The organism is Phreatobacter sp. AB_2022a (assembly GCF_026847585.1).
GTDB lineage: Bacteria > Pseudomonadota > Alphaproteobacteria > Rhizobiales > Phreatobacteraceae > Phreatobacter.
On the sequence record NZ_JAPSET010000028.1, the window covers coordinates 1 to 54,450 of the forward strand.

A 54,450-nucleotide genomic window follows, 5' to 3' on the forward strand; every position below is an offset into this window, starting at 1 on the left:
GCCCGCTGCCGCGCCGGTGCCGATGCCCAATCCGACCGCCGTCTCCAGCCATGCCGCGACCGTTCCGGCAGGCCCCGCGCCGGTGCTCGCCTCCCATGGCAGCGCGACCACCATGGTCATTCCGGCATCGCCGGCCGGTGCCTTGAACAACCCCGTTCCGCCGGCGGTCATCTCGACCCCGACGCCGGCGCGCGGGCCGGTGCTCGCCGCCCTGCCGCCGCAAGGCGGACCGCAGGACTGGCCGCGCTTCCTGCCGGGGACGCCGGGCGTCGAGCGCAATACCGGCATGGCCGGTGAACGGGTCATGCCCGACCCGGGCGTGCCGCTCGCCTGCCTGCCGGTGCCGGTGCGGCGCGCGCTGAACGACGTCGCCATGCGTTTCGGGCCGATCCTGGTGCGCTCGACCCATCGCGGCAACGGCCGTTTCGTGCGCACCAACGACTGGCGCGGCTCCTACCACCGGGATTGCCGGGCGGCGGATTTCCGCGTCAGCGGCAATGGCGCGGCGGTCATCGCCTTCCTGCGCGCGCGCCCTGATCTTGGCGGCGTCAAGCGCTATCGCAACGGCCTCATCCACATTGACGACGGCCCGCGCCGCTCCTGGTAGGCCCGAGCGCCGCCGGCCGCAGCCATCCGGCACCGATCCGTCCGGCTCGATCCATCAGGCTCGATCCATCAGGCTCGATCCATCAGGCTCGATCCATCAGGCTCGATCCATCACTTGGCGTGATCGACCGATCAGATCACTCCATTTGCATGGCCCGCCGTTCCAGCCCAACCTTCGGCCTCCTGACAGGAGGTTTTCATGTTGCTGGTCGGCATGCTCGACAGTCCCTATGTGCGCCGCGCGGCGATCGCGGCCACCGTTCTCGGCATTGCGTTCGAACACCAATCGGTTTCGGTGTTCCGGCACATGGACCGGTTCCGGGCCATCAATCCGCTCGTCAAGGCTCCGTCGCTGGTGGCCGACGACGGCACGGTGCTGATGGAATCGCAGCTGATCATCACGCATTTCGAGGACATTGCCGGCCGCTCGCTGCGGCCGCAGGCCGCCGCGGCGCGGGTGGCGGATCTGCGCGCCACAGGCTTGGCCATCGTCACCTGCGAGAAGGCCATCAGCATCGAATACGAGCGCAAGCGCCCGGAAGCCTTCCACTACCAGCCCTGGCTCGATCGTGTGCGCGAGCAGCTTTTCGAGGCGCTCGGGGCGCTCGACACGGCGGCTGCGGAGCGCTGGGCGAACGGTCCGGAGCCCTGGACCCATGGCAGCATCGGCGCCGCCGTCGCCTGGGGCTTCATCCGTTTCACCATTCCGGACGCGGTGCCTGTCCATGCCTTTCCGGCGCTCGCCGCCCATGCGGCGCGCTGCGAGGCTACGGACGTCTTCAAGCACTGGCCGATCGACCGCGAGAGCCCGTGAGGGTTCGGAGCGGGCCGTCGCTCGATGTCGGGCCGCGAACGAAAAAGGCCGCCCGAAGGCGGCCTTTGATGGCAGGGGATGGAACGCCGGTCAGCGCGAATAGAATTCGACGACCAGCGAGGGTTCCATCTGGACCGCATAGGGCACTTCCGACAGGGTCGGGATGCGCGCCAGCTTGGCGGTCATCTTGCTGTGGTCGGCATCGATGTAGTCGGGCACGTCGCGCTCGCCGGACTGCGAGGCTTCCAGCACCAGGACGAGCTGGCGCGAAGCTTCCTTGACCTCGATCACGTCGCCGACACGCACCCGGTAGGACGGGATGTTGACGCGGCGGCCGTTGACCTTGATGTGGCCGTGGTTCACGAACTGGCGGGCCGCGAACACGGTCGGGACGAACTTGGCGCGATAGACGACGGCGTCGAGGCGGCGCTCCAAGAGGCCGATCAGGTTCTCACCGGTATCGCCTTTCACGCGGACGGCCTCGGTGTAGATCGCGTGGAACTGCTTCTCGGAAATGTTGCCGTAATAGCCCTTCAGCTTCTGCTTGGCCTTCAGCTGGGTGCCGAAGTCCGAGAGCTTGCCCTTGCGGCGCTGGCCGTGCTGGCCGGGGCCATATTCGCGGCGGTTGACCGGGCTCTTCGGACGACCCCAGATGTTCTGCCCCATCCGGCGGTCGATTTTGTATTTGGCTGCATGACGCTTCGACATCGCGTGTCCCTTGTCGTTGTTGGTCGATAGGAGACGCGCCCTCCTCTTGTCCCCGGATCACCGGAAACACGACAGACCGGACCCGAAAGCCCGATCGCGGGTGCGCACAATCCCCACGGGTCGCCTGACGACGATCCGTCGAGAAGCGGCGTCCTTACAGAGGCGCGCCGCTCATGTCAATGAAGCGGCAGCGGCTCCACGCCGGTTTCGGCAAAACCATAGCTGGAAAAGACCGGCGCCAGTGCCGCCCGTGCCTTGCCGCCGGTGAGCAGCGCCAGGCTTGCCGGCACCTCGGCCGTGGGCCGCGCCGGTCCGAGAATCTGCACAACCCGGCGGGCAATGGCCGGAGCGGGATCGATCCAGGTCACCGGGAAGGGGGCCAGCTGCCGGAACGTCGCCATCAGCAGCGGGTAGTGCGTGCAGGCGAGCACGATCGTGTCGGTGCGCCGGCTGCGGTTCTCGACGAAGCAGGCGGCGATCTCGGCCGAGATCGCCGCCTCGTCCGCTGGTTCGCCGCGCATCACCGCTTCGGCGAGGCTTGCAAGATGCACCGAGCCGACGAGATTGACGTCGCAGCCCTGGCCGAATTCGGCGATGAGCGCATGGGTGTAGTCGCGGGCCACCGTGCCGGGCGTGGCGAGCACGCTGACCATGCGCGAGACGGATTGCTCGCAGGCCGGCTTGATCGCCGGCACCGTGCCGACGAAGGGCAGGGCGAAGTGCCGGCGCAGATGCGGCATGACCAGGGTCGAGGCCGTGTTGCAGGCAATCACCACGCAGTCCGGCCGGTGCGCGGCGACCAGCCGCTCCATGACCGCGAGCACGCGGGCGATCACCTCCGTCTCGTCGCGCCGGCCATAGGGGAAGGCTGCATCGTCGGCACAATAGACGAAGCGGGCGTCTGGTCTCAGCCGCGCGATCTCGCGCTGCACGGTCAGGCCGCCCAGGCCTGAATCGAACACCAGGATGGTCGGCACGCGGGTGGCGAGGTCGGCACTGGGTTTGACCTGATGGCGCATGCCGGCGAAGGGGTCGAAGGAGCTCGGCTCGAAGGTGATACGCATGACGAACCTTCACAAGCGACAATTGGCCGGATCTTGGTCGAAAGGCGTTAACTTTTCGCCAGCGGCCGGCCACGCGCTCCCGTCGCGTCACCGGCCGGGCGGCAAGCGGCGGCATCGCAGCTGCGCGCCATCGCGGCGTTGACGGGAAAGGGCGATCCCGGTCACCTATCGCAGGAGACGACAAAGGCGCCGGCAGGCCGGCGGCCGCCCGGGAGGACCTCATGCATCAGACGCCGAAGCCTTATACGCTCGCCGAACGGCTGCGCGCCGGCGACAGCCTGTTCACCGCCTGGCTCGGCATGCCGGAGCCGTTGGTTGCCGACGCCATCGCCCGCGAGGGCTTCGACGCCGTCACCTTCGACATGCAGCATTCTTCGATCGACCTGATGAGCGCGATCCGCGGCATCAGCGCGGTCAATCATGCCGGCAAGCCGGCCGGCGTACGCGTCGCGCTCGAGGATTTCGGCGGCGCGGCGCGCCTGCTCGATGTCGGTGCGGAGATCATCATCGCGCCGATGATCAACTCGGCCGCGGACGCGAAGCGCCTCGCCTCGGCGACCAAATATCCGCCGCTCGGCGACCGTTCCTGGGGCGGCAACCGCTTCCAGCAGCTCACCGGCCTCGGCCCGCAGGACTACCTGCAGAAGGCCAATACGATGACGGTGACGCTCGCCATGATCGAGACCCGCGCCGCGCTCGCGGCGGTCGACGAAATCCTCGCCGTGCCCGGCATCGACGGCGTCTTCGCCGGCCCGTCGGATCTCTCGATCACGCTGCTCAACGGCGCCAAGCTCGACCCGAACAACCAGGTGGTGGCCGAGGCCTTCGAGACGGTGATGAAGGCCGCCAAGCGCGCGGGCAAGCTGACCGGCTGCTACGCGCCGAGCCCGGAACGGGCCAAGGAACTCGCGAGCCAGGGCTGGGGCTTCATCTCGCTGGTGAACGACGCGCTCATCGTGCGCAGCGGCGCGCAAGCGGCGCTCAAGGTGGTGCGCGGCTGACGCGCGTGACGAGGCGGCCGCGCGTGCCGGCGCGGCCTGCCAGACCTAGCCCAGCGTCTTCATGAAGCCGGCGAAGCGCATCAGCCCCTCCGGCCAGGGGCCGTGGCCGGAATCGGTATTGATGTGGCCGGCCTCGCCGGCATCGGAGATCGCCGAGCCCCAGGCATAACCGAAATCCTCGGCGCGCTCGAACGAGCAGTGCGGGTCGTTGCGGCTCGCGATCAGCACCGAGGGGAAGGGCAGCGGCTCGCGCGGGATCGGCGCGAAGGCGCGATCGATGGCCGGAATGTCGGTGCCCTCCTCGATGTCGGGCATGCTCACCAGGAAGCCGCCGCGGACGACGCCGCGCGGAAAGATCGGTGCGGCATGGGCGACGGTGATGACGCCGAGCGAATGGGCGACCAGCACCACCGGGCGCGTGCAGGAGGCGACTGCGGTCGCCAGCTTGTCGACCCAGAGCCGCTTGTCGGGCTTGTGCCAGTCGCCGAGATCGACCCGGCGGGCGGTGGGAAGCTTGGCTTCCCAGCGCGACTGCCAGTGATCCTCGCCGGAATTGGTGTAGCCGGGAACGATCAGGATATCGGCGTCTGCGGTGCGCATGGCGTCAGCTCGCCCCGAACACGCGGGCGAAGATCGTGTCGACATGCTTCAGGTGGTAGCCGAGATCGAACTTCTCCTCGAGCTCGGCCTCGCTCAGCGCCTTGCGGACGTCGGCATCGGCTTTGAGCAGCGTCAGGAACTCGCCTTCGCCGCGCCAGACCGGCATGGCGTTGCGCTGGACCAGCCGGTAGGCATCCTCGCGCGACACGCCCTTCTGGGTCAGCGCCAGCAGCACCCGCTGGGAGTGGACGAGACCGCCCAGCCGGTCGAGGTTCTTCTGCATGTTGGCGGGATAGACCATCAGCTTGTCGATGACGCCGGTGAGGCGCACCAGCGCGAAGTCGAGGGTGACGGTGGCGTCCGGGCCGATCATGCGCTCGACCGAGGAGTGGGAAATGTCGCGTTCGTGCCAGAGTGCGACATTCTCCATGGCCGGCAGGGCCATGCCGCGCACCAGGCGGGCAAGGCCGGTGAGGTTCTCGGTCAGCACCGGGTTGCGCTTGTGCGGCATGGCCGACGAGCCCTTCTGACCTTCCGAGAAGAACTCCTCGGCCTCCAGCACCTCCGAGCGCTGCAGGTGGCGGATCTCGGTGGCGAGCCGCTCGACCGAGGAGGCGACGACGCCGAGGGTGGCGAAGAACATGGCGTGCCGATCGCGCGGAATGACCTGCGTGGAGATTGGCTCGACCTTCAGGCCCATGGCGCGCGCGACATGCTCTTCGACGCGCGGATCGATCTGGGCGAAAGTGCCGACGGCGCCGGAAATCGCGCAGGTGCGCACTTCTTCGCGCGCCGCTTCCAGGCGCTGCAGCGCGCGGTCGAATTCGGCATAGGCCTGCGCCAGCTTCAGGCCGAACGTGGTCGGCTCGGCATGGATGCCGTGCGAGCGGCCGATGGTGGGGGTCAGCTTGTGCTCGAAGGCGCGCCGCTTCAGCGCCGCGAGCAGCGCCTTCGTATCGGCGATAAGCAGATCCGCCGCGCGCACGAGCTGGACGTTGAGGCAGGTGTCGAGCACATCGGACGAGGTCATGCCCTGGTGCACGAAGCGCGAATCCGGCCCGATGAATTCGCCGAGATGGGTGAGGAAGGCGATGACGTCGTGCTTGACCTCGCGCTCGATGGCGTCGATGCGCTCAACGTCGAAGGTCACGTCCTTGGCGCGCGCCCAGATATTGGCGGCGGCCTCCTTGGGGATGACGCCGATCTCGGCGAGCGCGTCGCAGGCATGGGCCTCGATCTCGAACCAGATGCGGAACTTGGTCTGCGGATCCCAGATGGCGGTCATCTCGGGACGGGAATAGCGCGGGATCATCGCGGGCAGCCTTGCGCGGAGAGGGGATGGCCGGGGCTTAGCAGGCCGGGGCGCGAACTGCAACGAAACCGCGGCGATCGCGTTTTTTGTGCCGGTTGCATCCGATCGCGCAAACCGGGCACGGGCGGGCTAGATCCGGCGCTGCGTCCGCCAGAACAGGGCCGCGACCATGACCGGTATCAGCGCGCCCCAGGGCCACCAGAGGCGGAATGCCGTGGTGACATAAAGCGAGAAGGCATGCGTCAGGCCCAGCACGTGCTGCCAGAGCGTCAGGTCGCCGTCGAGATCCTCGGCCATGACCAGCGAACGGGAATGGATGGCAAAGACAATGCCGGGCGCGATCAGCATGGTCAGCGCGGCGCCGATCAGCGCAACCCCGAGCCAGAGCGCCAGCGGCGTGGCGGCGAAGCGGCGTCTCAGGCTCTCCAGCAACCGCCAGAACAGCATCATGCCCGGCCAGAGCGGCAGAGCCTGCAGGCAGACGACCGAAAGGCTGCGCCAGGACGGAGCATGGCCGGCGCGGATCGACAGGGCGGCCGCCGCGCCGAGGGCGACGAGCGCCACCCAGAAGCCCGCGGTGAAGGCGCGCATCCAGGGCCCGTCGCTGCGCCGCGGCGCCGGTTTCTGCTGGACCGCCTTGGCCGGCTTGGCCGCCGGCGCTGCGGTCCTGCGCGGTGCGCGTGGCCGTTTCGGCCGGGGCGCCGGTGCCTCGCTGCCTGCTGCGTCGCCGTTGCGTTCGATCGTCAGAGCCGCTTTCGTGACCATGCCGGCAGTCTAGCCGCCAGCCGTTGACGGGGTCTAAAGGGACGGGGGTCACACCATCGTGCCGCGGGCGTGTTCGGCTGCAGCCCGGATCGCTGCGATCCGCGCCGCATAGCCGGTGGCACCGCCCTTGAAGACGGCGGAGCCGGCGACCAGCACGTCGGCGCCGGCGGCGGCGACCGAGGGGGCGGTCTCGGGCGTGATGCCGCCGTCGATCTCGATGAGAATGTCGCGCCCGGCGATCATCTGGCGGAGCTGCGCGACCTTCGCCACCTGCGAAGCGATGAAGGCCTGGCCGCCGAAGCCCGGATTGACCGTCATGACCAGGATCAGGTCGGTGAGGTCGAGGACATGCTCGACGACGTTGGCCGGGGTTGCCGGATTGAGCGACACGCCAGCCTTCTTGCCCAGCGCGCGGATGGTCTGAAGCGAACGATGCAGGTGCGGGCCGGCTTCGGCATGGACGGTGATGATGTCGGACCCGGCCTTGGCGAAGGCTTCCAGGTACGGATCGGCCGGCTGGATCATCAGGTGCACGTCGAACACCTTGGCGCTGTGCGGACGCATCGCCTTGATCACATCGGGACCGAAGGAGATGTTCGGCACGAAATGGCCGTCCATCACGTCGAGATGGAGCCAGTCGGCCCCGGCGGCGTCGACCGCGCGCACTTCCTCGCCGAGCCTGGCGAAGTCGGCGGCAAGGATCGAAGGGGCGATCAGGATCGGTTTCATGGTCGGGCTCTCCCAAGTCGCCCCGCCGGTACCATGCCTCAAGGTGCGCGGGCAATGAGAAGCAGGCCTGCGCTTGTCTGATGCAAGGCGAACCGGCAGTGTGGCGCCGCATTGCAATGACGGGCCACCCATGACTGAAATCCACGATGTTCTGGTTCTCGGCGCCGGCATGGTCGGCGCGTCGGCGGCGCTCGAGGCGCGTCGCCGCGGCCTGTCCACCGTGCTGGTCGACCGGCGTGGGGCCGGCGAGGAAACGAGCTACGGCAATGCGGGCGTGGTCGATGGCGGCAATCTCTATCCGGTCGCCATGCCGCGCGACCTGCCGAGCCTGTTCAAGCATGCCCTGAACCGCCAGGCGGCCTCGCACTATCATCCGAGCGCCCTGCCGCGCGTCGCCGGCTGGATGTTCGACTACTGGCGCTGGTCGGCTCCCGACAAGCTGGAGGAGACCGCGCGGGTCATGCGGCCCTTCTTCGCCGAGGCGGTGGCGAGCCACCGGGAGTTTGCCAAGCTGGCCGGTGCCGAGCGCTATTTCCGCCAGGACGGCTGGCTGGAGCTCTATCGCACCCAGCAGAGCCTGGACGGCCAGGCGCGGCGCCAGCGGCTCGCCCGCGAATACGGCCTGCGCAGCGTGACGCTCAGCAAGGGCGAGACGCTGGAGCTGGAGCCGCACCTGAAGGGCAATTTCGCTGGCGCGATCTGGCAGCAGGATGCCGACACCGTGTCGAGCCCGGGCGGCGTGACCAAGGCCTATGCCGAGGCCTTCGTCGCGGCCGGCGGCCGTTTCGCCAAGGGCGACGCCATGACGCTTGCCAAGGTGCCGGAAGGCTTTGCGGTCGAGACCGCCGACGGACGCATCCTGGCCCGCCAGGTGGTGGTGGCGCTGGGCATATGGTCCGCCGATCTCATTGCAAAATTCGGCTATTCGGTGCCGCTCACTGCCAAGCGCGGCTATCACCGGCACTACCAGCCGAAGGGCAATGCCTTCCTCACACGCCAGGTCTGCGACGAGGATGTCGGCTATTGCCTGTGCCCGATGGAGCAGGGCATTCGCCTGACCACCGGCATCGAGATCGCCATGCCCGACGCGCCGAAGACCCCGGTACAGCTCGAGCGGGCGCTGCGCGCGGCGGGCGACCTGTTCGATCTCGGCGAGCCGGTGGAGGCCGAGCCCTGGATGGGCCGCCGGCCGGCGACGCCGGATTCGCGGCCGGTGATCGGAGCGGCTCCGCGCCACGAAGGCCTGTGGTTCGCCTTCGGCCACGGCCATTGGGGCTTCACGCTGGGGCCGGCGACCGCCAAGGCGCTGCTGGCGGCAATGGCCGGCGAGGCGCCGCGCATCGATCTCAAGCCCTATCGCATCGAGCGTTTCGGCTGAACCGCCGCGCGGGACGTCGGGCGTCGGGCTCCGCGCAAAGTGCCGTGCATCCGTAAGCTGGAGGCCGCGGCGGGATGGATCATCTCTGCCTGGATGCTAGGCCGACAGATCGACGATCCGGCCGGGGCCGGCGGCGGGCTTCGGGCCGAATTGCGGGGCGGCCGCCTCGGCGACGGCCTCCGGATGAGCGACGAGCGCATCGAAGGCTGCTTCGGGCATGACGGCACGCCCGACGCTCACCGCCAGCCGGTCGGCAATGGCGGGGTCGTTGGTCGGATTCTGCGGATCGAGCCCGCGCCGGGCAAAGCTTGCATCCTCGCTGGTGACGCAGACAAATCCGTTGATGACCGGGATCATGGCGACACGCTCCCACATGTGACCCGCCATTCTAGACGCCCGGTCGGCCACAGGCGTTAAGGCCGGCCGGCGAATGCCGGCGATGGTGAACGGTTTCTTGTCCGCTTCGATCAGCTTGCGCCGATCGCGGCGATCAGCGCCCGGGCATCGCCGAACAGCGCATTGGAGCCGAGCAGGCGCTGGTTGCCGCCGGTGCCGGCGACCAGGGCCGGTACGCCGCGGGCGCCGAAAGCCGCCATCATCCGCTGCGCCGCGCCGGTGCGCTGCCGCACCGCGTCGACGAGCGCGGGGGCTGCCGCGGCGAGCCGGTCCGCCGCCTCGGCAAGGCCGGCCTCGCGCAGGATGGTGGCGACGCCGGCCGCCGAGACGATGTCGCGCCCGCCGTCGTAACGCGCCGACTGCAGCGCGGCGAGGGCGTCGAGCTCAGCCTCCGGCCGGCTGAGATGTACGGCGGCAAGGCCGGCCGTGGCGGCCGTCGAATCGAACCGCTGCCCCGGCGCGTTCAGCACCTTCAGGCGGTAGGCCTCGCTGAAAGGCTGGCCGGTGAGCTGGGCGATGCGCTGGTCGTTCGACCAGGCATAGGCGGCAAAGTCCGCATCCATTGGCCGCGCTCCGGCGCCGGAGAACAGGCCGGTCGGCGCGGGCACGACCGCAATGCCGGGCGCGCGGGCCAACTGGCGGATGACGGGCGAGGCGCCGTAGCACCAGCCGCAGAGCGGGTCGAACAGGTAGGTGACGGTGATCGGATCGCTCATGGCTCAGCCGGCGGGTTCGGGGGCGGGCGCACGGGTCCGGCAGGCACCGCCGGTTGCGGCGCTTGCCGCGGCGGTTTCGCCCCGGTCCGGCATGTTCACGGCCGATCACGCCTGTGCGAGCGGCCGAAGTCAATGCTTCCGATCGGGCGCGCGGGGCGATAGACGAGAGGGCGCCCGCCACGGAAGTCTTCCGTGGCGACGGTTTCCTGGCGCTCGGCGGACCCTTGATGCCCGATGTGACCCTTACCGCGGCCCTGCTTGCGGGCCTCGTCAGCTTCCTGTCGCCTTGCGTCCTGCCGCTGGTGCCGCCTTATCTCGTCTATCTGACCGGCGCCACGCTCGACGACCTTGCCGAGGTCGACGCCGGCAAGGCGCTGGTGAAGCGTGCCGTTTCGCTCGCGCTGGTTTTCGTCGCCGGCTTCACCACCGTCTTCGTGCTGCTCGGCGCCTCGGCTTCGGTGCTCGGCCAGGTGCTCAGGGTGCATTCCGGCACCTTCGCCACCATTGCCGGCATCGCCATCATCATCATGGGCCTGCATTTCCTCGGGCTGTTCCGCATCCCCTTGCTCTACCGCCAGGCCAAGGTCGATGTCGCGCCGCGTGCGGGTCCCCTCGGGGCCTATGTGATGGGGCTCGCCTTCGCCTTCGGCTGGACGCCGTGCATCGGGCCGGTTCTGGCGGCGATCCTCGCCGTCGCCGCCTCGGAAATGACCGTCCATCGCGGCGCGCTGCTGCTGGCGGTCTATTCGCTGGGGCTCGGCATTCCTTTCGTGCTGGCTGCGCTCGCCATCCGCCGCTTCCTCGCCTTCGCCTCGGCAGTCAAGAGGCGGCTGCGGGCGATCGAGATGGCCATGGGCGGGCTGCTGGTCGCGACCGGCATCGCCTTCCTGACCGGCGGCATGGCGACCGCCGCCTACTGGCTTCTGGAAACCTTCCCGGCGCTCGCCGCTTTCGGTTAGGCGTGGATGGCGAATGGCGAACAGGGGAAGGGGCGCCCCGTCCTTGCGGGAGTTGCACAAAGTCCGTCGGGCCTCCCCCATTCGCTATTCGCCGCTCGCCAGTCGCCCGAGAAAAAACCCCGCCCGGATCGCTCCGGACGGGGTCTCGTCCCCCTCAGGACGGGGAGCCCTTCGGGCCCCGGATTTCATCGGTTCATTCAGTTCTCGACATAGGTGATCTTGCCGTCCGGCTGCCGCCGCCAGGTATAGGTGACGTAGTCCGCGCGGGTGATGTCACCCTTCTTGTCGTAGGAGATGTCGCCGATCACGGTCTTGAACACGACGCCCGAGCGCATGTGTTCGGCGATCTTGCGCGGGTCGAGCGAGTTGGTGGCGATCGCCGCCTGCTGGAAGATCTGGACCGCGGCATAGCTGTAGAGCGTATAGGCCTGCGGGTCGAACCGCCGCTGGGTGCGGAAGCGCTCGACGATGGCGGCGGCTTCCGGGCGGTTGCGCGGGTCGGGCGGGAAGGTCATTAGCGTGCCTTCGGCGCCGGGGCCGGCAATGGCGGCGAATTCGTTGTCGGCAATGCCGTCGCCGGACATGAGCGGCGCCTGGACGCCCTGGTCGCGCATCTGGCGGACGATCAGGCCGCCCTCGGTGTGCAGGCCGCCCCAGTAGACGATGTCGACGCCGGCCGCCTTCAGCTTGGAGATGAGCGCCGAGAAGTCCTTCTCGCCGGTGTTGACGCCTTCGTAGATGACTTCGCGCAGGCCGGCGGCGCGCAGCGCCTTCTGCGTCTCGTCGGCCAGGCCTTTGCCATAGGTCGTCTTGTCGTGGACGATGGCGATCTTCTTGTCGCGATAATGCTGGGCGAGATAGGCGCCGGCGACGGCACCCTGCTGGTCGTCGCGTCCGCAGGTGCGGAAGGCGTTCCATTGGCCGCGCTCGGTGACGCGCGGATTGGTGGCGGCCGGGGTGATGTAGACCGCGCCGTTCTCGGCATAGACTTCCGAAGCGGGCAGGGTGACGCCCGAGTTGAAGTGGCCGACGACGAAGCGGACGCCGTCACCGGCGAACTTGTTGGCGACGTTGACGCCCTGCCTGGGATCGCCGGCATCGTCGCCGACCGACAGCACGATGCGCTGGCCGAGGATGCCGCCCGCCGCATTGATGTCCTCGACCGCCTGTTCGACGCCGTTGCGCAGCTGCGCGCCGAAGGCGGCGCTGGATCCGGTCATCGGCCCGGCCACACCGAGACGGATCTGGGCCTGGGCGGGAACCGCCAGGGCCAGACCCAGACCGAGCGTCAGCCCGGCAAGCAACTTTTTGGTCATCTCTCATCCTTCCCTTGAGAAGAGCAGAAGCTTTGCAGGTGTCCTTATCGCGGGCAGCCCATGGCCCTTGGTCCGATCGAACACTCTTTCTTGGGCCTTGTCAGCCGCTTGTTGGTATTCCTCGACGCCATCAGGAACTTCCCGGACGGGAAGACAGAGGTTCCGGCCGCTTCGCCCAGGACAGAGGGCCGGTACGTTGGTAGAGCCACCAGTATTGCGTGGTCATCTGGCGCGCCCGGGCGGCCCGCCAGGCGGTGGTGCCGATCAGCAGCAGCACGACGGTGTCGACCAGGTAGTAGTGCGGCGAGAGCAGCGTGCCTTCGAACAGGGCGAAATGGATGAAGCGCACGCCGCAGCCGAGGAGCACGAGATAGGCCCAGGTCTGCGGCAGCCCGCGCCAGGTTTCGGCGCAGGCCGAGCCGGTCATCCAGGCGGCCCAGCCGCCCATCAGCACGGTGACCATCAGGAACAGCCAGATCGAGGGTTCCTCGTAGAGAATGCCCTGCATCAGTGCCGACCTCCCTCGAGATAGGCCGCACGCACTTCCTCGCGCGCCAGGAGCTCGGCGCCGGAGCCTGACATGGTGATGGTGCCGTTGACCATGACGTAGCCGCGATGGGCGAGCTTCAGCGCGTGATAGGCGTTCTGCTCGACCAGGAAGACGGTGAGGCCTTCCGTGCGGTTGAGCTCGCGGATGGCGTTGAAGATGCCCGCGACGATCAGGGGCGCGAGGCCGAGCGAAGGCTCGTCGAGCAGGAGCAGCTTCGGCTGGCTCATCAGCGCCCGGGCGATCGCCAGCATCTGCTGCTCGCCGCCGGACAGCGTGCCGCCGCGCTGGTCGCGCCGCTCCTTGAGCCGCGGGAACAGGGCGAAGACCTTGTCCAGATCGTCGGCAAAATGGGCGGGATCGGTCAGCGAGGCGCCCATCTGCAGGTTTTCGTAGACGGTCATCCGCGCGAAGATGCGCCGGCCTTCGGGCGACTGGGCGATGCGCCGGCGCATGATCTGATGCGTCGGCATGCGGGTAATGTCGACGCCGTCGTAGACGACCGTGCCACGCCTGGCCTGCGGGCTGCCGCAGATGGTCATCATCAGCGTCGACTTGCCCGCGCCGTTGGCGCCGATCAGCGTGACGATCTCGCCGGCGCCGACATCGATGTCGACGCCCTTCAGGGCCTGGATCGCGCCGTAATAGGTTTCGACGCCACGCACCGAGAGGAGGGCGCTCATAGGCCGACCTCCGCCTCGACCTTGTCGACGTCGCGATCGTCGACGCCGAGATAGGCGGCGATCACCTTGGGATCCTCGCGAACCGCCGCCGGCGGCCCGTCGGAAATCTTCCGGCCGTAGTCGAGCACGACGATATGGTCGGAGATCTCCATCACCACGCTCATGTCGTGCTCGATCAGCAGCAGCGAGGTGCCGTGCTCCTGGCGGATGAAGCGCAGCAGCGTGTTCAGCTCCAGCGACTCGCGCGGATTGAGCCCGGCGGCAGGCTCGTCGAGGCAGAGCAACACCGGATCGGTGCACATGGCGCGGGCGATCTCCAGGCGTCGCTGGTCGCCATAGGGCAGGTCGCCGGCGGGATCGTCGGCGCGCGGGGTCAGGCCCGTGCGCTCCAGCCAGTAGGCGGCCTTGTCGATCGCCTGCCTTTCCGCGCGGCCATAGGTCGGCAGGCCCAGAATGCCGCCGATCGAAAAGAGCGAGGCGCGCATCAGCGGGTTGTGCTGGGCGACCAGCAGGTTTTCCAGCACCGTCATGCCCGAGAACAGCCGGATGTTCTGGAAGGTGCGCGCGACCTTGGCCGTGCGCGAGATCATGAAGTCGGGCATCTGTTCCAGCAGGAAGTCGCCCGCGGCCGGATGCTTCAGCGTGATCCTGCCCTCGGTCGGCTTGTAGAAGCCGGTGATGCAGTTGAACACCGTCGTCTTGCCGGCGCCGTTGGGCCCGATCACCGCGGTGATGTCACCGCGCCGGGCGGCGAAGGACAGGTCGCCGATGGCAGTCAGGCCGCCGAAGCGCATGGTCAGGTGCTCGACGACCAGGATCGGGTCGATGACGCGCGGCGCGTCGGCGGCCGGACCGCCGCCCGTGACAGTCTCTGGACCGCTCATCCGTGTCCTTCCTTGACGAGATCGCCCGAGATCGCGCGGCGGTTCTTCAGGAAGGCGGTCGGCATGCGCGTCGAGACGAAGCCGCGGGGCTTCCAGACCATGATGGCGACCATGGCGAGGCCGAAGATCAGCATGCGGTATTGCACCGGATCGAAGTCGTTGCCGAAGATGGCCTTCATCCAGTCGAGCTCGCGCAGCAGCTCGGTGCCGCCGATCATCACGATGGCGGCCACCGCCGTGCCGATCAGCGAGCCCATGCCACCGAGCACGACGATGGCGAGAATGGTCGCCGATTCCAGGAAGGTGAAGCTTTCGGGCGAGATGAAGCCCTGCCGGGCGGCGAAGAACGAGCCGGCGAAGCCGCCGAACATGGCGCCGATGGCGAAGGCGGTGAGCTTGGTGTTGACGGTGTTGATGCCGAGCGAACGGCAGGCGATCTCGTCCTCGCGGAGTGCTTCCCAGGCACGGCCGACGGGCAGGCGGCGCAGCCGCGCCGACACCCAGGCGGTGAGCAGGGCAAGGCACAGGATGACATAGTAGAGGAAGAGGGTGCGGTGGATGGGCGTGAACTCGAAGCCGAAGGTCGCCGCAAATCCGGTGTCGGAAGCATTGAAGGGAATGCCGAAGAAGGACGGCCGCGGGATGCTGGAAATGCCCTCGTAGCCGTTCGAGAAATCCTTCCAGTTGATCAGCACCATCCGGATGATCTCGCCGAAGGCGAGCGTGACGATGGCGAGATAGTCGCCGCGCAGGCGCAGCACCGGAAAGCCGAGGATAATGCCCCAGAAGGCGGCGAGCATGCCGGCAATGGGCAGGCAGATCCAGAACGCCCAGACGCCGAGCTGCGGGACGGTCGCGGGAATGATCTGGGTCGCCAGCAGCGCATAGGCATAGGCGCCGACCGCGTAGAAGGCGACATAGCCGAGGTCGAGCAGGCCGGCGAGGCCGACGACGATGTTCAGGCCCCAGGCGAGCATGATGTAGATGAGGATCTGCACGCCGAAATTGTCGACCCATTTCAGGGCGCCGGAGCCGCCGGTGAGCGCGTAGATCAGGAACGGATAGACGAAGCAGACGGCGAGCGCGGCCGGCGGCAGGCCCTTGGAAACGGCGGCGGGCAACACGAAGGCGGGCCTTGCCGGCCGGTCGACATGGCGGCGCGCAAGGAGCGAGATCAGGAAGCGGCCGAGCGCGACCGCGGCGACGATCGCCGCGAGCAGGCCCCAGCGGGTCTCCAGGACCAGCCGGTTCTGCATGTCCTGCACGGTCTTGAAGCCGATGAGCGGGCCGAACACGCCGGTTGCCACGAGGCCGGCGAAGAGGGCGTCCTTGACCGCACCGCCGACATCGCGGGACGGGGTCGCGACGGCGGTGGTGGATTGCGGGGGGGCGATCGTCACGCGTTCATACCTTCTCGACGTCGGGCCGGCCGAGAATGCCCTGGGGCAGGAAGATCAGCATGATGGCGAGGATGGAGAAGGCCGCCACATCCTTGTATTCGACCGAGAAATAGGCCTGCCAGAAGGTCTCGATCAGGCCGATGAGCAGGCCGCCGAGCACCGCTCCGGGCAGCGAGCCGATGCCGCCGAGCACGGCCGCGGTGAAGGCCTTGACGCCGGGCGTGAAGCCGTCGGCGAAATTGACGACGCCGTAGAAGACGAGAAACAGCGTGCCGGCGACCGCGGCGAGCGCCGCCCCCATCACGAAGGTGATGGAGATGGTCCGGTCGACGTCGATGCCGAGCAGGGCGGCCATCTTGCGGTCCTGCTCGCAGGCCCTCTGGGCGCGGCCGAGCGGGGTCTTGGCGACCACCCAGGCGAAGATGGTGAGCAGCACCGCCGTCGTCACCATGATCAGGATCTGCTTGTAGGAAATGGTCACGGTATAGGTGCCGGCCCCGAACAGGGGCACCACCGTGTTGAGAATGGGATCAACCGCCTTGTTGCGCGGGCCCTGGGCGATCTGGACGAAGTTCATCAGCACGATCGACATGCCGATCGCCGAGATCAGCGGGGCCAGGCGGAACGAGCCGCGCAGCGGCCGGTAGGCGACCCTCTCGATGGTCCAGTTGATCAGCGAGGTGAACACCATGGCGATGATCAGGACGATCAGCAGCGCCAGCAGGATCGACCCGACGCCGAGCCATGTGGTGAGCACCATCAGCGCGATCAGCGCGATGAACGAGGACACCATGAACACATCGCCATGGGCGAAGTTCACCATGCCGATAATGCCAAAGACCATCGTGTAGCCAATGGCGATCAGGCCGTAGATCGAGCCGATCGTAAGCCCATTGATCAGCTGCTGGAAGAAAACTTCCATGCCGACTCCATCCCTTTTCTATTCCCCTCGGCGCGAAAGGTACGCCGTGCCTGCGCCCTCTGTTCCTCCGCGACTGCCGCGCGGGTCCGGTTGGAAGGCCAGCCATGCGAAATGCGTAGCAAGGGCTCTGCCGGGCGACAATGGCTGTCATGCGTTTTTCTGTGTGGACGCCTGGCGGCGGTGCCGGCGGCGGCGGCGGAACCCGCGAATTGGCGGGCCTTGGCCGGGCCGGCATGCGCCAAAAGGATAAGATGCGGCGCGCCATGGCCGCGGTTCGGGCGTCCCCGGGGGCGCGGGCCGGCGGGGTCAGCGCCGGGAAATCCCGGTTAACGGTCCGCATGTCACACTTGTCCGCGCCGATTGGCGCAAAGCCCGTCGAAGGCCTATATGCGGGCGGGAATTGAGGATGTTGGTCATGGAAGGCGGATCGAACCGCGGAAGGGTCGTGCCGGAGGCGAGCGTCACGCCGCAGTCCTATCGCGACGGCATGGCGGCGGTGGCCGGCCACGTCCATCTCATCACGACCGCCGGCCCCGCCGGCACGAGCGGGTTCACGGCGATCGCGGTCGCCTCGGTGTCCGATGATCCGCCGACCCTGCTCGTCTGCCTCAACCGCAAGTCGGCGAACGGCGCGCTGATCGAATCGAATGGCGTCTTCGCGGTCAATGCGCTGGGCGCGGACGCGGAAGTGCTCGCCGAAACCTTCGCCGGCCGGCGCGGGCTCTCCGGCGCCGCCCGCTTCAGCGTCGGCGAATGGACGCCCCTCGCGACGGGATCGCCGGCGCTCGACACGGCGCTCGTCACTTTCGATTGCCGTGTCCTGGAGGTCAAACCGGTGGCCACCCACACCATCATCATCGGCACGGTGGTGGGCCTGCGGGTCGGCGGCGGCGGCCCGGCGCTCGCTTATTTCGGCCGCGGCTATCGGACGATCGAGCGTTGATCCGACATTGAGGCCACCGCTGGCCGCTTCAGCGCATTCCAAGGAAACGATCGGCGCAGTTCCGTGTTGATAGGGGCGAAACCCGTCACGGAAGGAGACCGCCATGCCGCCGACAAGGCTGCGTCTTGTGCTTGCCGCCGCCATTCTCGCCGCAGGGCCAATGGCCGCCGGCGCGGCCGTCGCGCAGACCACGCCGCAGCCGCCCGCGGCGCCGAGACAGGGCACGGAGCGGCCGCCATCGCCGGAAGAGCGGCGCCAGATCGAAGAGGTGCTGCGCCAGGCCGGCTTTACCCGCTGGGGCGAGATCGAATTCGACAACGGCCGCTTCGAGGTGGACGACGCGGTCGGGCCGGATGGCCGGAAATACGACCTGAAGCTCAGCCAGGTGGATTTTTCGATCATGTCCCGCGAGCCGGACGACGATTGAGGGGGCCCCATTCCGGAGCAGCAAGGATCATGTGCTGTTTGCATAAAGGCATATGCCGTATGATCATGCCTCATGAACATTCAAGAAATCAGGGCGTTCGTCGCGGCGGCCGAGACCGGCTCTGTCAATCGAGCCGCCCTCCGGCTCAACCTGACGCAGCCGGCGGCGACGCGGCGCATCCAGAATTTTGAAGCCGCGCTTGGCGGAATTCCGCTGTTCGACCGTTCGGTGAAGCCGGCGGTGCTGACGGCGCAAGGCCAGCACGTGCTTGAATATTGTCGGAACGTGCTCGTTGCCGTCGCGCAATTGGAAGCCTGCGCGACGGGTGTTTCGAGTCCTCAGGGGGACTTCAGGGTCGGCGTCGCCCATGGATTGGGCGAAATGGTCCTGACCTCTCCGATCGATGCGCTGCGCCGGGCCTTCCCGCGTGTCCGCATGCAGGTGAGTTCCAACTGGAGCGCCGGTCTCATCGAGGACGTCAAGGCGGGCGCGATCGATTGCGCTGTCGGGCTGCTCACCGATGCCCATGCGATGCCGGCCAGCCTCCAGCGCCTGTCGCTCGGCGCCGAGCGTGTCGTCGTCGTGTCCGCTTCGTCCAGGACTTCGATGCGGCGCGACGCCAGCCCTTGGCGGCTGCGCGACCTGGCGGAAGAAGGCTGGTTCCTCAATCCGCGCGGTTGTGGCTGCCGGGCCGCACTGGAGCGCGCTTTCGATCGCCTCAATCTGCCGCTTCAGATCGCGGCTGAAGTCTTCGGGGAGGACCTCCAACTGTCGCTCCTCGCCCATGGCGGCGGGTTGGGGCTGGTGCCGTATCGGCAATTCGACCAGAGCCCGCATCGAGCCCGCCTGAGGGCCCTCGACGTGTCCGATTTCCAGCTGGCCGCGACGGTGACGTTGATCCGGAATGGAGTTCCCGGCCGTTTCGATCCTGCGATCGCATTGCTGGCGAACGAGTTGAAGGTCAAGCTGGATGATAGAGCAGAAGCATAATCATAATATCCATTATGCATTTGATTGATTTTATGCCGCCTTGCATCCTGCCCGTGTCGCTGAGGATGCGGCCGCCTATCGCGGCGCGGTCATCCGAAGATTCCACCGCACCGGCAGGGTTTGGCTTTCATGATCGTCACAGTCTTTCGCTCCCGCCTCGCCGTCGAGGCGCGGGAAGAATACAGCGCCGTGGCGAAGCGCATGAGCGAATTGGCGCGGACCGTTCCCGGTTATGTCTCGCACAAGGGTTTTGTCGCCGAGGACGGCGAGCGCGTGACGATCGTCGAATTCGAAACCGAGGAGGGGCTGCAGGCCTGGAAGGTCCATCCCGACCATGTCGAAGCCAAGCGCCTCGGCTTCGCGACATTTTTCGGGACATTCAAGGTCCAGATCTGCAAGGTCGTCCGCGACCGGACATGGACCCGCAGGGACGGCCAGCCATGAGCCCGTCGTCCGGCCGTCGCGGCCTTGCGCACGCTCGACCTGCCGTGACGGCGGAACGGATCGAGCACCACCGGCGCCTGGGGCATGACCTGCGCAATGCCGCGATCCGCCTTGCATTCAGCCAAGGCGGCCTCTGGCTTGCGCGCTGCCTGCGCAAGGCGCCGAAGGCCGTTCGGCCGGCGGACACGGCCGCCCGCGTCATCGCGCCGGCAGAGGCCCCACCGGCGGCGCGATGAGGCTTCCGTCAGGTCTTGATGCCGAGCTCGGCGAAGACCTCGCGCGCTTCCTTCACCGCCGTATTGGCGGCGGGCACGCCGGCATAGATCGCCACCTGCAGCAGCACTTCCTTGATGTCGTCGGTCGTCACGCCGTTCGAAAAGGCCGCCCGGCAGTGCAGCCGGAACTCTTCCCAGCGCCCCATGGCGGCCGTCATGGCGAGCACCAGGAAGCTGCGCGTCTTGCGGTCGAGGCCGGGGCGCGTCCAGATCTCGCCCCAGGCATAACGCGTGATCAGGTCCTGGAACTCGGTGGTGAAGCTGTCGCGCGCGGCCAGCGAACGGTCGACATGGGCATCGCCGAGCACCGCGCGGCGCACGCTCAGCCCGGCCTCGAAACGGTCCTTCTCGTCCATCGGAGCAGCCCTTTACCTGGTCAGGAAATCGACGACAGCGGCGTTGAACGCTTCTGTCTGTTCGATATTGGACAGATGCGCGGCGTCGAGCTCGACATAGCGTGCATTCGCAATGGCGGCAGCGATCTCGCGGCCGCGGGCCGGCGGCGTCGAGCCGTCATGGGTGCCGGCGACGACCAGGACCGGATTGGCGATATGGCGGATCGCCTCGCGCTGGTCCATGTCGCGGATCGCGGCGGAACAGGCGGCATAACCTTCCGGGGGCGTCGTCTCCAGCATGGCGACGACCCGGGCCACCGCCTTGGGATCGGCCGCCTGGAAGCGCTTGGTGAACCAGCGGTCGACGATGGAGGGGATCAGCGGCTTCAGGCCATTGGCCTTCACCGTCGCGATGCGCTGGTTCCACATATCGGCAGTCGGCATGCTGGGCGCCGTGTTGCACAGGACCAGCTTGCCGAAGCGGCTGCCGTAGTGGCTGCCGGCCCACATGCCGCTCATGCCGCCCATCGACAGGCCGCACCAGTCCGCCCTGGCGACGGCGAGGTGGTCGAGCAGCTCCACCGCGTCGCGGGTCAGTCGCGCGAAGCTGGTCGGGCCGACCTTCAGCTCGCTTTCGCCATGGCCGCGCTTGTCGTAGCGCACCACCCGGTAATGGGACGAAAAGACCGGCATCTGGTCGTCCCACATTTCAAGGCGGGTGCCGAGCGAATTGGACAGGAGGAGGACCGGGCCGGTGCCGCCGGTGTCCTCATAGCGCAGCGACAGGCCGTCCGACGTGGTGAAGCGAGGCATCGGTCCCTCTCCCGACAAGTGATCCCGAGGGCAGTGACCCTAGGCCAGTCGCCCGACCGAGGAAAAGGGGCGGGTGCGCATGGCCTGCACCCAGCCGTGATCGGATCCTCCGCGCAGGCTGCTTGACGCGCGTTTAAGAACGGGTCCAAACTGCAAATCGCGCTGAAAACACCGGATTTCCGGTGGTAAAAGCCAAGGGAAAAACAAAAACCGACCAAAACAGCCCTTATGCACCCGATTTTGTGAGGAGGAACGCCTATGCCGACGGTGACCATGACGGTCAACGGACGCCAGGTCTCGGCCGACGTCGATACGCGCACATTGCTCGTCCAATACCTGCGCGACCATCTCCACCTGACTGGCACCCATGTCGGCTGCGACACCTCCCAGTGCGGCGCCTGCGTGGTGCATGTCGACGGCAAGGCGGTGAAATCCTGCACGACCTTCGCGGTGCAGAACGACGGCGCCGACGTGGTGACCATCGAGGGCCTTGCCAAGGACGGCAAGCTGCACCCGATGCAGGAGGCCTTCCGCGAGCACCACGGCCTGCAATGCGGCTTCTGCACGCCCGGCATGATCATGTCGGCGATCGATATCGTGAACCGCAAGGGGGCGGTTGACGAGCCGACGATCCGCGCCGAGCTCGAGGGCAATATCTGCCGATGCACCGGCTATCACAACATCGTCCGGGCGGTGGAAGCCGGAGCGCGGGCGATGACGGGCACGACTGCGGTTCGACAAGCGGCCGAGTAACGGCGCGCAACCGCCTGAGCATTTCCGTCTGATCGTTTCGTCTCGCGCGACCTTTGAGGGAGGACGCCATGACTGTGTCCGGCATCGGCGCGGCCGTGCGCCGCAAGGAAGACCACCGTTTCATCACCGGCAAGGGCCAATATACCGACGACATCAACCGCCCCGGCCAGACCCACGCCTATTTTCTGCGCTCGCCGCATGCACATGCCAATCTGAAGAAGGTCGACACCGCCAAGGCCCGCGTCATGCCGGGCGTGGTGGCGGTGTTCACCGGCGAGGATGTCGCGGCCGACAAGGTCGGCGGGCTTATCTGCGGCTGGATGATCCATTCGAAAGACGGCACGCCGATGCGCGCCGGCCCCCATCCGGTGCTCGCCCAGGGCAAGGTGCGCTATGTCGGCGACCATGTCGCGGTGGTGATCGCCGAGACCCTGGCGCAGGCCAAGGATGCGGCCGAGGCGATCGACGTCGACTACGAGGTGCTGGCCGCCAATGTCGACACCGCCAAGGCGCAGGACAAGGGCGCGCCGCAGGTGCACACGGAGGCCCCGGCCAACACGGTCTATGACTGGCACCTCGGCGACAAGGGCGCGACCGACGCCGCCTTCGCCAAGGCGAGCCACGTGACCAGGCTCGACATCGTCAACAACCGCCTGGTGCCCAACGCCATGGAGCCGCGGGCGGCGATCGGCGAATACGATTCCGGCAACGACGCGCTGACGCTCTATACGACCAGCCAGAACCCGCATGTCGCGCGCCTGGTGCTCTCCGCCTTCATCGGCATCGCGCCCGAGCACAAGCTCAGGGTGATCGCTCCGGATGTCGGCGGCGGTTTCGGCTCGAAGATCTTCATCTATGCCGAGGAGACGGTCTGCGTCTGGGCGGCGCGCAAGGTCAACCGGCCGGTCAAGTGGACCGCCGACCGCACGGAAGAGTTCCTGGCCATCGCCCACGGCCGCGATCACGTCACCCGGGCCGAGCTCGCCATCGATGCCGACGGCAAGATCACCGGCCTCAGGGTCAAGACCATCGCCAATATGGGCGCCTATCTCTCGACCTTCGCCTCGTCGGTGCCGACCTATCTCTATGCGACGCTGCTGTCGGGCCAGTATGCCATCCCGAACATCTATGCCGAGGTCGACGCGGTCTATACCAATACCGCGCCGGTCGACGCCTATCGCGGGGCCGGGCGGCCGGAAGCGACCTTCGTGGTCGAGCGGCTGGTCGAGGTCGCGGCACGCGAGATCGGCATGGATCCGGCGGCCTTCCGCAAGCGCAACTTCGTCTCGAAGTTCCCGCACCAGACGCCGGTCATCATGATGTACGATACCGGCGACTACAAAGCCTCCCTCATCAAGGCCATGGAGATGGCCGACGTGAAGGGCTTCGGCAAGCGCCGGCGCGAGGCGGCGCGGCGCGGCAAGCTGCGCGGGCTCGGCTATTCCACCTATATCGAGGCGTGCGGCATCGCGCCGTCGCAGGCGGTCGGCTCGCTCGGCGCGGGCGTCGGCCTGTGGGAATCGGCCGAGATCCGGGTCAACCCGGTCGGCACGGTGGAAGTGCTCACCGGCTCGCACAGCCACGGCCAGGGCCACGAGACGACCTTCGCCCAGCTCGTCTCGCACCGCCTCGGCATTCCCATCGACAATGTCTCGATCGTCCATGGCGATACCGACAAGGTGCAGTTCGGCATGGGCACCTACGGCTCGCGCTCCGGCGCGGTCGGCATGTCCGCGATCTCCAGGGCGCTCGACAAGATCGAGGCGAAGGCGAAGAAGGTCGCAGCCCATGTGCTGGAGGCGGCCGAAGCCGATATCGACTTCAAGGACGGCCAGTTCACCGTGAAGGGCACCGACAAGTCGGTCGATTTCGGCACGGTGGCGCTCAATGCCTATATCGCCCACAAGTTCAACCCGCAGGAACTGGAGCCGGGGCTGAAGGAAGGCTCGTTCTACGACCCGACCAACTTCACCTTCCCGGCGGGCTGCCATATCTGCGAGATCGAGGTCGATGCCGAGACCGGCGTATCGAGCATCGTGAAATGGACCGCGGTCGACGATTTCGGCAATGTCATCAATCCGATGATCGTCGAAGGCCAGGTCCATGGCGGCATCGCGCAGGGGGTCGGCCAGGCGCTGCTCGAAGGCACCATCTACAACAAGGACGGCCAGCTCGTGACGGCGTCGTTCATGGACTATGCCATGCCGCGCGCGCACGACCTGCCGTCCTTCGAGGTGGGCATGACGGTCACGCCGTGCCCGTCCAACCCGCTCGGCATCAAGGGGTGCGGCGAGGCGGGGGCGATCGCTGCCCCGCCGGCGGTCATCAATGCGCTGACCGATGCGCTCGGCACCGAGGACGTGCCGATGCCGGCGACGCCGCACGCGGTGTGGCGGATCATCCAGAAGCAGGCGAAGACGGCCAAGGCGGCCGAGTAAGGGGAGGGGCGAGATGTATCCTTTCAAGTACCACAAGGCCGCCACCGTCCGCGGTGCCGTCGGGCTCCTCAAGAAGGGCGAGGACGCCAAGCTGCTCGCCGGCGGTCAGACGCTGATTCCGACGATGAAGCAGCGCCTGGCGAGCCCGGGCGCGATCATCGATCTCTCGGGCGCCGGCCTTGCCGGCATCGAGCTGAAGGGCAGGACCGTCGTCATCGGCGCCATGACCACCCATGCGGAGGTTGCCAATTCGCCGATCGTGCAGCAGGCGATCCCGGCCCTTGCCAGCCTCGCCGGTCATATCGGCGATCCGCAGGTGCGCCATCGCGGCACGATCGGCGGCTCGGTCGCCAACAACGACCCGGCGGCGGACTATCCGGCCGCCCTCCTGGCGCTCGGCGCGACCGTCCACACCAACAAGCGCAAGCTTGCCGCCGACGAGTTCTTCGCCGGCCTGTTCTCGACAGCGCTCGACGAGGACGAGATCATCACCAAGGTGGCCTTCCCCATCCCCGCCAAGGCGGCCTATGTGAAATTCCCGAACCCGGCTTCGCGTTATGCCCTGGTCGGCGTCTTCGTCGCCAAGAAGGGACGGGCGGTCCGCGTCGCGGTGACCGGGGCGGGCAATGACGGCGTGTTCCGCCATGCCGGCATGGAGGAGGCGCTGGCCAAGCGCTTCAATGCCAAGTCGCTCGACGGCATCACGACCGAGGCGGCCAGCCTCAACGGCGACATTCACGCCTCCGCCGATTATCGCGCCCATCTGATCGGCGTGATGGCTCGGCGCGCGGTCGCGGCCGCGGCCTGACGGCAGGCGTACGGATCCTTGCAGGGCCGGGGTGGCGTGCCGCCCCGGCCTTGCCGTTCTCTGCCGTAAATTCGCCCGCTGGCGGCGGCAAAGCTGTCCTTGCGTGGCCCATTCCGCCGCACCACCTTGATGGTGGGAAGGCGGCAGGATGGACCGGACCCGTGGGGCCGCGGGAGAGACGATGAGGACACCGCTCCTGACGATTCCAGGATTGCTGCTGGTGCTGGCGGCAGGCGCCGGCCCGGCGTCAGGCGGCCAGGTCTCGGCCGACTATGCCGCGTGGTTCATCGGCATTCCCATCGGCCGCGGCACGTTGACCGCGCATGTCGACGGGACGAGCTACCGCACCGAGGTCAGCGGTCGGGTGACCGGCATTGCCGCGCTCTTCGTCGGCGGCTCGGGCACGGCGGAGGCCAATGGCCGGCTTGCCGGCACGGCGCCGGTGCCGGCGCAGTTCCGCGTCGAGGTGCGCTCCGGCGGCAAGGTCGAGACCACCCGCATGGCGATGGCCGACGGCAATGTCCGCTCCGTCGAGCGCAATCCCGACAAGCCGCCGCATCCGCGCGCGACGCCGGTCCTGCCGGAACATCTGCGCGGCGTGCTCGATCCGCTCTCCGCCGGCGTGTTCATCGCCGGCGGGACGGGACCCGTGACGGGCCCCGCCGCCTGCGAGCGGCGCACGCGCATCTATAACGGCGTCTACCGGTTCGATCTCATCTATTCCTTCGTCGCCACCCGGCGGGTCGAGATTGCCGGCTACAAGGGCGATGCCGCCATCTGCAGCGTGCGCTTCGAGCCGATCGCCGGCTTCAGAGCGGACCGTTCCGACATCCAGTCGGCCCGGCGGCGCTCCGCCGAGCTCACCCTCGTGCCGGTCGCCGGCAGCCGCGCGCTGATACCGGCGCGGGTCAGCCTGTCGACCGGCTATGGCCACGGCCTCCTGGAGGCGACACGGCTCGATCTCGATCCGGCTCGCCCGGCTGCCCGGCCGCCGGCGCGGCGCGCCTCTGCGGATTGACCTCTCGCGCCCGGCGCAGGCTGCGCTATGGTGAGCGCGAGCGTCGCGCCCGCAGCGGCGTTCACGACCAGTCCCTTGCGATTGTTCCCGCGGCCTGAAATGCGTTCCGAGCCGGATCGAAACGAGACGAATTTCAGATCGCGGCGACGCCGGCCGGAGTGCCCATGACAGCCCGTTCGACATCCGCGCCCCGGACCGGCGCCCCTTCCGCCTCGCCCGGCGCGGCGCCGGCCTTGCCGCAATCGATCGATGAGACCCTCGACCTCCTGAAGCGCGGCAGCTACGTCGCCGACCGCTCGCTTGCCACCGTGCTGTTCCTGGCGTTGAAGATGGGCCGGCCGCTGCTTCTCGAGGGCGAAGCCGGCGTCGGCAAGACCGAGATCGCCAAGGTCCTCGCCGAGACGCTCGGTCGCAACCTGATCCGGCTGCAGTGCTACGAAGGGCTCGACGTCGCCGCCGCCGTCTACGAATGGAACTATGCGGCGCAGATGATCGCGATCCGCCTGGCCGAGGCCGGCGGAGCCGTCGACCGGGAGAGCCTTGCCGAAGGCATCTTCTCCGAGCGATACCTGACCAAGCGGCCCCTGCTCAAGGCGCTCGAGCCGGATCTGCGCGGCGCGCCGGTGCTTCTGATCGACGAGTTGGACCGCACGGACGAGGCTTTCGAAGCCTTTCTGCTCGAAGTGCTCTCCGATTTCCAGGTGACCGTGCCGGAGCTCGGCACGATCCGGGCGCCGGCGGCACCGATCGTCATCGTCACCTCCAACCGCACGCGCGAGATCCACGACGCGCTGAAACGGCGCTGCCTCTACCATTGGGTCGACTATCCCGACGCGGCGCGCGAGCTTGCCATCCTCAAAGCCAAGGCGCCGGATGCGCCGGAACGGCTCACGCGCGAGATCGTCGCCTTCGTGCAGCGGCTGCGCCGCACCGACCTGTTCAAGGTGCCCGGCGTTGCCGAAAGCATCGACTGGGCGACCGCGCTGACCGAGCTCGATGCCGTCGGCCTCGATCCGCAAGGGGTCACCGACACGCTCGGCGTGCTGCTCAAATATCAGGATGACATCGTCAAGATGCAGGGCGGCGAGGCCAAGGCGATCCTCGACGAGGTCAGGGCAGGGCGTTGAGCGGCGCGGCGCTGGCGACCTGGATCGGCACGCCCGGGCCGCGCCCCTGGCCGAAGGCGGTCATGCTCGGCTTCTGCCTGCTTGCCGTGCCGCTCCTCTGGTGGAGCGTGCTCTACCCGTCGCCGTTCAGGCTCGCGCGGCCCGAAGGCGCGCCGCCGTCGCCCGTCCTGCTGGTCATCGGCGTGCTCGTGCTGGCGCCGCTGATCGAGACCGCCGCTCTCGCCGCCCTGCACTGGCTCGTCGTGCGCCGGCTCGGACTCGGCCTCCCGGCCTTCACGATCATCGCGGTCATCGCTGCCATTCTCGCGCATGTTCCGCTGAGCATCGAGCGGAGCCCGGTCATCGCAGTGCTGTTCCTCGTCTTTTCCTGGCAATATTCCGCCTGGTCCGAGGCGAGCGGCCGCGCGGGCCTGGCCTTCGGCGCGACCGCGCTGACCCATGCCGCCTACAATCTCGGCTCGTTGCTGCTCTCGCCCGTCTGGGCCGTGCTGTTGAAGGCCTGATCCCATGCCGCATGCGCTCGCCGAAAACGTCGCCCATTTCGCCCGTGCGCTCCGCGTCGCCGGCCTGCCGGTCGGGCCGGGCACGGTGCTCGACGCGATCGCCGCACTCGAAGCGGCGGGCATCGGCTCGCGCGAGGATTTCTACTGGACGCTGCACGCCGTCTTCGTGGGCAAGCACGAGCACTCGGCGCTGTTCCGCGATGCCTTCGAGATCTTCTGGAAGCGCCGGCATCTCATGGAAAAGCTGCTGCAGCTGCTGATGCCCGTGGCGCACGTGCCGCAGGCAAAACCCGATCCGGCATCGCTGCGGCTGCAGGAGGCCTTCTTCCGCAACACCGAGGCGACGCCGGTCGAGCGGCCGGAGGTGGAGGTCGACGCGCGCTTCACCATTTCCGATGTCGAGGTGCTGCAGGCCAAGGACTTCGCCCAGATGACCGCGGCCGAGATCGCGGAGGCGCAGCGGCGCGTCGCAGCCCTCGTCCTGCCCGACGATGCGGTGCCGACGCGCCGCTTCGCGCCCGATCCGCGCGGTGAGCGCATCGACCTGCGCCGCACGCTGCGCCGGTCGATCGGCGAGGGCGGCGCGATCATCGATCTGGCGCGGCGCGGCCCGAAGGAAAAGCACCCGCCGCTGGTCGTGCTCTGCGACATATCGGGCTCGATGAGCCAGTACACCCGGGTGATGCTGCATTTCATCCACGCGCTGATGGAGCGGCGGCGGCATGTCCACGCCTTCGTCTTCGGGACGCGGCTCACCAATATCACCCGCGCGCTGAAGGCGAGGGACCCTGACGAGGCGCTTGCCGCGGCCGCGACCACCGTCCAGGACTGGTCCGGCGGCACGCGCATCGCGCCCTCGCTGCATGCCTTCAACAAGCTGTGGTCGCGGCGCGTCCTGTCCGGGGGCGCCGTGGTGCTGCTCGTCACCGACGGCCTGGAGCGCGAGGCGGGCGGCGATCTCGCCCGCGAGGCCGATCGGCTGCATCGCTCGTGCCGCCGGCTCGTCTGGCTCAATCCGCTGCTCCGATACGATGGTTTCGAGGCGAGGGCGCAGGGCATCCGCACCCTGCTGCCGCATGTCGACGAGTTCCGCACGATCCACAATATCGCGGCGGTCGCCGATCTCGTCGCGGCGCTCGACGCGCGCCGACCCGATCGCGCGCACGATCCGCGGCGCTGGCTGAAGGCGGCCTGAGCGAGCGCCCTTCACGACCTTGTCCGAACGAAGGCGGCAGCGGGGCGGCTGCCCGAATGCGCGTCATGCGCCGGCCGGGTGCCAGCTCAACTGGTCTTCAAGGTTTGCCGCCGATAGACAATCGGATGTGCCGTCGACAGGCGCGCTGGGCTTTCAGAGACCGTGGGGATGGATATGCAACGCCGTCATTTCCTTCGTGGCGCCGGCGCGACGCTGGTGGCCCTGTCGGGCGGCGCCGCGGCCGCCGAGGAGGCGAGGCGCGAGGCCGCGCCGGCCGCGCCGGCACCGTTCGCACCGCCGGCGCCGCTCAGGCCGATCGAGGCGCGCGCCGATCGGATCATCGCGCTCAATGTCTGCACCCGGCCGTTCCGCGCCACGGGGCCGCGCATCGAGGCCGAGCGGATCGGCCGCAAGGCCGTCGTTCACAATTACGGCCATGGCGGCAGCGGCTGGTCCCTGTCCTGGGGTTCGGCGGCGATCGCGGTGCAGCTCGCCCAGGCGACGCGGGCACGGCGCATTGCCGTCATCGGCTGCGGCGCCATCGGCTTGACCACGGCGCTGGTCGCCCAGCGCGCCGGGCTGAAGGTCCGCATCTATGCCAAGGAGCGGCCACCCGAGGTGCGCTCGTTCAACGCCACCGGCGTCTGGTCGCCGGATTCGCGCATCTGCACCGCCGAACATGCGACACCCGAATTCGAGCGGTCCTGGGAGGCGATGGCACGCGCCTCGTTCCGCACCTACCAGACCCTGCTCGGCCTCGCCGACAGCCCGATCGAGTGGCGCGACGGCTACTTCCTCTCCGACACGCCCTTCGACCAGCCGGCGCGCCACGGCGACGACCGCGAGCCCGCCTATCCCGATCTCGAGCGCCGGCTGCTGGCCGATCTCCGGGGACCGTCGCTGACCCTGAAGCCCGGCCAGCATCCGTTCCGCGTGCCGTTCGCCCGCCGCTATACGCAGCTCACCTTCAACATCTCCGCCTATTCGCGCCTGCTCATGGACGACTTCCTGCGCCTCGGCGGCGAGATCGAAACGCGCGCGTTCGAGAGCCCGCGCCAGTTCGCGGACCTGCGCGAGAAAACCCTCATCAACTGCACGGGCTATGGCGCGCGGGCGCTGCTGGGCGACGAGAGCATCGTGCCGGTTCGCGGCCAGACGGCGCGGCTCATTCCCCAGCCCGAGGTGACCTACGGCCTTGCCTACCGCAACCACAATCTCAATGTGGTGGCGCGCCGCGACGGCATTCTGGTGCAGGCCCAGGACCCCGCCGATTTCGGCAATGCCGACACGACCGTCGACCGGGCGGCGTCGGAAGCGGCGGTGGCGCGCCTCGCCGGGCTGTTCGCGGCGGCATAGCCGGCCGGGGAATGCACCTGACGGGGCGCTCCCATGAGCGCGCGTCGTGGCTGCCGGCGGCACGATGGCCTCGCGCTCGGACGCCCGAGCGCCTATCTTCGAACAACTGCTGTTTCGGAGAGGCCGCCATGCTCGCATCCGACGACGATATCCTGGTTCAGGCGGAGGCCTGGGCCAAGGCCGGCAAGGGGGTGGCGGTGGCCACCGTCGTGGAGACCTGGGGCTCGGCGCCCCGGCCGGTCGGCTCGCATCTCGTCATAGACGAGGAGGGCACATTCCTCGGCTCCGTCTCCGGCGGCTGCGTCGAAGGCGAGGTGGTCACCGAGGCGCTCGACGTGATCGGCACCGGCAAGCCCCGGCTTCTCGAATTCGGCGTCGCCGACGAGACCGCCTGGCGATCCGGGCTGTCATGCGGCGGCCGCATCTCCGTCTATGTCGAGAAGGTCGGCTGATGGACCTTAAGCTGCTTGCCGCTCTCAACGCCGCACGCAAGGCGCGCAAGGCCGCAGCGCTGGTGACGGATCTCGACACCGGCGCGGCGCGGATCGTCCTCGAGGAGGCGCTGGCGGGCGATGCGCTGGAAGCGCCGATCCGTGCGGCGCTGCGTTCGGGCCGGAGCGGCGTCGTCGCCGACACCCGGACCTTCCTCACCGTGCAGGTGCCGCCGGCGCGCATGGTGATCATCGGCGCCGTCCATATCAGCCAGGCCCTGGTGCCGCTCGCGCGCATGCTCGGCTACGATCCGGTGGTCGTCGATCCGCGCACGGCCTTCGCGACGCCCGAACGTTTTCCCGATGTCACTGTCCATGCCGAATGGCCGGACGTCGCTCTGCCGCCGCTCGGCATCGATCGCTATACGGCCTTCATCGCGCTGACCCACGATCCGAAGATCGACGATCCCGCGCTGATCCATGCCTTCGAGCGTGACTGTTTCTACATCGGCGCGCTGGGCTCGCGGAAAACCCATGCCAAGCGCGTCGAGCGGCTTGGCGCGCTCGGCGTGTCGGCCGAACAGCTCGACCGCATCAAGGCGCCGATCGGGCTTGCCATCGGCGCCATCACGCCGGCCGAGATCGCGGTGTCGATCATGGCCGAGGTGACCCAGGCCTGGCGCCAGGGCATTGCCTGAGACAGCGGCGGGACAAGCGGGATGAAGTTCGGTCCGGTTCCCGTCGACGAAGCCCTGGGCGGCGTGGTCGCCCATGCGGTCAAGTCCGAAGGCCTTGTCCTGAAGAAGGGGACACGCATCGGCGCGGCCGAAATCGCCGCGCTCAAGGCGGCGGGGATCGCCGCCGTCACCGTGGCGCTGGCCGAGCCCGGCGATGTCGGAGAGGACGAGGCGGCGGCGCGGATCGCGGCCGCCGTCGGCGGCGGCGGCGTCCGGATCGATCGCGCCTTTACCGGGCGGGCCAATCTGTTCGCCTGTCATGCCGGCGTTCTGGTGGTTGACCGCGCCGGCGTCGACGCGGTCAACCGGCTCGACGATGCCATCACCTTCGCGACGCTGCCGGCCTTCGCGCCGGTCGAGCCGGGCGAAATGGTCGCGACCGTCAAGATCATTCCCTATGCCGCGCCGGGCCTTGCGGTCGAGCGGGCGAGCGCTGCGAGACCTCTGGTGCGGGTGGCGCCCTTCGTGCGCCGGCGCGTCGCCGTCATTTCCACGTTGCTGCCCGGCCTTGCCGAGAAGGTGGTGGACAAGACGCTGCGGGTCACCGAGGAGCGGCTGAAGCCGTCGGGCGCGACGATCGTCTGGGAAAGCCGGGTCGAGCACGACGCCGGCGCGCTGACGGCAGCTATCGCCGCCGCCGCGGCAGAGGATGTCGACCTCATCCTGATCTTCGGCGCCTCCGCGATCGCCGACAGGCGCGACGTGATCCCGGTCTCGCTCGAACGGGCCGGCGGCACGGTCGAACATCTCGGCATGCCCGTCGATCCGGGCAATCTCCTGATGGTCGGCCGGCTCAACGCCGCGCCGGTGCTGGGCGCGCCCGGCTGCGCGCGCAGTCCCAAGGAGAACGGCTTCGACTGGGTGCTGACCCGCCTGCTCGCGGGCCTCAATGTGAGCAAGGCCGATATTACCGGCATGGGCGTCGGGGGGCTTCTGATGGAAATCGTGTCGCGGCCACAGCCGCGCGAAGGCGAGCCGGCCGCCGCCGGGACGCCACGCATCGCCGCCCTGGTGCTGGCGGCCGGACGGTCGACCCGCATGGGCGGTCCGAACAAGCTTCTTGCGACCCTCGAGGGCACGCCGCTGGTGCGCCACGCCGTGCGGGCCGCCGCCGGCGCCCGCCTCGCCGAGATCGTGGTGGTCACCGGCCACCAGTCGGACGCGGTCAAGGCGGCGCTCGACGATCTCGGCGTCCGCTTCGTGCACAATCCCGACTTCGCCGAGGGCCTGTCGACGTCGCTGAAGGCCGGCCTTGGCGCGATCGGGCCCGATATCGACGCCGTCGTGGTCATGCTCGGCGACATGCCGCGGGTCGGCGCCGATCTCGTGCGCAAGCTCGCCGACGCCTACAGTGCCGCCGACGGACATCATGTGGTGGTGCCGACCGCCGCGGGGCGGCGCGGCAATCCGGTGCTCTGGGGCCGGCGCTTCTTCGCCGAGCTCGCCAAGGTCAGCGGCGACCAAGGGGGCAGGGCCGTGCTCGCCGCCCATCCCGAAGCGGTGGTCGAGGTCGATGTCGGCAGCGACAGCGTCCATCTCGATGTCGATACCCGCGAGGCCCTGGCCGCGGCCGGCGGCGAGATCGACCACTAGACAAAAAAAGACCCCGAACCATCGGCCCGGGGCGGCGAAGTCGCATTGCGGTGGACGCGAAGGAATTCAGTCGAAGGCCGCGGCGCGGCGCTCGGCCGGTCGCGGCAACCCTGGCGCGTCCCGCGGGCGATGACAACCGAAGCCGGATTTTTACCCTACTGGTTCAGCCTAACCGGTGATGGGCAAGATGCCGGTAAATTGATGAGAATTTGCCGGATCGGGCGATGCGGAGCCGCTGGCGGCTTGACCCCTGCGACGGGCTGACGCTATCACCCGCGGCCATATGACCGAACTCCCCGCCACCGTCAGAGCCCCCGAACTCACCGTCGTGGTGCCGAGCTACAACGAGCGCGACAACGTGCCGGAGCTCGCCGCCCGGCTCGGCCGCGTGCTCGCCGGCATCGACTGGGAGATGATCGTCGTCGATGACGACAGCCCCGACGGCACCTCCGCCGTGGTCAAGGAACTCGCCCGCCGCAACCCGCGCGTGCGCTGCATCCGCCGCGTCGGCCGGCGCGGTCTTGCCGGGGCCTGCATCGAAGGCATGCTGGCCTCCTCGGCGCCGGTGGTCGCGGTCATGGATGCCGACCTGCAGCACGACGAAACCATCCTGCCCGACATGCTCGGCCATATCAGGGCCGGGCGCGAACTGGTGGTCGCGAGCCGCAATATCGAGGGCGGCTCGAAGACGGAAGGCCTCTCGCCGGTCCGCCAGGCCATTTCCGATCTCGGCCGGCGCCTGTCCGGCATGATCCTGAAGGCGCCGCTGTCCGACCCGATGTCGGGCTTCTTCATGGTCCGGCGCGACCTCGTCGAGGAGATCGCGCCGAAGCTCTCCACCGCCGGTTTCAAGATCCTCGCCGATATCGCGGCCTCCGTGACGCACCGGCCGAGCTTCGCCGAAGTGCCCTATGTGTTCCGCGAGCGCGTGCACGGCGAGAGCAAGCTGGATGCCAAGGTGGCCCTCGACTATCTCGGCTTCATCCTCAACAAGCTGTCCGGCGGGCTCATTCCGCTGCGCTTCATCTTCTTCGCGCTGGTCGGCACGACCGGCCTGTTCGTCCACATGGTGTCGCTCTATCTCGCGCTCGGCGCGGGCATGCGCTTCGCCGCCGCCCAGACGCTCGCGACCTTCGTCGCGATGACCTCGAACTTCCTGATCAACAACGAGATCACCTATCGCGACGCGCGGCTGAAAGGCGCGCGCTTCGTCGTCGGCCTCGTCCTGTTCTATGCCGTCTGCAGCCTCGGCGCCTTCGCCAATGTCGGCGTGGCGAGCTGGCTCTATGCGGAGGCTGCCGGCTGGTGGCTGGCCGGCCTTGCCGGCGCGCTGATGGGCGCGGTGTTCAACTATGCAGCCTCCTCGGCTCTCGTCTGGCGCCGCTGAGCCGCCTGCCGCGGCCGGCGGCCCGCTGGTTCCGGAACCGGCCGGCGCCGGCGACCTGGCGAGCGTCGCCGTGCTCGTCGGGCTGCTCACGCTGCTGCGTCTCTGGCTTGCCGGCACGCTCGGGCTCGCCGCCGACGAGACCTATTACTGGCTCTGGGCGCAGAACCTCTCCTTCGGCTACTACGACCATCCGCCAGCGGTGGCGCTGCTCATCCGCGCCTCCACCGCGGTGTTCGGCGATACGGCCTTCGGCGTGCGCTGGCTCTCGGTGCTGCTCGCCGCCGCCGCGAGCCTCGGCGTCTGGCGCCTCGTCTGGCGGCTGACCGGCGATCGCGCGGCCGCGCTCGCCGGCGCCGGGCTGGTCCAGGCGACGCTGTTCCTCGGTGCCGGCGCCATCCTGGTGACCCCGGATACGCCGCTCGTCCTGTTCTGGATCCTCGCGCTGCTGGCGCTCGCCGAGGTCTGGCGCACCGGCCGCGGCGGCTGGTGGCTGCTCGCCGGGTTGTCCGTCGGGCTCGCCTTCGTCTCGAAATATACCGCCGTCTTCCTCGGCCTCGGCATCGTCGTCTGGCTCCTCTGGGTGCCGGAGCTCCGGCGCTGGTTCCGGTCGCCCTGGCCCTATGCCGGCGGAGCCTTGTGTCTTGCCGTGATGGCGCCGGTCGTCGCCTGGAACCTCCGCCACGGCGGCGCCTCGCTGTCGAAGCAGTTCGGGCGGGCCGTGCCGCATGCGTTCGATCCGCGTTTCGTGCCGGAATTCTTCGCGGGCCAGGCCGGGCTGCTGACGCCGCTGATCGGCGTGCTCGTCCTGTACGGGCTCGTCCTTCTCCTCTGGCGCGCGGCTCGGCAGCGCGAGGCCGCGGCGACGCTGATCGTCGCCACCACGGTGCCGCTCGTCCTCTATCTCGTCTGGTACGGCCTGTTCGACCGCGTCCAGGGCAATTGGACCGCCTGCCTGCTGCCGGCTTCGATCGCGGCGGCAGTCATCGGCGCGCGCTCTCTGCCGGCGGCGGGCCCGATCGGCGCGGCTCTGCGCCTTTCGCTCCGCTTCGCCGTTCCGGTCGGGGTGACGCTCGGCCTGCTGGTGGCCGCCCACGCGCTGTGGCGGGTCGTGCCGCTTGCGGCCGATCCGACCGGGCAGCTCTTCGGCTGGCGCGCCGCCGCGGCGGCCGTCGAGGCGGCGGCCGCAAGGCACGGCGCCGGCACGATCGGCACAGCCTCGTATACGACCACCGGCGAGCTGCGCTTCCACGGCAGCGGCCGGCCGCCAGTGGTGCAGCTCGGCGAAAGGCTGCGCTATGCCATGGAGCCGGAGCCCGACCTGGAACGGCTGCGCGGCATGCCGATCCTGGTCGTGGTCGAAAGCCGGCGCGACGGCGAGGTGGAGGCGGCGCTGAACGGCCGGTTCGGCCGGGTCGAACGGGTCGGCACGGTCGACCGGCGCTGGCGCGCCCCGCTGTTCGCGCCCGCGGCGGGCGACGTCGTCGATCGCCTGTCGCTGTTCCTGGCCTCGAACCCGCGCGGCGACGGCTTCCCGGATATCGGCCCGGCGCGCTGACGGTCCGTGCGCTGGCTCACGGACCGATTCCGCCGGCATGCGCAACCTCCTGACAAGACACCCGAACGTCGTGCCGGCCGGCGTGGCGCGGCCGAGCTGCATCGGCCGCCGCGGACCGCCGTTAATCGATCGGTAACCTCGAAAGTCGCCTTATGGCGTGAAGTTCAAACACGCCAGGGAGGCGAAGAGGACAGGCGGGGCCACTCGACGGCAGTGCACGGTCATTGACCTCAAGGAGGCTGTCATGCTTCGCCCCGAAACCCGGCCCCCGCGCGCCATCGATCGCGATTTTCTCAGGCAGATCGAGGGCTATGCGCTGACCACGGCCGAGATCGTCTACCGGCTGCCCGATCATCCGCTGCTGCTGCAGAGCTATATCTGGCAGGACTACGATCAGGCGCCCGACTTTCCCGTGCTGAAACGCTTCCTCGCTTTCTGGCAGCAAAGCCTCGAGGGACCGCTGCACATGGTGCGCGTCGGCTCGACCCGCCTGATCGGCCCCGGCGAGGTGGCGATCGCCCGCAGCCTGGCGCAGCTGCATTGAAGGCGCGGATGGCGAATGGCGAGCAGGGGGCCGGCGAGCGGCGGTGTGCCGGCGGCAAGAGCTTTTGCGTCGACCAGTGACGCCTGGTCCCTATTCGCCACGCCCATTCGCCATTCGCCACAGGTATGACTTGTCGCGGGCTTCGGGCATGGAAACTTGCCGCGCGACCCCTTATGGTCCGCCCGAAAATTGGCGGACCGAAAGCTCATCGTGACAAGCGCGCCCGAAAAGACGTCGCAAATCATCTCTTCCCTCATGTCGGCCCAGGCTTCGACCCATGCCGACATCCTGTCGACCATTACGATCGGTGACCTGCTTGCGGCCCTGCGCAACCGGGCCTTCGGCCTGTCGCTGATCCTTTTCGGCCTGCCGAACCTCCTGCCGATTCCTGGCCTGCCGGTCATTACCGGCCTCGTCCTGGTGCTGCTCGCCCTGCAGATCGTCGTCGGCCGCGACGTTCCCTGGCTGCCCGACCGGATCGCCCGCACGGCTCTGCCGCGCGCCAAGCTGACCGCGGTGATGAACCGGACCCTGCCGCTCCTGACCCGGCTCGAGAGCCTGACCCGGCCGCGGCTCGGCCTGGCCGCCGGACCGACCGCGCTCCGGGTGGTCGGCGTGGCGGTGCTGGTTCTCGCCGTCCTGCTCGTTCTGGTGCCGATCCCGTGGATCGGCTCCATGCCGCAGGGACTGGCGCTCTGCGTCTTCGGGCTGGGGCTGACCGAGCGGGACGGCCTTCTGGTCGCCTGCGGCTTCATTCTTGCGGCAATTGCCACCGCGATCGGCGCCGGCATCGGCTATACGGTGCTTGCCGGCGCGCTGGCGATCTTCTGATTCCGCCGGCATGGCCGGTCCCCGATCCGTTCTCGATCCCTTGGAGATGCCCACCGTGCAGGTTACCGCCGATCAGACGAGCCAGCGCACATCGGACGTGTTTCGCGGCCTGACGCAGCTCGGCGAGGGCGAATCCATCCCGCTCGGCCTCATCACCGAAGCCCTGGGCGACCGCGCCTTCGGCCTGCTGGTGCTGATCTTCGCCCTGCCCAACATCATTCCGATGATTCCCGGCGTCTCGACCATTTCCGGCGTCGTGATCGCCATTGTCGGCCTGCAGATGCTGATCGGCCGCCGGGCGCCCTGGCTGCCCGGCTTCGTGGCCTCCCGAAGCCTGCCGCGCGGCGAGACGCAGGCGATGATCGCCCGCACCATGCCTTGGATCCATCGGCTGGAAGCGTTTGCCCGGCCGCGCGCGGTGTTCATGACGCGGGGCGTCATGCGCATGCTGGTCGGCGCCATGTTCGTGCTGCTCGGCGTCGTCCTGGCGCTGCCCTTGTCCTGGATCGGCAATTTTCCGCCGGGCGTGGCGCTGCTCGTCATGTCGATAGGCCTCCTGGAAGAGGATGGCCTGCTGGTCGGCATCGGGCATGTGCTCGGCATCTTCGCAACCCTGCTCGTCGTGGTCATCGTCGGCGGCGTGATCGCCGGCGCCGCCTGGCTCATCGGCTAGCCCGCGCGTCCTTCCGGGCGCATGGCCGCGGCACCGCAATGTGAACCTGCCGCGCCGGAGAAATGCCGGCGGGCGCTTGACCTGATCCGCCTGCGCGGCTTTATGAGCGCGCGGACGTCCCAATCGAGAGGAACAACCGATGGCCGATCATGCCGTGCCCCATTTCGCCAACGACCAGGGCGTCGCGGTGATCCATATCGGCGTGAAGGAGTTCCAGTGCATGGGGGCTCGCGCGCCCTATGACCATCCTCACGTCTTCCTCGACATGGGCGCGGACGACGAGATCGTCTGCCCCTATTGCTCGACGCTCTACAAATACGACGCCAAGCTGCACGCCAATCAGACCCGGCCGGCAGGCGCCTTCGTCCAGACTCTGGCCGAGGCCTGATCGCCCGTCATGAATGACGCCCGGCCCGGCGCGCCCGCGATCCTGATCGTGGGAGCCGGCATCGGTGGCCTAACGGCAGCTCTCGCGCTCGCGCGGGCCGGCTTTGCCGTCACCGTGCTGGAGCGCGCCGCAGCGCTCGAAGCGGTCGGCGCGGGCATTCAGATCACCCCCAATGCCAGCCGCGTGCTGGTCGGGCTCGGCCTGGAGGCCGCGCTCGTCAAGGTCGCCGTCCGGCCCGAAGGCATGGACGTGCGGGCCGGTGGCGATGGCGCGGTGCTCGTCTCGGCCGAGCTCGGCGCGCCGGTCGAGGCGCGCTATGGCGCGCCCTGGTGGATGGTGCACCGGGCCGACCTGCAGGCGGTGCTGGCCGCGGCCGTCGGGAGCACGCCGAACATCAGGCTCGTGCTCGGAGCCGCGGTGGAGGCGGTGCGGCGCGATGCGGGTGCGATCGCCGTCACGGCAGGCGGGCCCGCGGGCCGGGAGACCTATCGCGCCGCGGCGCTGATCGGCGCCGACGGCCTCTGGTCTGCGACGCGCGCCCTCATCGGCGATGCCAAGCCACCCGATTTCCGGAGCCGCACCGCCTGGCGCGCACTGCTGCCGCGCGCGGCTGTGCCGCCCGATGTCTCCATGGAGCGGCTCGGCCTCTGGCTCGGGCCCGGCGCCCATCTCGTGCATTACCCGGTGCGGGCGAGGGCCGCGCTCAATCTCGTCGCGGTCGTGTCCGATCCGGTCCGGCATGCCGGCTGGACCGGCGTGGGCGATCCGGCCGTGCTCGCGCGGCGTTTTGCCGGCTGGTGCCGCGAGGCGCGCGCGCTGATCGCGGCCCCGCCCGCCTGGATGACCTGGTCGCTGGCCGATCGTCCGGCCTGGTTCGGCCCGGGCGATGGGGCGGTGACGCTGATCGGCGATGCCGCCCATCCCATGCTGCCCTTCCTCGCCCAGGGCGGGGCCATGGCGATCGAGGACGCAGCGGTCCTGGCCAAGGCCGCGGCGGCCCGGCCGGCGGACCTCGCCGCGGCTTTCCGCGACTACGAGCGGCAGCGCAGCGGGCGCGTCGGCGCGGTCCAGCGCGGCGCGCGGGCGAATGGCCGCATCTATCATCTGGAAGGACCGGCCGGCTGGGCCAGAAATACAGCCATGCGCCTGGTCGGCGGCCGGCAGCTGGTCGCCGGCTATGACTGGATCTACCGGTTCAAGGCCTGAAGCGCCCCGGCCGGACGTCGTCCGGCTGCCGGCCGGGCCGCGAAGGAGGGGGGCGAGGGCGGCTTGGCCGCCCCCGACGGACGCATGGGCGTCAGCGCGACGGCGCGGGCTGCTGGCCCGGCGTCATGGACGGCATGCTGTTGATGTTCATCTTCTGGCCGGTGGGCAGCAGGATATCGCCGGGCACCATGCCGTCGGTGCAGGAGGCGCTGACCCAGCGGGCTTCCTGGACGGTATTGGTGGTCTGCGGATTCGGCTGGTTCGGCATCTGGATGGTGGCGCTGGAGCGCACGCTGTAGCTCGCCTGGAAATCGCCCGAAATCGTCGTGTTCGAGGTCATCCGCATCGGGCCCATCTGGCAGACGGCCTCGATGACATAGTTGGAACCGTCACGGCGCATTTCGCGCTTTTCGCAGTTCTGCTGCAGCATGCTCATGCCCGACTGCATCATCCGGCGGTCGGTCGCCTGGTCGATGCAGGTCTTGACGACCATTTCAGGAGCCCCCTGAGGCTGCTGGGCCGCCTGCATGCGGATTTCCCATTGGCCGGCGCGGCGGGGAGGCAGATCGATCGTTCCTTGAGCGAAAGCGGTGCCGGCCGATGCGGCCAGAACGGACAGGGTCAAAAGGGCTGGAATACGCATGTCGTCTCTCTCGTGTATGGCGGGGAGGGCGAAGCCCGTGAATCGCAATGATGGGCTCGGCCGGTCATAGACCGGCAGCAGGGGAGAAAGCGAGCCGTCACGCAGCCCGGCGGTGCGATGACCTGGTGCGTCATCCGTGGAACTACGGAGGGATTGTCGGGACAGCGTCCTCTCCAGGCATCATCGTCCCGCCGTTGCCGCACCGGGCGTCGCGGGCAACCGCAGCGGGACTGTTCCATGAACCGCCGAACCTTGACGGCCGGATGACGGCGATGTCAGCCGTCCCCGCCGGCCCGGTCCCAGACCGGATTGTTGCCGAAGCGCTCGACGAGGAAGTCGATGAACAGGCGCACCTTGACCGAGAGGTGGCGGGTCGGCGGATAGATCGCATAGAGCGTCAGGTCCGGCGCGGCATAGCCGTCGAGGACGGTGACCAGCCGTCCGGACTGGAGGTCCGGGCCGACCAGAAAGGTCGGCAGCAGTGCAATGCCATGGCCGGCCACGGCCGCGTCGCGCAGCACCTCGCCGTTATTGGCGCAGAGATTCCAGTCGACCTGAATCCAGTGGTCGCCGTCCGCGCCCGACAGCTTCCACTGCGTGCCGGTGGCGAGGTGGTCGTAGGTCAGGCAGGCATGACCGCGCAGGTCGTTCGGGTGCCGCGGCGCGCCACGTTCGGCAAGATAGGCGGGAGCCGCGCACAGCACGCGGCGGGCCGGCACGATGCGCCGGGCGATCAGGCTCGACGAGGCAAGGCCGGCGATCCGCAGCGTGACGTCGAAACCCTCCTGCACCGGGTCGACAAAATGGTCGCCCAGCACGATCTGGATGACGAGCTCGGGAAAGCGGGTCATGAAGTCGGCCACCGCCTTGCCGAGATGCAGGGTGCCGAAGGACATGGGCGCGTTGACCCGGAGCAGGCCGCGCGGCTCGACCTGGGCCTGCGTCACTGCCATGTCGGCCTCTTCGAGGTCGGCGAGGATCGCGACGCAGCGCTGGTAATAGGCGCGGCCATTGTCGGTCGGGCTGACGCTGCGCGTGGTGCGGTTCAGGAGCTGCACGCCGAGTTCCCGCTCCAGCTCGATGACATATTTGCTGACTGCCGAGCGCGACAGCCGGAGCTCGCGGCCCGCCTCGGAGAAGTTGCCGTGCTCCACCACCTTGGTGAAGGCCTTGATGCTGCCGAGCTTGTCCATGAGAGCTTGTGAAGCCTGGTTGCGATTGTCGCCAATTCAGCGACACAAATGCCATGGGAAATCGGATTGTCGTCAAGCGTGAACATGCCGATAGTCTCCACCAATCGCAATGCGGAGACAGTCATGACCAAGGTTCTGGTGCTCTATTATTCCTCCTACGGCCATATCGAGACCATGGCGCAGGCCGTCGCCGAAGGCGTGCGCGAGGCCGGCGCGGAAGCCACGATCAAGCGCGTGCCGGAACTGGTGCCGGAAGAGATCGCCCGCAAGTCGGGCTTCAAGCTGGACCAGGCCGCACCGATCGCGACCATCGACGAACTCGGCGATTATGACGCCATCATCTTCGGCACGGGCACCCGCTTCGGCAACATGACCGCGCAGATGAAGAACTTCCTCGACCAGGCCGGCGGCCTGTGGATGCAGGGCAAGCTGGTCGGCAAGGTCGGCTCGGTCTTCACCTCCTCGGCGACCCAGCACGGCGGGCAGGAATCGACCATCCTCACCTTCCATCCGGTGCTGCTGCATCTCGGCATGGTGATCGTCGGTCTGCCCTACGCGTTCCAGGGCCAGATGGGCGTCGCCGAGGTCATGGGCAATTCGCCTTACGGCGCCTCGACCATTGCCGCTGGCGACGGCAGCCGCCAGCCCTCGCAGGTCGAGCTCGACGGCGCGCGATTCCAGGGCAGGCACGTGGCCGCAATCGCAGCCAAGCTGCGCTGAGTTTCCTTCCCCTTCCCAGAAGGCAGTCAGAAGCGCCCCCGGTTTCCGGGGGCGCTTTTTTGTCTGGCTACGGGTGGCCTTCGTATTGTCGCTACATCATAGACAGTGAGCGCAGATCTTGGATGATTGTCTTCTGATTTGGCCGCTTCAATATGAGCGGCAGACGGCACGCGCCGTTCCAACCCACTGAATCGGAGGAAGCCTCGCATGTCCGCCATCCATCATGTCACCGCCATTTCCGGCGCGGCCCAGCGCAACCTCGACTTCTACGTCCGCACGCTCGGCCTGCGCTTCGTCAAGAAGACCGTCAATTTCGACGATCCCGGCACGCACCACCTCTATTACGGCGACGAGGCCGGGCGGCCCGGCACGATCCTGACCTTCTTTCCCTGGGACCGTGCCGCTCCGGGCCGCCGCGGCACCGGCCTGACCGATGAGACTCGCTTCCGCGTGCCGGCCGGATCGCTCGATTTCTGGGCGCGGCGCTTGGCCGAGCGCGGCGTCGCCCATGAGCCGCCCGTCGAGCGGTTCGGCGAGAAGGTGCTGACCTTCGCCGATCCGGACGGCCTGGCGCTCGCGCTTGTCGGCGTCGCCGGTGCGGCGGATGAGCCTGCCTGGGCGCGCGACGACATTCCGGCCGATCACGCGGTGCGCGGCTTCCATGGCGTCACCCTGGCGCTGGACCAGGCCGACCCGACCGGCGCGGTGCTGAACGACGTCTTCGGACTGGCCGAGACGGCGCGCGAAGGCAGCATCATCCGCTTCGCGTCGGACACGACGCCGGGCGGCATCGTCGACATCAAGGCGACGCCGGGCGGCCCGCGGGGCGGCATGGGGCGCGGGTCGGTGCATCACGTCGCCTTCCGTGCCGCCGACGACGCCGAGCAGGAGGCCATGGCGCGCAAGCTCGCCGCCAACCATCGCCTGCAGGTGACCGAGCAGAAGGACCGCAACTATTTCCGCTCGATCTATTTCCGCGAGCCCGGTGGTGTGATCTTCGAGATCGCCACCGACGATCCGGGCTTCACCGCCGACGAGCCGCTGGCCACCCTCGGCGAGGCGCTGAAGCTGCCGCGTTTCCTCGAGCCGCGGCGCGCGGAGCTCGAGCGGATCCTGCCCGTACTGGAGACGGTCTGATGAACGAGAGAACACTGCCCTCGGCGGCGCGCGCCGGCGCGCCGCTCACCGAGGCGAAGGCCGCGGTCGTGCTGCTGCACGGCCGCGGCGGCAGCGCCGAGGACATGCTGTCGCTCGCCGATGCGCTCGACAGGCCGGGGCTCGCCTGGATCGCCCCGCGGGCGCCGGGCCGGACCTGGTATCCCCTGTCGTTCCTCGCGCCGCTCGGGCAGAACGAACCGGCGCTCAGCCAGGCGCTCGGCCTGGTCGATGCCACGGTGAGAGGACTTGCGGCCGACGGCATCGCGCCGGAACGGATCGTTCTGGCCGGCTTCTCGCAGGGTGGCTGCCTGGCGCTCGAATATGCCGCGCGCCATGCCCGCCGCTATGGCGGCCTCGTCGGCCTGAGCGCCGGCCTCATCGGGCCGGAGGGGACGCTGCGCAACTATCCGGGCGACCTTGGCGGCACGCCGGCCTTCCTCGGCTGCAGCGACGTCGACGGGCACATCCCCCTGAAGCGCGTCGAGGAGAGCGCCGCGGTGCTGCAGCGCCTTGGCGCCGTCGTCACCAAGCGGATCTATCCGGGCATGGGTCACACCATCAACCAGGACGAGGTCGCCGCGATGCATGCGCTGCTTTCGGGCCTGGCGCCGGCGCAGTGATGCGATCCGCCCGCACAAGGCATGCATGACGCACCGCCCGGCGCCGGATGCGCGCCGGGCGGCGGTTCGATGATCGGACCGGCAGGGGCTTCGCGGACGATGCAATCGCTTTCGCACCGTTGCAGAGGCTTGCCTCGGGCGTCGACAGGTCCGCCGCGACCGTGCCCTCTATGGGGCGTGCCGGCGATGGGACCGGCGCGAGGTCCTGGAGGCACGCGGGTGATCCGCATTTCCCGCCATTTCGCCGCAGCTCTCGTCGCGGCGGTCATGTTTACCGGGCAGGCTGCCGCAGGAACCGTCGAGGGCCGTTTCTGCGGCCGTATGGCGGCCTGGTTCGGGCTGATCGAGAACGACACCTTCACCGAGCTGAGGCTCCGGCCGGACGGACGCCTTGCGGGCTACTACATCATCGGTGGTTGGCTCGGTGGTTTCGGCGGCATTCAGGGGCGTCTTGCCGAGGCGGAGCCGGGTTCGGGGCCTGTCCGGCAGCTTGCCTGGAGCGATCGTCGGGGCGGCGGCAAGCTGGTGATCACCTTCAACGCGACGATGACCGCCTTTCGCGGCTTCTGGGGCACCGGCACAGCCGAGCCGAAGGCGCGCTGGGATGGCGAACGCTGCGCAAGCTTGTGACCGCTCCGGCCGCCCCGGTTCGGGTTGCGCCATGTTGCAGGGCCTTGCCGCGGCCATCGACAGGCCGGGTCATGGCGTGAAATAGCTGTCGGCAGAGTTCCGCGAATGCCGCCGGGATGGCCGGCGACAGCCTTGGGAGGCAGCATGTTCCGCAGCACCGGCAGTTTCGCCGCCTCGATCATGGGATTTGCCCTGATGCTGGTCTTGGCCGGCACGGCGGCCGCGCAGACCATCGAGGGCCGGTTCTGCGGCCGGCTCGCCTCTGGCGCGGAGATCGTCCACGCGGTCACCGAGCTGCGCACCGCGGCCGATGGGCGGCTGAGCGGTTCCTATACGTTCGACGACGGCGGCACCGCTGCCTCCGGCACATTGTCCGAACTGGAGGCGGGGGAGGGACGGACGCGCCGGCTCGTCTGGCGCGACCGCTATGGTTCCGGCACGCTCGTCGTCACCTTCGACCAATCCCTTCAATCGTTTCGCGGCCTCTGGGGCCCGGGACGGTCGGAGCCCAATGCCCGCTGGGACGGACGGCTCTGCGGCACCGGCACCTGAGCTTCAGGCCGAGAGCGCGAGCGCCGGCGCGCCATCGCCTCTGTCTGGCATCGCAAGCAGGCGGTCGACCAGCCGGTCGACCCCATGCTCCGCCGCGGCGATCGACGCGGCGAGGCGGGCATCGGCGAACTCGTCATATTCGATCGCGACGGTGTCGCTGGCTTCGAGCCCGATATAGCGCAGGGGCACCTTCAGGCCGGCCTCGACGAGATTGGCCGCGGCCAGCCGGCCGCCCTCGTCATAGCCGTGGTCGCCGCGCGCGGTCAGGATGATGAGGCGCTTGCCCTTCGGCAGCATGGGCCAATAGGGCTCGCCGGCGCGGCTGCGGTCGAAGCCGAAGGTCACGCCGACCCGCACGACATTGTCGATCCAGGCCTTGAGCTGCGCCGGAACACCGAAATTGTACATCGGCGCGCCGACGACGACGAGATCGGCCGCGACGAGCTCGGCGGTGAGCCGGTCGCTCTCGGCGAGCACCGCCTTCTGCTCGTTGCTGCGCCGTTCGGGCGGGCAGAAGGCGGCGGCGATCCAGGCTTCGCTGACCGGCGCCGGCGGCGCGCGGCCGACATCGCGGTAGATGACGGGATCGCCGGGCCGCGCGGCCTGCCAGCGATCGACGAAACGCCGGCTCAGGCGCCGGCTGTGCGAGCCGTGGCGGTCGCGGTCCGAGCAGCCGGAGCGGGCGCTCGCATCGATGTGGAGGAGGCGGATCGGGTTGCTGCGGTCGCAGGCCATGGCTAAACATCCTTCATGTATCGATCGGATTGAACGCGACACTAGGACCGGAAAATGGCCGATGACGAATGCGAATTGCTCAGCCGATGAATGAGCCTGATTCATCTGTCCTGCGGCATCGCCGCCTGCCGCCGCTGGCGTCCCTGCGCGCCTTCGAGGCGGCGGCGCGGCATCTGAGCTTTCGAGCGGCGGCTGCCGAACTGGCGGTGACGCCGACCGCGATCAGCCACCAGATCCGGCTCCTCGAGGACACGCTGGGGCTTGCCCTGTTCGTGCGCCAGGTCAGGCGCGTCGCGCTCACCGCGGCGGGGCTCAAGCTCTATCCGGTGCTGCGCGAGGGCTTCGACGCCTTCGAGCGCGCCATCGGCGCGCTTGCGCCGCGTGACCGGCGCAGCGCGGTGACGCTGACCGCGACCACGCTCTTCACCGCCCGACGCCTGCTGCCGGCGCTCGGCGCCTTCCGCGAGCGCCGCCCCGCTTTCGATCTCCGGCTGCATGCATCGGACGAGGCGGTCGACCTTGCCGCGGGCGTCGCCGACATTGCCGTGCGCTACGGGATGGGGCCCTTTGCCGGGCTGGTGGCCGAGCCACTCCTGTCCGAACGCTTCGGCGTTCTCTGCAGCCCGCGGCTCGGGCTCCGGCGTCCCGAGGACCTCAGGCAGGCGACGCTGCTCCATGCCGAGTGGCGGCGGCCGGGCCTTGCGCCGGACTGGCCGAAATGGGCGCGGCTCGCCGGGATGGCGGATCTCGCTGTCGGCGAGGGGCCGCGCTTCACCGATGACGGCCATGCCTGCAGGCGGCGATCGCCGGCCATGGCGCCGTGGTCTCGAGTCTCGTCCTTGCCCGCCCCGAGATCGAGGCGGGGCTGCTGGTCCACCCTTTCGGGCCGGTCATCGAGGGCGCGACCTACTTCATCGTGGCAACCGCCGACACCATGGCATCGGCCGATGTCCGGGCGGTGCGCGACTGGCTGAAGGAGGTCGCCGGGCCGGCGGACGCCATGGCCGGGTCGCCTGCGCGACCTGGATGAACGGTCGCCGATCGGCCCGGATATCGGGCCGATCAAGGCCATGTTCGGGGCGCGGCCCGCCGCCTATCCGTAGGTCGCCTCGATTTTCGACTGTCCGTGGCCGCCGCGCAGGACGTCCGCGACGCTCGCCCTGAGATCGGCGACGAAGTCCTGCCGCGCGGGCTCGTGGAGGAGCGACATCATGAGGTGAAGCCCCGGCGGGCGCCGCGTCAGGGTCGGCAGCCAGCCGCGATCGGACATGCCCTTGGCGACCGCGCCGATGTCGTAGCTGTCGGAGCCGAAATTGATGATGGACATGTCCGGCCTGGCCCAGATGCGCATGCCGTCGATGGCCTCGATGTCGCGCAGATAGGCATCGGTCATGTCGGCAAGACGCGCGGCGGCCTTGCGATAGCCCTGCTCACCGAGGTGGTGAAGGACCGCCCAGGCCCCTGCGACCGCTCCTGCCGGCCGTGTTCCGGCCAGGGTCGCGGTGCGGAAGGTTCCCGAGGGCCACGCGTCGGCGACGAACATGGCCCGTTCCTGGTCGGCGCGATCCCGGTAGAACAGGGTCGAGGCCGGCTTGGGGCAGAAGCCGAATTTGTGAAGGTCGGCCGAAATCGAGCGGACGCCGGCCAGGCGGAAGTCGAAATCGCGCAGGGGGCGACCGTTCTTCTTGAAGAAGGGCAGGATCCAGCCGCCGACACAGGCGTCGACATGCAGCCAGATCCCGGATTCGACCGCCAGTTCGGCGATCGCGTCGATCGGATCGATCACACCGTGCGGATAGCAGGGGGCCGACCCGACCAGCAGTATCGTCCGGTCGTCGATCAGCTTGCGCATGGCCTGCACGTCGACGCGGCGATCCGGGTACAGGGGCGCGCGCCGCAGCTCGAGATCCATCACGTCGGCCGATTTGTCGAAGGCGGCATGGGCCGAGTCGGGCATGACGATGTTGAGGCCGCCATCGTGCCGTCGCCCGTGCCTGGCACGGTAGGCGTCGCGGGCGGCCTTGACGGCCAGAAAGATGCTTTCGCTGCCGCCGCTCGTAAACGACCCGGCCGCGCCGTCCGGGGCCTGGAAGAGGTCCAGCCCGCAGTCGAGCACCTCCTTCTCCATCCGGCCGATGCCGAAGAAGGCCCGCGTTCCGCCGAGCGCATTCTCGGTGAAGAAGTCGAAATAGGCATTGCGCCCGACGTCGTGGGTCTCCTGGTCGTTGAGGAACACGAACAGCGGCGCGCGGCCGCGCCGCCAGTCGATATCGGTGCTCGCGAATGCCTGCATCTGGGATTGCAACGTCGCCCAGTTCTCGCCGCGGGCGGGGAATGGCTTCCGGATTGGCGATGACACCTTATGTCTCCTTCTTGTGCGACCGATCTCCGCCGGGGCGCTGCGTCTCTTTTCCGGCCGCAGCGGGCCGGCGGCGCGGCGCTCCGGTCAATCCTTGCCGGTCCAGTGCACGAGGTTCGTTTCGAGAAGCAGGAAGGCGCGGTCGAGCACGTAGCCCATGGCCGCCATGATCAGCACGCCGACCAGCACGATGTCGGTCTGCAGATATTCGGCGGCCGTCAGCGCCATCCAGGCGATGCCGTCGGACGTCGCTGTCAATTCGGCGCCGACCAGCATGGTGACGCCGATCGAGATCGAGACCCGGATGCCGGTGAAAATGCCGGGCAGGCTGGCCGGCAGCAGGATGCGGCGAAAGACGATCCAGGACGATGCGCCAAGCGACTGGGCAGCCTGGATCTTCTTGGTGCTCACCGCGCGCACGGCCTGCATGGCGCTGATCGCGATCAACGGAAAGACCGGGGCCGCGATGACGACGATCTTCGACAGGTTGCCGATGCCGAACCAGATCAGGAAAAGCGGCAGCAGAGCCAGTTTGGGGATCGGCCTGATCGCCTGGATCGGTGGTTCCACGATGGCTCGGATGGTCCGGCTCGTCCCCATCAGGAGGCCCACCGGCACGCCGACGAGGATGCACAGGGAGAAGGCGATGGCGAAGCGGTAAAAACTGACGCCGACGTGATGGCCAAGCGAGCGGCCCTGATAGCCGTTCTCGACAAGGCTCATGAAGGTCTGGAAGACGGTCAACGGGGAGGGGAGGAAGACCGGACGGATCACCGGTTCCCACAGGCCCGAGCCGGTGACCGCCGTCCAGAGCGCGAGAATGGCCGCGAATGTCAGGATCGTCAGGCCGAGATCCCGCCGGCCGAGCTTGCGGCGCGCATCGCCCTCGTCGGGCGGCGCTTCGATGTTCAGCGTGCGGTCGGCCGCGCTCACGGGTGCATCTCCTCAAGACGCTGGGCCTTTGCCGCTTCGGATCTCAGAAGTTCCAGAATCGTTCGCCGGGCCGCCGCGAATTCCGGCGATGCCGCGAGATAGGGGTCGTCGGACCGGGAGAACGACGACTCGAAGGCGGCTTTCGTCCGGCCCGGCCGCGACGCCATGACCAGCACGTGGGTGGCGAGGAACAGCGCCTCCTCGATCGAATGGGTGATCCAGATGACGGTCTTGCCGGTGCGCTGCCAGATCCGGCGCATCTCCTCCTGCAGGAGTTCGCGTGTCTGCTGGTCGAGGGCCGCGAAGGGCTCGTCCATGAGCAGAATGTCGGGATCGTTGGCCAGGGCGCGGGCGATGCCGACGCGCTGCTGCATGCCACCGGAAAGCTGGTACGGATATTTCGAGGCGAAGCCGTTCAGGCCGACCAGGTCGAGGAGCTGGCTGGCCCGGTCCCGCGCCTCGGCGACGCTCACGCCGCAAGCCCGCGGCCCGAAGGCGACGTTCTCCTGCACGCTCATCCAGTTGAACAGAGCCCCTTGCTGGAACACGACGCCGCGCTCGGCGCCGGGGCCGCGAATGGGCTTGCCGTCGAGCGTGACTGAACCGGTGCTCGGCGTCTCGAAACCCGCCACGATGTTGAGCAGGGTCGTCTTGCCGCATCCGGACGGGCCGACGACGCACAGGAAGTCGCCCTTGTCCACGCTCAGGTCGAAGGGAGCCAGGGCCTGGACCGGGCCTGACGGGGACGGGAACGATTTCGAGAGCTGTCTGGCCTGCAGCTTCGGCGGGGCGTGCCCACGCGGGACGTCGAGGGAGACTGGCTTGATCATGTCCGTTTTCGACTGAAAGGCTGTATGAGCCCGGCGGGGCCGTTGCGCGATGACCGGGCCCGGGGATGGACGTCGGACGGGCGCCGCGCGCTCAGACCATCTGCTTCACGAAGGAACTGTCGACCCATTTCGACAGGTCGGCAGGCGCGCGCGGCATCTGCCCGCTGCGGACGAGGAAGTCGGCCTGCTTGGCGAGCGCCGTGACGACGCCGCTCTCCGCGGCTCCGGGCTCGCCCATCCATTGCGGGCTCAGCATCGTCTTCGGCGCGATGGTATGCGTCGTGCGTGCCACCAGCAGCGCCGTCTCGCGCGGGATCTGCAGGAAGGGGGCCATGGCATCGGCAACCTCCTCCGGCTTGTCGCGGTAGATGGCATTGATCCGGTCGAGCTCCTTCAGATAGGCGAGCACCAGGTCCGGATGGTCCTGCTTGAACTGGTTCCGGCAGACGATGGCGTCGAAGATCAGGATGCCGGACGGCGCGAGTTCGCCGGTGGTGAAGATCACGGTCCCGCCGCTCTGCACCAGCACGCCCTGAACGGGATGCCAGATATAGGCCGCGTCGATCGCATTCTGCTGCCAGGCCGCGAGCATCGCATCCGCCCGCAGATTGACGAGCTCGACCTGGGACGGCGAAAGGCCGACCGTGCGGAGCGCCGCGATCAAGGCGAAATGGACCGAGGTGTTGAAAGGGCAGCCGATCTTCCTGCCCTTCAGGTCGGCAAGCCCCGCGATGCCGGCGCCGTTCCGCACGACGAGCGCTTCGCCGTCGCGAACGATCTTGTGCACGTAGACCATGGACACGGGCAGGCCCTGGGCGAAGCTCACCAGCATCGGGCTCGACCCGATATTGCACAGGTCCATGCTGTTCGACGCCATGGCGGTCAGGATCTGCGGGCCGCTCGAGACGCCGACGAAGTCGACCGCGACGTCCGCGCCCATCGCCTTCTGCATCGAGCCGGTGGCCCGGGCGAAGTTCTGCTGATTGGCCGACGAGAAGTAACCGAGGACAGCCTTCCTGGCCTGGGCGAAGGCCAGGTCCGTCCCGAAGGTCGACATGGCAAAGGTCGCCACGCCGAGATTTGCTCCCCACTGCAAGGCTCCGCGCCTCGAAAGCCGTGTCATGGCCGCCTCCCTCTTGTTCTTTGAGCGCAATCTTGCGGTGCGCCTGATTTAATTTGATCGATGATATATCATTTTTGAACACGGTCAAACGCCGCCGCCTGGCTCACACCAGCACGGAGATGATGGCGTTGGCGCCTTCCGTGAGGTCCTTGTGCATGGCGCGCTGCGCTGCGGGCTCGTCATGGCGCCGAAGCGCGTCGATCACGTTGCGATGGTTCTCGTAGCCGATCAGCTTGCGCCGGTATTCCGGGAGTAGGCGGGTGCGCGTCGGGCCGATCTGCAGCCAGAGCGTGTCGATCAGCCGGCGCAGGACGGCAGAACCGGCCGCGTCGTAGACCGAGAGATGGAATTCGGAATCGAGCCGCAGGCCCTCGTCGAAATCCTCCGCGAGGATCCTTGCCTTCAGCCCTTCGTTGATGTCGTCAAGGCGCTCGACTAGAGCGTCGGTAGCATTCCGCGCGGCCATCGCCGCCGCCATCGGTTCGAGCTGCAGGCGGATGCGCGTGATCTCCTCGTACTGGGCACGATCGAGCTCCGGAATGGAATACATCCGGGTTTCGGAGACGCTGATCGCGCCTTCGGTCGCGAGCCGGGTGATCGCTTCGCGCGCGGGCGTGAGGCTCACGCCGAGCGTGCGGCTCAGCGCCCGTGCCGTCAGCTTCTCGCCAGGCTTCCACACGCCGAGAAGCAGGCCCTCGCGCAGCTTGAGATAGACCTGTTCGGTCAACGTCGATGCGCGGACGACGGCTTCCGGTACCTTGCTCTTCAGGTCAAGTCTGTCACGTCCCGGTTCGGCCAAGCTGGCTCCTCGATCGTTTCCCCCGGGGCGGCGGCCCGGCAATGTTCCGCTTCAGGAGCATGCGATACAGACTCAGTTGCCGGTTCAGCAAGCGCGAACCGGCCGGGATCGCCGCACCGTGGTCGGAGGCGGCCGTCGAGAGCGATCCCGAAGGCCACGGTCGGTGATCGCATGCAGGTCTTCGGGGGGCCGACAGATGAGCGGCGGCGTCCCGGACAGGTCTCTTCGACGCGAGGCTGCCGGCCGGCGAAGCGCCGCCGCCTCATGCCGCCGATAGCCGGCGCGGGCACTCCAGTTGCCTTCGCTGTCCGATAGGATGGTGCGCACGGCCGGACTCGAACCGGCATGCCCGAAGGCGCAAGATTTTAAGTCTCGTGTGTCTACCGGTTCCACCACGTGCGCATGGCCGGCGGTTTAGAGCATTCCGCCGGTTTTTGGAAACCGGCAAATTCCGCAGCGCGGCCCTACCAGCGCAGGCGCGCGCCGATCCGGCCCTGGTGGGTCATCTCGCCGTGCCGGAACTCGCCGTCATAGCCGGCATAGATCTGCAGCCAGTCGGAGTGCGAGACGCCGAGCTGCAGGCCGACGAGGGCGGCGTTGCGGCCGAGCACGGTGTCGCGCACCGTGAAGGTCTGGCCGAGGATCGCTGCGGAGACGGGCGGCGAGGGATCCTTGAAATCGTGTCCCCAGGCCAGCTTGAACTCGGGGCGCCAGACGAGGCCGTGATCGCCGCGGATGGCAAGCCCCGTGCTGAGGCCGATCTGGGCAAGGGCGCGTGCCGGCCGGTCGGCCATGACCGTGAGGTTGAAGCCGCCGGCGCCCGTCTCGGTGAAGGCGGCGCGATTGACGTCGGCATAGGCGATGCCGGCAAAGGGCTTGACGAAGGCCTCGCCGAAATGAGTCGGCATCTGGAACCGGTAGCCGATCTCGGTGGTGGCGAGCAGGCCGAAGCCGCGTGTCGCGCCGCGGGCGGCAAGGGCGGTATCGCCGATGCTGAAATTGCGCGTCGACGACATCTCGGTCCAGCTGCCGCCGACGACGGTGTCGATCTCGACGCGGCCGAGACTCAATGCGCCGTAGACGGCGCCGGCCAGCGAGCTCGACGTTCCCACGAAATTGTCGCCGCGCGTGCGGGTCGCCGTGTAGAAGCCGGCAAAGCCCACGGTCAGGGCGGGCGTGACCGGCCGGTCGATGCCGAAAACGAAACCGCCGCCGGTATTGGACCAGCCCGATCCGCTGTCCGCCTTGACCGCGCCGCCATTGCCGAAGGCCTGGCCCCAGACGCTCCAGCCCGCGGCCCGGGCGCGCGCGGCGCCGTCGTCCGGATCGGCATAGGCGAGCGCACCGGCCGGCAGGCCCGCGGAGGCCTCGAAACGGCCATTGCTGGCGGCGCCGAAAGTGGGCGTGAAGATGGCGTCGGCGGAGCCGCTGCGCAGGCTGTCGCGCCGCTGCTGCAGCATGGAGGCGAAGCCGAGGACCGACTGGAGCGAGGTGGCCGTCTGGCCGCCATAATCCCGGCCGGACATGGCGTCGAGGGCACCGGGCAGGGCGGCAGTCGAAAGGCTGTAGATGCGGGTAAAAACGTCGCTTTCGGCCGGATTCAGCGGGGCGCCGGGCGCCGGGCGGGCATGGTCGAGCGCAATGGCGACGGAGAGCCCGGGGCCGTTCAGCGTGATGCCGACCGAGGGCAGGGCGGCGAAGGAGGCCGGCGTGATTGCGGCGACGATGCTGGTCGGAGAATAGAGGATGTCGAGCCGGCCATTGACCGGCAGGCCCGTGGCGCCGGTCGCGTCGGCCTCGACCGAGACGCCGGTGAAGCGGCCGGAGATCCCGGCTCCCAGCGCGGCGCTGACGACTGTAAATCGCGTGCCTATGGCTGGCGCATAGGTGTTGGTCGCTCCCGTGCCGATATCGCGCAGCCGGGCCGAGAATGTCCCGTCCGCCGTGAAGGTGTGGCCGGCGCCGAGGACGAGCAGGCGATCGTGGCTGCCGGGGCCACCGGCCGTGAGCGGGCCGTCGATATCGGCCTGGAAGACGCCGGTGGGGCTGAGCGTGACATTGCCGACGATGGTCAGGGTCCCCGGTGAGGTGCCGGGATTGATGAGGCCCTGGACGGTCACGTCGCCGCCGATCAGCCCGGAACCGCCGAGTCGGCCGTTGGCGCCGACGGTCAGTCCCGGGGAGAGCAGGACGCCATCGACGGTGAGCAGACCGCTGCGTACGTCGACGGCGCCGAAGCCTGCAAGGCCGGCAATGCGCAGCTCGCCGTAATTCTGCGCTGAATGTCCGGAGAGCGGGCCTCCGGTCGGCCCGTCATTGGCAATGGCCAGGGTGCCGAGTGTCGCGATCGGCGTGGTCCACAGGTCGGTACCGCCTGCAGTCACCGTCGTCGTATGCGAATCGAAGGGGCCGAGGATCGGCTCGATCGCACGCGCCGTCCCATGCGCGAGGACAAGCGCCAGCGCGGAGCCGAGCAGGAGGCCGGCGCGGCTTGTGCGATGGGCTGTTCGAGCGGTGAGGCCGGACGTCGAGGCTGGCAATATCGCTTCCGATCGATGCACTGGTTGCGGTGCACAGGTCGTTCG

General features: G+C 68.5%; 58 protein-coding genes, 1 tRNA gene and 2 pseudogenes. 35 read left to right on the forward strand and 26 right to left on the reverse strand.

All coding sequences use genetic code 11. The features are described 5' to 3' along the window. Positions 1-607: pseudogene (locus OZ671_RS19525) on the forward strand (D-Ala-D-Ala carboxypeptidase family metallohydrolase); the annotation flags it as partial. 198 nt (positions 608-805) lie between these two features. Beyond that, entirely contained in the window at positions 806-1,420 is a 615-nt protein-coding gene (locus OZ671_RS19530; RefSeq protein ID WP_268862303.1) for a glutathione S-transferase, read from the forward strand. A gap of 90 nt (positions 1,421-1,510) precedes the next feature. Here the strand turns inward: OZ671_RS19530 and rpsD are convergent, their stop codons facing one another. Next, a complete protein-coding gene (gene rpsD / locus OZ671_RS19535) occupies positions 1,511-2,128 on the reverse strand; it encodes a 30S ribosomal protein S4 (protein ID WP_268862304.1) in 618 nt (205 codons plus the stop codon). 176 nt (positions 2,129-2,304) lie between these two features. After that, on the reverse strand, positions 2,305-3,147 hold the full coding sequence (murI, locus tag OZ671_RS19540; protein WP_268862380.1) for a glutamate racemase: 843 nt from the start codon (positions 3,145-3,147) through the stop codon (positions 2,305-2,307). A gap of 266 nt (positions 3,148-3,413) precedes the next feature. On the opposite strand from murI, the gene OZ671_RS19545 reads away from it, so the two are divergent. After that, positions 3,414-4,193, forward strand: coding sequence for an HpcH/HpaI aldolase family protein (locus tag OZ671_RS19545; protein WP_268862305.1), 780 nt, complete (start codon positions 3,414-3,416; stop codon positions 4,191-4,193). Positions 4,194-4,238: 45 nt separating this feature from the next. Here OZ671_RS19545 and OZ671_RS19550 read toward each other — a convergent pair whose 3' ends face one another. From OZ671_RS19550 to rpe, 4 genes are all read right to left on the reverse strand, one after another. After that, positions 4,239-4,793, reverse strand: a complete 555-nt coding sequence (locus OZ671_RS19550) for an RBBP9/YdeN family alpha/beta hydrolase (RefSeq protein WP_268862306.1) — start codon at positions 4,791-4,793, stop codon at positions 4,239-4,241. Between the two features lie 4 nt (positions 4,794-4,797). Then, positions 4,798-6,105 carry an adenylosuccinate lyase gene (gene purB, locus OZ671_RS19555; RefSeq protein WP_038305914.1) on the reverse strand — a complete coding sequence of 436 codons (1,308 nt, stop codon included), beginning with the start codon at positions 6,103-6,105 and terminating at the stop codon, positions 4,798-4,800. A 129-nt stretch (positions 6,106-6,234) separates the two neighbouring features. Next, positions 6,235-6,870: a hypothetical protein gene (locus OZ671_RS19560; protein ID WP_268862307.1), complete on the reverse strand. Its 636-nt coding sequence runs from the start codon at positions 6,868-6,870 to the stop codon at positions 6,235-6,237. A 48-nt stretch (positions 6,871-6,918) separates the two neighbouring features. Then, positions 6,919-7,599 carry a ribulose-phosphate 3-epimerase gene (rpe, locus tag OZ671_RS19565; RefSeq protein WP_268862308.1) on the reverse strand — a complete coding sequence of 227 codons (681 nt, stop codon included), beginning with the start codon at positions 7,597-7,599 and terminating at the stop codon, positions 6,919-6,921. Between the two features lie 130 nt (positions 7,600-7,729). On the opposite strand from rpe, the gene OZ671_RS19570 reads away from it, so the two are divergent. Next, on the forward strand, positions 7,730-8,977 hold the full coding sequence (locus OZ671_RS19570; RefSeq protein ID WP_268862309.1) for an NAD(P)/FAD-dependent oxidoreductase: 1,248 nt from the start codon (positions 7,730-7,732) through the stop codon (positions 8,975-8,977). 96 nt (positions 8,978-9,073) lie between these two features. Here OZ671_RS19570 and OZ671_RS19575 read toward each other — a convergent pair whose 3' ends face one another. Both OZ671_RS19575 and OZ671_RS19580 read right to left on the reverse strand, forming a co-directional pair. After that, on the reverse strand, positions 9,074-9,334 hold the full coding sequence (locus OZ671_RS19575) for a hypothetical protein (RefSeq protein ID WP_103168657.1): 261 nt from the start codon (positions 9,332-9,334) through the stop codon (positions 9,074-9,076). A 110-nt stretch (positions 9,335-9,444) separates the two neighbouring features. Further along, complete coding sequence (locus tag OZ671_RS19580; RefSeq protein ID WP_268862310.1) at positions 9,445-10,089, reverse strand: DsbA family protein; 645 nt, start codon at positions 10,087-10,089, stop codon at positions 9,445-9,447. A gap of 227 nt (positions 10,090-10,316) precedes the next feature. Here OZ671_RS19580 and OZ671_RS19585 point away from each other — a divergent pair, with 227 nt between their 5' ends. Further along, on the forward strand, positions 10,317-11,048 hold the full coding sequence (locus OZ671_RS19585) for a cytochrome c biogenesis CcdA family protein (RefSeq protein WP_268862311.1): 732 nt from the start codon (positions 10,317-10,319) through the stop codon (positions 11,046-11,048). A 197-nt stretch (positions 11,049-11,245) separates the two neighbouring features. Here OZ671_RS19585 and OZ671_RS19590 read toward each other — a convergent pair whose 3' ends face one another. The 6 genes from OZ671_RS19590 to OZ671_RS19615 form a co-directional block, all read right to left on the reverse strand. After that, positions 11,246-12,364, reverse strand: coding sequence for a branched-chain amino acid ABC transporter substrate-binding protein (locus OZ671_RS19590; protein WP_038305900.1), 1,119 nt, complete (start codon positions 12,362-12,364; stop codon positions 11,246-11,248). A 130-nt stretch (positions 12,365-12,494) separates the two neighbouring features. Then, on the reverse strand, positions 12,495-12,872 hold the full coding sequence (locus tag OZ671_RS19595) for a DUF6867 family protein (RefSeq protein WP_268862312.1): 378 nt from the start codon (positions 12,870-12,872) through the stop codon (positions 12,495-12,497). Next, entirely contained in the window at positions 12,872-13,594 is a 723-nt protein-coding gene (locus OZ671_RS19600) for an ABC transporter ATP-binding protein (protein WP_268862313.1), read from the reverse strand. The genes OZ671_RS19595 and OZ671_RS19600 overlap by 1 nt, the downstream gene beginning before the upstream one ends. Beyond that, positions 13,591-14,478, reverse strand: coding sequence for an ABC transporter ATP-binding protein (locus OZ671_RS19605; protein WP_268862314.1), 888 nt, complete (start codon positions 14,476-14,478; stop codon positions 13,591-13,593). Before OZ671_RS19605 ends, OZ671_RS19600 begins: the two co-directional genes overlap by 4 nt. After that, entirely contained in the window at positions 14,475-15,872 is a 1,398-nt protein-coding gene (gene livM, locus OZ671_RS19610) for a high-affinity branched-chain amino acid ABC transporter permease LivM (RefSeq protein ID WP_268862381.1), read from the reverse strand. The genes OZ671_RS19605 and livM overlap by 4 nt, the downstream gene beginning before the upstream one ends. A 10-nt stretch (positions 15,873-15,882) precedes the next feature. Then, positions 15,883-16,800 (reverse strand): branched-chain amino acid ABC transporter permease, encoded by a 918-nt coding sequence (locus OZ671_RS19615; protein ID WP_268862315.1) that lies wholly within the window; start codon positions 16,798-16,800, stop codon positions 15,883-15,885. 415 nt (positions 16,801-17,215) lie between these two features. Between OZ671_RS19615 and OZ671_RS19620 the strand changes: the two genes are divergently transcribed. From OZ671_RS19620 to OZ671_RS19640, 5 genes are all read left to right on the forward strand, one after another. Continuing rightward, positions 17,216-17,743, forward strand: coding sequence for a flavin reductase (locus OZ671_RS19620; RefSeq protein ID WP_268862316.1), 528 nt, complete (start codon positions 17,216-17,218; stop codon positions 17,741-17,743). Between the two features lie 103 nt (positions 17,744-17,846). Continuing rightward, entirely contained in the window at positions 17,847-18,170 is a 324-nt protein-coding gene (locus OZ671_RS19625) for a PepSY domain-containing protein (protein ID WP_268862317.1), read from the forward strand. 72 nt (positions 18,171-18,242) lie between these two features. Beyond that, positions 18,243-19,160: a LysR family transcriptional regulator gene (locus OZ671_RS19630; protein ID WP_268862318.1), complete on the forward strand. Its 918-nt coding sequence runs from the start codon at positions 18,243-18,245 to the stop codon at positions 19,158-19,160. 129 nt (positions 19,161-19,289) lie between these two features. After that, complete coding sequence (locus OZ671_RS19635; RefSeq protein WP_268862319.1) at positions 19,290-19,604, forward strand: antibiotic biosynthesis monooxygenase family protein; 315 nt, start codon at positions 19,290-19,292, stop codon at positions 19,602-19,604. Further along, positions 19,601-19,840 carry a hypothetical protein gene (locus OZ671_RS19640; RefSeq protein WP_268862320.1) on the forward strand — a complete coding sequence of 80 codons (240 nt, stop codon included), beginning with the start codon at positions 19,601-19,603 and terminating at the stop codon, positions 19,838-19,840. Before OZ671_RS19635 ends, OZ671_RS19640 begins: the two co-directional genes overlap by 4 nt. 8 nt (positions 19,841-19,848) lie before the next feature. Here the strand turns inward: OZ671_RS19640 and pcaC are convergent, their stop codons facing one another. After that, a complete protein-coding gene (gene pcaC / locus OZ671_RS19645) occupies positions 19,849-20,235 on the reverse strand; it encodes a 4-carboxymuconolactone decarboxylase (protein WP_038305886.1) in 387 nt (128 codons plus the stop codon). A gap of 12 nt (positions 20,236-20,247) precedes the next feature. Further along, positions 20,248-21,027, reverse strand: coding sequence for a 3-oxoadipate enol-lactonase (pcaD, locus tag OZ671_RS19650; protein WP_268862321.1), 780 nt, complete (start codon positions 21,025-21,027; stop codon positions 20,248-20,250). 258 nt (positions 21,028-21,285) lie between these two features. On the opposite strand from pcaD, the gene OZ671_RS19655 reads away from it, so the two are divergent. The 18 genes from OZ671_RS19655 to OZ671_RS19740 all read left to right on the forward strand — a co-directional run bounded on the left by OZ671_RS19655 (position 21,286) and on the right by OZ671_RS19740 (position 39,570). Beyond that, complete coding sequence (locus OZ671_RS19655) at positions 21,286-21,780, forward strand: (2Fe-2S)-binding protein (RefSeq protein WP_038305882.1); 495 nt, start codon at positions 21,286-21,288, stop codon at positions 21,778-21,780. A gap of 68 nt (positions 21,781-21,848) precedes the next feature. Then, on the forward strand, positions 21,849-24,218 hold the full coding sequence (locus OZ671_RS19660; protein ID WP_268862322.1) for a xanthine dehydrogenase family protein molybdopterin-binding subunit: 2,370 nt from the start codon (positions 21,849-21,851) through the stop codon (positions 24,216-24,218). A gap of 13 nt (positions 24,219-24,231) precedes the next feature. Then, the gene (locus OZ671_RS19665; protein ID WP_268862323.1) at positions 24,232-25,026 is read left to right on the forward strand and encodes an FAD binding domain-containing protein; all 795 of its coding nucleotides are present in this window, start codon (positions 24,232-24,234) and stop codon (positions 25,024-25,026) included. A gap of 181 nt (positions 25,027-25,207) precedes the next feature. Further along, positions 25,208-26,044 (forward strand): DUF3108 domain-containing protein, encoded by an 837-nt coding sequence (locus OZ671_RS19670; protein WP_268862324.1) that lies wholly within the window; start codon positions 25,208-25,210, stop codon positions 26,042-26,044. A 164-nt stretch (positions 26,045-26,208) separates the two neighbouring features. Next, positions 26,209-27,171 (forward strand): AAA family ATPase, encoded by a 963-nt coding sequence (locus tag OZ671_RS19675; RefSeq protein WP_268862325.1) that lies wholly within the window; start codon positions 26,209-26,211, stop codon positions 27,169-27,171. Beyond that, complete coding sequence (locus OZ671_RS19680; protein WP_268862326.1) at positions 27,168-27,674, forward strand: hypothetical protein; 507 nt, start codon at positions 27,168-27,170, stop codon at positions 27,672-27,674. The genes OZ671_RS19675 and OZ671_RS19680 overlap by 4 nt, the downstream gene beginning before the upstream one ends. Before the next feature lie 4 nt (positions 27,675-27,678). Then, a complete protein-coding gene (locus OZ671_RS19685; RefSeq protein WP_268862327.1) occupies positions 27,679-28,869 on the forward strand; it encodes a vWA domain-containing protein in 1,191 nt (396 codons plus the stop codon). Between the two features lie 168 nt (positions 28,870-29,037). Next, positions 29,038-30,225 carry an FAD-dependent oxidoreductase gene (locus OZ671_RS19690; protein ID WP_268862328.1) on the forward strand — a complete coding sequence of 396 codons (1,188 nt, stop codon included), beginning with the start codon at positions 29,038-29,040 and terminating at the stop codon, positions 30,223-30,225. Positions 30,226-30,353: 128 nt separating this feature from the next. Further along, a complete protein-coding gene (locus OZ671_RS19695) occupies positions 30,354-30,677 on the forward strand; it encodes an XdhC family protein (protein ID WP_038305864.1) in 324 nt (107 codons plus the stop codon). Beyond that, positions 30,677-31,354, forward strand: a complete 678-nt coding sequence (locus tag OZ671_RS19700; RefSeq protein ID WP_268862329.1) for an XdhC family protein — start codon at positions 30,677-30,679, stop codon at positions 31,352-31,354. The genes OZ671_RS19695 and OZ671_RS19700 overlap by 1 nt, the downstream gene beginning before the upstream one ends. A 21-nt stretch (positions 31,355-31,375) precedes the next feature. Then, on the forward strand, positions 31,376-32,986 hold the full coding sequence (locus OZ671_RS19705) for a molybdopterin-binding/glycosyltransferase family 2 protein (protein ID WP_268862330.1): 1,611 nt from the start codon (positions 31,376-31,378) through the stop codon (positions 32,984-32,986). Between the two features lie 283 nt (positions 32,987-33,269). Next, positions 33,270-34,373 (forward strand): glycosyltransferase, encoded by a 1,104-nt coding sequence (locus tag OZ671_RS19710; protein WP_268862331.1) that lies wholly within the window; start codon positions 33,270-33,272, stop codon positions 34,371-34,373. Continuing rightward, entirely contained in the window at positions 34,339-35,928 is a 1,590-nt protein-coding gene (locus OZ671_RS19715; protein WP_268862332.1) for a glycosyltransferase family 39 protein, read from the forward strand. The genes OZ671_RS19710 and OZ671_RS19715 overlap by 35 nt, the downstream gene beginning before the upstream one ends. 244 nt (positions 35,929-36,172) lie before the next feature. Beyond that, positions 36,173-36,472 (forward strand): usg protein, encoded by a 300-nt coding sequence (locus OZ671_RS19720; protein ID WP_268862333.1) that lies wholly within the window; start codon positions 36,173-36,175, stop codon positions 36,470-36,472. Between the two features lie 255 nt (positions 36,473-36,727). Further along, on the forward strand, positions 36,728-37,303 hold the full coding sequence (locus OZ671_RS19725) for an exopolysaccharide biosynthesis protein (protein WP_268862334.1): 576 nt from the start codon (positions 36,728-36,730) through the stop codon (positions 37,301-37,303). A 55-nt stretch (positions 37,304-37,358) separates the two neighbouring features. Further along, complete coding sequence (locus tag OZ671_RS19730; protein ID WP_268862335.1) at positions 37,359-37,976, forward strand: exopolysaccharide biosynthesis protein; 618 nt, start codon at positions 37,359-37,361, stop codon at positions 37,974-37,976. A gap of 139 nt (positions 37,977-38,115) precedes the next feature. Beyond that, positions 38,116-38,364: a zinc-finger domain-containing protein gene (locus OZ671_RS19735; RefSeq protein WP_268862336.1), complete on the forward strand. Its 249-nt coding sequence runs from the start codon at positions 38,116-38,118 to the stop codon at positions 38,362-38,364. Between the two features lie 9 nt (positions 38,365-38,373). Then, positions 38,374-39,570, forward strand: coding sequence for an FAD-dependent monooxygenase (locus OZ671_RS19740; RefSeq protein WP_268862337.1), 1,197 nt, complete (start codon positions 38,374-38,376; stop codon positions 39,568-39,570). Between the two features lie 91 nt (positions 39,571-39,661). Here OZ671_RS19740 and OZ671_RS19745 read toward each other — a convergent pair whose 3' ends face one another. Both OZ671_RS19745 and OZ671_RS19750 read right to left on the reverse strand, forming a co-directional pair. Beyond that, positions 39,662-40,213, reverse strand: a complete 552-nt coding sequence (locus OZ671_RS19745; protein ID WP_268862338.1) for a DUF3617 domain-containing protein — start codon at positions 40,211-40,213, stop codon at positions 39,662-39,664. A gap of 275 nt (positions 40,214-40,488) precedes the next feature. After that, complete coding sequence (locus OZ671_RS19750; RefSeq protein WP_268862339.1) at positions 40,489-41,406, reverse strand: LysR family transcriptional regulator; 918 nt, start codon at positions 41,404-41,406, stop codon at positions 40,489-40,491. A gap of 123 nt (positions 41,407-41,529) precedes the next feature. Between OZ671_RS19750 and wrbA the strand changes: the two genes are divergently transcribed. The 5 genes from wrbA to OZ671_RS19775 all read left to right on the forward strand — a co-directional run bounded on the left by wrbA (position 41,530) and on the right by OZ671_RS19775 (position 45,086). Further along, the gene (gene wrbA / locus OZ671_RS19755) at positions 41,530-42,126 is read left to right on the forward strand and encodes an NAD(P)H:quinone oxidoreductase (protein WP_268862340.1); all 597 of its coding nucleotides are present in this window, start codon (positions 41,530-41,532) and stop codon (positions 42,124-42,126) included. 207 nt (positions 42,127-42,333) lie between these two features. Beyond that, entirely contained in the window at positions 42,334-43,263 is a 930-nt protein-coding gene (locus tag OZ671_RS19760; protein WP_268862341.1) for a ring-cleaving dioxygenase, read from the forward strand. Next, positions 43,263-43,904 carry an alpha/beta hydrolase gene (locus OZ671_RS19765; RefSeq protein ID WP_268862342.1) on the forward strand — a complete coding sequence of 214 codons (642 nt, stop codon included), beginning with the start codon at positions 43,263-43,265 and terminating at the stop codon, positions 43,902-43,904. The genes OZ671_RS19760 and OZ671_RS19765 overlap by 1 nt, the downstream gene beginning before the upstream one ends. Positions 43,905-44,123: 219 nt before the next feature. After that, positions 44,124-44,534 (forward strand): hypothetical protein, encoded by a 411-nt coding sequence (locus OZ671_RS19770; RefSeq protein WP_268862343.1) that lies wholly within the window; start codon positions 44,124-44,126, stop codon positions 44,532-44,534. Positions 44,535-44,678: 144 nt separating this feature from the next. Next, positions 44,679-45,086 carry a hypothetical protein gene (locus OZ671_RS19775; protein WP_268862344.1) on the forward strand — a complete coding sequence of 136 codons (408 nt, stop codon included), beginning with the start codon at positions 44,679-44,681 and terminating at the stop codon, positions 45,084-45,086. 3 nt (positions 45,087-45,089) lie between these two features. Here the strand turns inward: OZ671_RS19775 and OZ671_RS19780 are convergent, their stop codons facing one another. Beyond that, a complete protein-coding gene (locus OZ671_RS19780) occupies positions 45,090-45,821 on the reverse strand; it encodes an FMN-dependent NADH-azoreductase (protein ID WP_268862345.1) in 732 nt (243 codons plus the stop codon). An 86-nt stretch (positions 45,822-45,907) separates the two neighbouring features. On the opposite strand from OZ671_RS19780, the pseudogene OZ671_RS19785 reads away from it, so the two are divergent. After that, a pseudogene (locus OZ671_RS19785) lies at positions 45,908-46,495 on the forward strand (LysR family transcriptional regulator); the annotation flags it as partial. Positions 46,496-46,641: 146 nt separating this feature from the next. After that, the gene (locus tag OZ671_RS19790) at positions 46,642-46,851 is read left to right on the forward strand and encodes a hypothetical protein (protein ID WP_268862383.1); all 210 of its coding nucleotides are present in this window, start codon (positions 46,642-46,644) and stop codon (positions 46,849-46,851) included. 63 nt (positions 46,852-46,914) lie between these two features. On the opposite strand, the gene OZ671_RS19795 is transcribed toward OZ671_RS19790, so the two are convergent. The 7 genes from OZ671_RS19795 to OZ671_RS19825 form a co-directional block, all read right to left on the reverse strand. Then, on the reverse strand, positions 46,915-48,114 hold the full coding sequence (locus OZ671_RS19795) for an aminotransferase class V-fold PLP-dependent enzyme (protein ID WP_268862346.1): 1,200 nt from the start codon (positions 48,112-48,114) through the stop codon (positions 46,915-46,917). Positions 48,115-48,267: 153 nt separating this feature from the next. After that, complete coding sequence (locus OZ671_RS19800) at positions 48,268-49,113, reverse strand: ABC transporter permease (RefSeq protein WP_268862347.1); 846 nt, start codon at positions 49,111-49,113, stop codon at positions 48,268-48,270. After that, positions 49,110-49,943 (reverse strand): ABC transporter ATP-binding protein, encoded by an 834-nt coding sequence (locus tag OZ671_RS19805; RefSeq protein ID WP_268862348.1) that lies wholly within the window; start codon positions 49,941-49,943, stop codon positions 49,110-49,112. Before OZ671_RS19805 ends, OZ671_RS19800 begins: the two co-directional genes overlap by 4 nt. A gap of 91 nt (positions 49,944-50,034) precedes the next feature. Continuing rightward, positions 50,035-51,066 carry a taurine ABC transporter substrate-binding protein gene (locus tag OZ671_RS19810; RefSeq protein WP_268862349.1) on the reverse strand — a complete coding sequence of 344 codons (1,032 nt, stop codon included), beginning with the start codon at positions 51,064-51,066 and terminating at the stop codon, positions 50,035-50,037. Between the two features lie 103 nt (positions 51,067-51,169). After that, a complete protein-coding gene (locus tag OZ671_RS19815) occupies positions 51,170-51,907 on the reverse strand; it encodes a GntR family transcriptional regulator (protein WP_268862350.1) in 738 nt (245 codons plus the stop codon). Between the two features lie 275 nt (positions 51,908-52,182). Continuing rightward, a tRNA-Leu gene (locus OZ671_RS19820) sits at positions 52,183-52,267 on the reverse strand. A 62-nt stretch (positions 52,268-52,329) separates the two neighbouring features. Then, entirely contained in the window at positions 52,330-54,405 is a 2,076-nt protein-coding gene (locus OZ671_RS19825) for an autotransporter family protein (RefSeq protein ID WP_268862351.1), read from the reverse strand. Positions 54,406-54,450 lie beyond the last annotated feature (45 nt).

Excerpts from the sequence above, each read along its gene's own strand:
- OZ671_RS19665 (WP_268862323.1), top strand. The coding sequence starts at position 24,232 with ATGTATCCTTTCAAGTACCACAAGGCCGCCACCGTCCGCGGTGCCGTC.
- OZ671_RS19675 (WP_268862325.1), top strand. The coding sequence starts at position 26,209 with ATGACAGCCCGTTCGACATCCGCGCCCCGGACCGGCGCCCCTTCCGCC.
- OZ671_RS19685 (WP_268862327.1), top strand. The coding sequence starts at position 27,679 with ATGCCGCATGCGCTCGCCGAAAACGTCGCCCATTTCGCCCGTGCGCTC.
- OZ671_RS19805 (WP_268862348.1), bottom strand. The coding sequence starts at position 49,943 with ATGATCAAGCCAGTCTCCCTCGACGTCCCGCGTGGGCACGCCCCGCCG.
- OZ671_RS19570 (WP_268862309.1), top strand. The coding sequence starts at position 7,730 with ATGACTGAAATCCACGATGTTCTGGTTCTCGGCGCCGGCATGGTCGGC.
- OZ671_RS19670 (WP_268862324.1), top strand. The coding sequence starts at position 25,208 with ATGAGGACACCGCTCCTGACGATTCCAGGATTGCTGCTGGTGCTGGCG.
- OZ671_RS19550 (WP_268862306.1), bottom strand. The coding sequence starts at position 4,793 with ATGCGCACCGCAGACGCCGATATCCTGATCGTTCCCGGCTACACCAAT.
- OZ671_RS19655 (WP_038305882.1), top strand. The coding sequence starts at position 21,286 with ATGCCGACGGTGACCATGACGGTCAACGGACGCCAGGTCTCGGCCGAC.
- OZ671_RS19625 (WP_268862317.1), top strand. The coding sequence starts at position 17,847 with ATGCCGCCGACAAGGCTGCGTCTTGTGCTTGCCGCCGCCATTCTCGCC.
- OZ671_RS19810 (WP_268862349.1), bottom strand. The coding sequence starts at position 51,066 with ATGACACGGCTTTCGAGGCGCGGAGCCTTGCAGTGGGGAGCAAATCTC.
- murI (WP_268862380.1), bottom strand. The coding sequence starts at position 3,147 with ATGCGCCATCAGGTCAAACCCAGTGCCGACCTCGCCACCCGCGTGCCG.
- rpsD (WP_268862304.1), bottom strand. The coding sequence starts at position 2,128 with ATGTCGAAGCGTCATGCAGCCAAATACAAAATCGACCGCCGGATGGGG.
- OZ671_RS19715 (WP_268862332.1), top strand. The coding sequence starts at position 34,339 with ATGCAGCCTCCTCGGCTCTCGTCTGGCGCCGCTGAGCCGCCTGCCGCG.
- OZ671_RS19560 (WP_268862307.1), bottom strand. The coding sequence starts at position 6,870 with ATGGTCACGAAAGCGGCTCTGACGATCGAACGCAACGGCGACGCAGCA.
- OZ671_RS19630 (WP_268862318.1), top strand. The coding sequence starts at position 18,243 with ATGAACATTCAAGAAATCAGGGCGTTCGTCGCGGCGGCCGAGACCGGC.
- OZ671_RS19700 (WP_268862329.1), top strand. The coding sequence starts at position 30,677 with ATGGACCTTAAGCTGCTTGCCGCTCTCAACGCCGCACGCAAGGCGCGC.
- OZ671_RS19725 (WP_268862334.1), top strand. The coding sequence starts at position 36,728 with ATGTCGGCCCAGGCTTCGACCCATGCCGACATCCTGTCGACCATTACG.
- OZ671_RS19690 (WP_268862328.1), top strand. The coding sequence starts at position 29,038 with ATGGATATGCAACGCCGTCATTTCCTTCGTGGCGCCGGCGCGACGCTG.
- wrbA (WP_268862340.1), top strand. The coding sequence starts at position 41,530 with ATGACCAAGGTTCTGGTGCTCTATTATTCCTCCTACGGCCATATCGAG.
- OZ671_RS19795 (WP_268862346.1), bottom strand. The coding sequence starts at position 48,114 with ATGCAGGCATTCGCGAGCACCGATATCGACTGGCGGCGCGGCCGCGCG.
- OZ671_RS19705 (WP_268862330.1), top strand. The coding sequence starts at position 31,376 with ATGAAGTTCGGTCCGGTTCCCGTCGACGAAGCCCTGGGCGGCGTGGTC.
- OZ671_RS19750 (WP_268862339.1), bottom strand. The coding sequence starts at position 41,406 with ATGGACAAGCTCGGCAGCATCAAGGCCTTCACCAAGGTGGTGGAGCAC.
- OZ671_RS19720 (WP_268862333.1), top strand. The coding sequence starts at position 36,173 with ATGCTTCGCCCCGAAACCCGGCCCCCGCGCGCCATCGATCGCGATTTT.
- OZ671_RS19580 (WP_268862310.1), bottom strand. The coding sequence starts at position 10,089 with ATGAGCGATCCGATCACCGTCACCTACCTGTTCGACCCGCTCTGCGGC.
- OZ671_RS19620 (WP_268862316.1), top strand. The coding sequence starts at position 17,216 with ATGGAAGGCGGATCGAACCGCGGAAGGGTCGTGCCGGAGGCGAGCGTC.
- OZ671_RS19765 (WP_268862342.1), top strand. The coding sequence starts at position 43,263 with ATGAACGAGAGAACACTGCCCTCGGCGGCGCGCGCCGGCGCGCCGCTC.
- OZ671_RS19775 (WP_268862344.1), top strand. The coding sequence starts at position 44,679 with ATGTTCCGCAGCACCGGCAGTTTCGCCGCCTCGATCATGGGATTTGCC.
- rpe (WP_268862308.1), bottom strand. The coding sequence starts at position 7,599 with ATGAAACCGATCCTGATCGCCCCTTCGATCCTTGCCGCCGACTTCGCC.
- OZ671_RS19640 (WP_268862320.1), top strand. The coding sequence starts at position 19,601 with ATGAGCCCGTCGTCCGGCCGTCGCGGCCTTGCGCACGCTCGACCTGCC.
- OZ671_RS19660 (WP_268862322.1), top strand. The coding sequence starts at position 21,849 with ATGACTGTGTCCGGCATCGGCGCGGCCGTGCGCCGCAAGGAAGACCAC.
- OZ671_RS19615 (WP_268862315.1), bottom strand. The coding sequence starts at position 16,800 with ATGGAAGTTTTCTTCCAGCAGCTGATCAATGGGCTTACGATCGGCTCG.
- OZ671_RS19605 (WP_268862314.1), bottom strand. The coding sequence starts at position 14,478 with ATGAGCGGTCCAGAGACTGTCACGGGCGGCGGTCCGGCCGCCGACGCG.
- OZ671_RS19710 (WP_268862331.1), top strand. The coding sequence starts at position 33,270 with ATGACCGAACTCCCCGCCACCGTCAGAGCCCCCGAACTCACCGTCGTG.
- purB (WP_038305914.1), bottom strand. The coding sequence starts at position 6,105 with ATGATCCCGCGCTATTCCCGTCCCGAGATGACCGCCATCTGGGATCCG.
- OZ671_RS19745 (WP_268862338.1), bottom strand. The coding sequence starts at position 40,213 with ATGCGTATTCCAGCCCTTTTGACCCTGTCCGTTCTGGCCGCATCGGCC.
- OZ671_RS19600 (WP_268862313.1), bottom strand. The coding sequence starts at position 13,594 with ATGAGCGCCCTCCTCTCGGTGCGTGGCGTCGAAACCTATTACGGCGCG.
- OZ671_RS19530 (WP_268862303.1), top strand. The coding sequence starts at position 806 with ATGTTGCTGGTCGGCATGCTCGACAGTCCCTATGTGCGCCGCGCGGCG.
- OZ671_RS19590 (WP_038305900.1), bottom strand. The coding sequence starts at position 12,364 with ATGACCAAAAAGTTGCTTGCCGGGCTGACGCTCGGTCTGGGTCTGGCC.
- OZ671_RS19595 (WP_268862312.1), bottom strand. The coding sequence starts at position 12,872 with ATGCAGGGCATTCTCTACGAGGAACCCTCGATCTGGCTGTTCCTGATG.
- pcaD (WP_268862321.1), bottom strand. The coding sequence starts at position 21,027 with ATGCCTCGCTTCACCACGTCGGACGGCCTGTCGCTGCGCTATGAGGAC.
- OZ671_RS19740 (WP_268862337.1), top strand. The coding sequence starts at position 38,374 with ATGAATGACGCCCGGCCCGGCGCGCCCGCGATCCTGATCGTGGGAGCC.
- OZ671_RS19780 (WP_268862345.1), bottom strand. The coding sequence starts at position 45,821 with ATGGCCTGCGACCGCAGCAACCCGATCCGCCTCCTCCACATCGATGCG.
- OZ671_RS19545 (WP_268862305.1), top strand. The coding sequence starts at position 3,414 with ATGCATCAGACGCCGAAGCCTTATACGCTCGCCGAACGGCTGCGCGCC.
- OZ671_RS19575 (WP_103168657.1), bottom strand. The coding sequence starts at position 9,334 with ATGATCCCGGTCATCAACGGATTTGTCTGCGTCACCAGCGAGGATGCA.
- OZ671_RS19735 (WP_268862336.1), top strand. The coding sequence starts at position 38,116 with ATGGCCGATCATGCCGTGCCCCATTTCGCCAACGACCAGGGCGTCGCG.
- OZ671_RS19585 (WP_268862311.1), top strand. The coding sequence starts at position 10,317 with ATGCCCGATGTGACCCTTACCGCGGCCCTGCTTGCGGGCCTCGTCAGC.
- OZ671_RS19695 (WP_038305864.1), top strand. The coding sequence starts at position 30,354 with ATGCTCGCATCCGACGACGATATCCTGGTTCAGGCGGAGGCCTGGGCC.
- OZ671_RS19760 (WP_268862341.1), top strand. The coding sequence starts at position 42,334 with ATGTCCGCCATCCATCATGTCACCGCCATTTCCGGCGCGGCCCAGCGC.
- OZ671_RS19635 (WP_268862319.1), top strand. The coding sequence starts at position 19,290 with ATGATCGTCACAGTCTTTCGCTCCCGCCTCGCCGTCGAGGCGCGGGAA.
- pcaC (WP_038305886.1), bottom strand. The coding sequence starts at position 20,235 with ATGGACGAGAAGGACCGTTTCGAGGCCGGGCTGAGCGTGCGCCGCGCG.